This is a genomic window from Duncaniella freteri (assembly GCF_004766125.1).
GTDB classification, from domain to species: Bacteria; Bacteroidota; Bacteroidia; order Bacteroidales; family Muribaculaceae; genus Duncaniella; species Duncaniella freteri.
Genome location: NZ_SJSA01000001.1, coordinates 2,012,325 through 2,068,298, shown reverse-complemented (window position 1 = coordinate 2,068,298; position 55,974 = coordinate 2,012,325). Strand labels below are relative to the sequence as shown.

Sequence of the window (55,974 nt, the reverse complement as noted above, 5' to 3'; positions counted from 1 at the left end):
CGCACTTCGCATTGTTATGGACATACCTTGAAATGCCAACTCCGACACTTCGTGAACGTGCGAATACGTTAATGGACAAACTTATTCCAATTAGTGAGAAACGTCAACTCTGGGATCAATACGGCCATATGATGTCACTTAAGATTTTTTTCTTGACTGATTTCAATGAAATTGTGAAATTGTATGAGCCTAATGTAAAGAAACTGGCGAAATCTCCTCAAGGTGCTGGTGCATTAGCAATGCTCAGTCAAGTATATGGAGAAAAACTCGGTAATTCAGAGAAAGCTGCAAAGTATATGAAAATGGCTGAAGATGCTGACCCGAAAAGGGTCGAACTTCCAAAATGGATTGAATAACGCTGTCTACGGATTTTATGCAAACAGATTATATGATATGCGTTTTCAGGAATCTGGGGAAATAATGACTATGGCAGAGATTATATCGTTCATCACACTGAATACATATAGCAACAACAGGAGTTGAATAATATCAAAACCGTAAAATATCAGATCGATGAGATATTTACCAATAATTTTAGTCTCGACGATTCTGGCATCATGTCAAGTATCGTCAACTAAGGCTGTAAATGAGCAAAAGGAAATAATTGAAGATTCTGTGCCTGACACACTTGTAACTGTGTCGAATATGGAAATAGATTCCATGCCATTCATCATGTTAAAGATGAACAATGAGACTGCTTATATTTCAATGGTGGACTCCGTTATACCTTCTGAAACTGATTCGACAATAGGATTGTGTGTTGAGGCGGCTTTTACGGGAGAGTTACTTAAAGAGTTCAAAACAACGAACATCGGTGGTGATTACGTTATTGATGGTGTCTTCCATAAAGGGTACAAGTGTAAGGCGAATACCGGATTCCTTTACGCTGACAAGAAAATCTACACCATATCATCTTCTCAACATTGTGATGAATGGATTGCCAAAGCACAGGAAAATGGAGGCACCCTCTTCCAACAAATTCTAATGGTACAGAACGGAAAGAACGTTTATAAGGGAACGCCCATTAAGCAGGCAACCCCCAATATATATAGGAGTGCATGTATTTTGAATGACGGTAGTTTTGCTGTTATCCAATCGACAAAAGCATTACCATTAAACGATTTCATCAACTCTCTGATAGAAATGGGCGTTAGCGATGCTCTCTATCTTGATATGGGTAGAGGCTGGAACTATGGTTGGTATCGCGAGAATACTGAGTCTCCCGCCATTAAACTCTTCGATTATAAATCTACTTATCAAACCAACTGGCTTTTCATAAAGGCTAAGCGATGAAAATCCAACGAATAATGAAACCTAAATTTTTAATCTATCGGGCTCTGATAGTTTCAGTTGTAATTGTTGCTTTTGCTCAAATTTCTTTATTGGGATGCGAAAAGGCTCACAATAATCCTATAGCCAACAAAGATATTCTTGCAGAAAACGATAGCGTTCAAATTCTTTGTGAAGTAGTTGACTCTGCCAAAGATGAATTTGACGTGCCGATAATTGCTCTATGGATACACAATAAATCAGACGGTTCTGAAAAGAAGCTTCTGCAAACAGTGAGACCCGACTGGCATTGCTGGTATATGAGCGATGGAGACCAGTGGATTGATGTTCCGATTGATTCTATCACAGCCATATCCAGAGCTTACATTATCAATGATAATCCCCTCCAACTCATCGTGGAGGGAGTCCCGGATTGTCGTAATGAATTCTCTCACTTCATTGACGTGGACAGGCATACAGCAAAATACATTCCGGCTAATAGCGGATTGCTTGGCCGTACAGAAGAAGGATATTTGATTTTCCGCTCATACAGATATGTCTCTAACCCTGACATTGCCGGTCGCTATACTTTCCTTCAAGTCTTTGACGAAGACGGCGTAATGGTCGATTCCCTTGACCTTGAACACGTAATCCTTGAAAAATACAATTCTCCGTATGCTAAAAAATAAGATTGCTAAAAGAATTGCGTGGGCTTCAGGTGCTCTTATTGCCTCGTTGGTAATAGTCATGGTTGTATGCGACCGAATGGTTAATCATGCCGCTAAGGATCGGCTTTATGATTCAGTGGAGGATATGCCACATCGTAAGGTCGGGCTTGTGCTTGGCACTTCGCCCATATCTACATGGAATGGGCGAAGGAACTATTACTTTGATCATCGTATAAAAGCGGCCGCAGACCTATATAACACCGGTAAAGTTGATTGGCTTGTAGTCAGTGGTGGCGATTATCGCAATACAGAGAACGGATATGATGAGCCGGTGGCTATGCGTGATTCTCTGATAAAGCAGGGAGTCGATTCAATCCACATAGTTCTTGACTATGACGGCACTCGCACACTTAACTCAATAGCTAAGATGCGTGATGTGTATCGGCTGGACTCAATCGTAATAATTTCGCAAGAATACCATAACGAGCGTGCCTTGTATCAATCCAAACATCTTGGAATAGATGCAATCGGATATAATGCCAAGACCCCCGGTCGTCGTACATCATGGTGGCGTAATCGTGGGCGTGAGGTCCTTGCCCGCGTAAAACTTTTCATTGATATTGTCAGAGATGTGCAACCCGACATCAAGGAGTCAATGGTCAGTGATTTTACTGAGTCAAAACTGGAGTTCTTGTCAGAATCACATATACAAACAGAATATGGAGATTTAATTTGCCTGAAGCCAGATATGAGTCGCTTAACTATGGATATGATTTGCGGTGAGATACCCTCAGCCGACAACGATTCTATCGTTTTGGCTTTTGCAGGAGCTTTCACCGGGTCAACATCAGGCAAAGGACACATCAATATAGCCGGGAACCATGTTTCGGGAGGCAAGATATATAGAGGTTATCGTTGCAAGCGAAACACCGGTGCTTTCACATGGTCACCACTTTCCGGCCCTCAGTTCTTCTATGACGATTATCAATCAGCAATGGAAAAGGCAGCAAGAGAAGGTGGAATGGGCTTTGCACAGGAAATGATGATACACCATTGTAAAGGTGTGAAGACGGCTCGAAAATTGGGCAACAAGAACGTTTTCCGTGCCCTATGCCTCAACAAAGAAAACCAGTTGGCTCTATATGAGAGTCTCGGCATTGTCACCTTCGGCAACTTCATCAACGCCTTACTCTCACAAGGTGTAAAAGAGGCTCTTTACACCGACATGGGGCAAGGTTGGAACTACTGCTTCTATCGCCTTAATGCAGATGAGTCCTCCCCCAAATACCTTCACAATAAACCGCTCCCTTACGCCTCAAATTTTGTTGTATTGAAAGTAAAACAGTAATATCTTGTCACTTGAAAAAGACTCTGTATGGCACAAATTCTAAGTAAAATAAAATGTTGGATACTCAGACATAAAATTTTGCTTGTCAGTATGGTTGTACTTGTGCTGATTAAAGTGGCATGGGTAGTTTGGGGTTGTTGGAGCATTGGAAGCCAACAGAAAGAGAAAAATGATATTCTTCAGCGAAAGAATTGGCTCGTAGATAAAATTGTCGTTGAGCCTCGACAGTTGTTGAAGGAAATGCCGGGAGGATTGGGACTGCAATTTCAAGGCGAATGGGCATTGTATTCCTGCTCTATGTTTTCAAAGGCTTTTTCTAACATTTCGATTCTTTATCCCGAAACCAAACAGGAATCAATAAATACAATAGATAGCCTCATTCAGATAGTTAAATCTCCGGAACTGAGACTATATGACAAGATGCGTTGGGGAGAAGATCCGTTAGATTCGATTGCCGGAGATAAGAGCCATATATCATATCTGAGCCATTTGGCATGGATGATAGGCAACTATCGCAAAATCGGCGGAGGTGATAATTACAACGCGCTCCATGACTCACTTTGTAAAGCGATGAATCGCCGGATACTGGAGTCTGAATGTATGAATCTTCCTACATATCCCGGTGAGGACATATACATACCCGATATGCTCGTTGCCATTGTAGCGCTCACAGATTATGCCCAGCTAAACAATGGGAAATACCAAAACACCGTCAACCGTTGGATTCAACGGGCTAAATCGGAATGGATTGACAGCGAAACAGGGTTGCTCCGCTCTTTTCTCCCTCTTGATGGTAACACCTCTGTACTGTCACCAATCAAGGGATCCTATTCAACTCTCAACACATATTACCTCACGCAGATAGACTCGGAATTTGCTAAAGAGCAATACTCACATCTCAAAGAAGCTTTTCTGAAAGATTCATGGCTGACCGGATTCAAGGAATATCCCGATGGCAGTGGCTTTCTTGGAATGGATATGGATGCCGGGCCTATAATCTTCGGGCTTAGTCCGTCAGGCACAGCCTTCGGCATAGGCTGTGCCACATATTTCAACGACACTGACCTACGAAAACATCTGCTAAAAACCGCTGAAATCGCAGGTCATACAGTATCATGGAATGGTAAGCGACGCTATCTTCTCGCCAATATAGCCTTAGTCGGAGAAACCATAACCCTTGCAATGCGAACAAATTGTATAAAATAAATCTTTTAATCTACCGATACATGAGCTTTTTAGCAACAATTGTATATATCATATTAGGTTTCATTATTATTGCGATAGTATTCATCTGCATTATAGTTTTAATGATGTACTGCGTAGCTTCAGGTATTGCATACAAAAAAGAAACTGAAATTTCTGCATGGGATTATTGGGAAACTCATAAGAGTAAATCATGGACTGAACTGTCAGGCGAAGAAAAAGAAAAGATGTTGATTGCAAACCTTATAATTGCAGATGATGTAGGAGCCGTAGTAACTAAAGAAAAGCTCACTATTATGTTGGAGGAACAATTGCCAATTTCAGAACCTCATGTTGGATTAAGTTATCCGATGGATTACTAATGGTATTCGCCGCCTCTAAAGGCGGCCGAAATTTTTGGAAATTTTGAGAGTAAATCAGCGGTGCAACTCTTCACAGGGCTGCACCGCTTTGGCGTATATTACGACTATTGGCTATTTTTTCTTGGCGAGCCATTCGTCTCGCTTCTGTCGGCACTCTTTAAGGGTGGGTGCTACCACGGAGAATAGTTCGCCATACTCGGTACGATAATCATACATAATTTGTTCCACTCGTTCACCTCTATGAGTATAGTAGAAGGCTTCGTATTGCTCTTGACCTCTCTGCGTGGTCGATATTCCGTTTTGTGTCATGTGTGTCATAGCTGGTGGGGTATTGTGACCTCCACCGGTGCGGTGGAGGTCGGATTAAACTTATGCTCTCTTTCTCTCGGCTATCATCTTGATATTGTCGCTGATGATTTGGGCAATGCGGTCTTGATATTGGCAGACCTTGTTGGCAAATGCCCTGCATTGAATGATTGAGTAGTCTTTGAGGGAGATTTCAATCGTGGCGATTGTCTTGTCCTTGATTTTGGCGGTGAATACCAATGTGTTCTCTTTGAGGTAGTAGGATGATGAACCTACGCAGATGTGCTGACGGCTTCCCTCATCGTAATACTCGGCTACGGAGTTGAGGGTATGGACAACGATTTCTCCGTCTGTCATCACCAATCCGGTGTATCTGCCTTTGAGTTCCTCAAACTTGGCTTCATCTTCCTCCGCTCTCTTGCGGTCTTTCTCTCTCTGCTCCTTGATACGCTGACGTTCAGCCTTTGCCACATATTCATCGTGTACGGCTTTAAGGTCTTTTGGCGCTACCAACGTGGGGGAATGGAGGTCTCTGCCCATTCTATCCAACATCTTGATGTAGTCAAACCACATCTGCGGGTCGTCAATCTTGTAACCTGCCCTGCGTGCCACCTTGATTGTGTCCCAATATTTGTCAACCTCTTTAGGGTGGTGGCAGAGGTAGCGGAACAACCCTCCCTCTCCGGCTTTCATCAGAGTTTCAGCCTTGGGGTTGGTGAGCAACTGCTGAAACATAGTCACGGGGTGAGCGCCATAGGCATACGTTGTGTATCCGTTGCGCTTGATTGTGTCAGTCACCTTGATTCGGGGATATACCCATTGGTTGGCGATGTGCCAAAATGCGTCATTGTCGTGTCTGATTTCCAATGGAGAGCCGAAAGCGAATGAGTCAATGTAGTGACCTAATGTGCGCTGAAGCCCTACAACTGTGGTGTGTCCGTGCTTGTCAATCCAATAGGAGCCGATTTCAACAAAGCCGGGATTTGCCTTCATACCCTTGCGGAACTCCACAATCATCAGAAACATTCGGATTACTTGAAAACCCTTGACTGCGGTGATGATGTTGAAGTATGACCTCTCCCTTACAACTCGCTGAGTGGTAGCCTTGACCTCAACCTTTGCGCCACAATGTGGGCAACGGCACATTCCTTCCTCGGCTTCCCACTCGTGACCGCATATCAGACATACGGCTTTCCCTTTCTTGAATTTAAGGGCATAGTTGTCAATTGTATGGGTCAGTGCCCACTGCTTTTGGGCGGTGGTGAGTGGGCGAAGCTGCCCACTCATTGCCAATATCTGCTCTTGCTTCTTGTTTCTCGGTTTCATAGTCGTATGCTTTAGAAGTCATCTCCGAAGAGATTGGGTTGAACATTGATTTCTTCACCTGCTTTCGGTGCGGTGGTGTGCTTGGGTGCGGTTGCCTTCGGCTGGTTCTGTCTGCGGAGTTCTCGGAGTTGTTCCTCCTTGTACTGCTCCAGAGCCTGTTCCTTTGCTTCGGCTCTCTCGGTATCGGTGAGTTCCTTTGCGACCGCTATCTTGCAGTTGACATTGGGGACATCCTCCAAATTCTCATCGTAATAGTGAAGGATTAGAGAGAACACGCTATCCGAGTCCATAATGGTGAGTCCGCTTTTCTGCACCTCGTGAGCCACATAGTTCAGAGCCTTTTCCAATGATTTGGCCGGATTTGCATATTTGATAGCGAGGATAGGGTCGCTTGCGCAACGCTCCTCCATATAGTTACGGACAACATCCATAACTGCGTTTGATGATTTCATTTCGTTTGCCATAGTCGTATATATTTTAGAATGTTAATACAACGTATATCATTGCGATAAGGGTCAGTATGCTGATGAGCCACCCGATACCTCTTATCATCGGTTTCACTACCACCCAAAGGACAATCCCGATTATCATTCCGAGTATTATCCCGACCACCTTAGTCAGCCGTCTTAATGCGGTATGAGCTGGTGATGGTGTGAAGCTCGTATTTCTAATATGTCGGTTATTCTGTGTCATAAGGCGATATTTTTTTATTTGATTTTCCGCTTAATGCGTCTAATCACTGTTTGAAGTATGTTCGCTCGTTTACTATCCCTGCGTGACGGGGAAATAGCGGGCTGTTCGCCGACGGCAGAAAAATACTACCCGTAGGGCTGGAGATTTTTCTGACAGGCGGCAAAAGAATAGCCCGTTCCCGGCACGTTATTCCATCACGAGCGAATATGCTTTCCAACAGTTGATTGCATTATGTTGAAATTGCCGAATAAACATAGAGCCGAAGTGCCTCTTTGGAGACACAGAATAACCGACATACGGAAATGTTTTTTCTAAAATCAGTCGAAGTGTTACCTACATGAAATTTGAAATGCCACACTCCCGGAAAGGCGAATGTATGCGACGGAATCAGGAAATGGAGGCTTGCCGTAATATACGGAGGCCGTCACGTTCTTTCGCATCGTGGAGTGCAGACAACGGAAGAGTGGCGCGACGGCTAAAAGAAACAAGCAATGGAGCGGGCGTTAAGAATACGGAGTTGCGGATAAGCAAGAGCAGGATTGGCGAAGCTCCGGCTCCGGCGTTCAGCAACTCGGTGTTTAGCCCGCTCTTAACATTTGGTAATGCGGTCTGCGGTAGAGCAGCCTCCGGCAAACGCCGCTGACGGCATTGCCATTACCTGACAATGCTTCGCTATGCGATGACAAGCTCAGCCGTCACGCCTCTCTGGAGTTTACATTGCTGAAAATCGCATCTGAATAAAGCATCTACCAGATTTAGCCTTGATTTTCTTGGAAACGCCAAAAATTATAGCTAATTTTGCAGTCAGCCTGTAATATAGGCTTAAATTTTAGATAAAACACAAAATGATACGCGAATTCTGGACTGAAAACTACCTGTCAATTCGGGAACGCCAAACGATGAACTTCGAGACGGACGGCGATGATGAAAACTGGATGAGTGCCGAAATCTCAAAAGGAGTTCATCTTGGCCGTGTGGGAATAATATTCGGAGCCAACGCTTCGGGCAAATCGAATATGCTCAAAGCGATGCAGAATGCTTTTGAACTTATGTTCATTGACCGTAAGGATCGAAATGAAAGAGTACATTCTGAAATGCCTTTTGCTTTGATCAAGAATCAGCCGACAAAGATGTTCGTGTCTTTTTATGCCGACGGTATCAGATATGATTATATGATTTCATATCTCGAAAGCCATATCATCAGAGAGGAATTGAATTACTATCCCAATAAGAGCAAGTCTCTGTTTTATGAACGCGAGTTTGCCGGTGAAGACAGACAATGCGAGATTAAATTTGGAACAAGCATCGGGATAAAGGCGAAGACCCTCCGGGTTCTGAAAGAGCATACTCTCAACAATCATTCGGTCCTCTCTACGTATGGAAAAGTGTCCTTGCCGGAAGACGCATGTAAGATTGCGGCACTGTACAATTGGATTAAGTCCCATGTACATGGAGTCAGCAATGACGGTGAAAGCCTCGTCTCTCTTTTGAAGGAAGTAAGTCAGGATGAGAAAAAGAAAGAATTCTTCATACAGATGTTGAAAAAGGCTGATTTCAATATTTCAAATTTCAGCGTCATATCGGATGGTGTCGAAAATCATGTGGAATTTGTAAATACATCAGATGAAGGTAACTTCATGTTGCCTCTCTCCACACAGTCTGCCGGAACAATTAAATATCTGGTTGATCTTAACTATCTGTATAATGCCATAACCGGAGACCATATCTATATGCTTGACGAATTAGGCGAGGATTTGCATTATGATCTGCTACTGTATTATATTCAGGTCTTCCTTGCCAATTCGTGCCAATCGCAGTTGTTTTTCACAACACAGGAGATGACATTGCTTTCAGAAGATCAGTTTAATGAAAACCGTCAATCAGTGTGGTTCGTAGAGAAGTCATCTGAAACGGCGGCATCTGAATATACCCGCGCTGACAAACTCGGCCTCCGCAGGGAACACTCACTCTACAATTCCTATCGTATCGGTCGGTTTGGGTCAAAACCTGTGTTGGGTTCGCCGTTCATCTTAAATCAGGAATGAGCCATGCCAAAAGTAAGGAAACAAACCACTGTGATTATCGGCGAAGGCCCTACGGAGTTCTTCTATCTCAATTCATTGAAGGATGAGTTCCGCCAGTTACAGAGCATCAAACCGGACACTCCGAAGAATACGAGCCTGCGTGAATTGGAACGCTCGATTGAATCTGCAATAGCAATCGGATATGACAGGATTTTTTGTCTTATCGACATGGACAATAAGAAGAAAGACCCGACAAGTTGGGCAGCCTATTCTGAATTGAAACGGAAATATCATGGCAAGAAGGTCCACAATGAGAAAAAGGGGCTCAATTATGAAGTCCGTTTCTTTGAGACTGACCGCTGCACTGAACTGTTCTTCCTTTATTATTTCAGATATACGGGACAAAATTATGCCGATTCAAAAAGCATAGAGGACGAGCTTTGCCGGATATGTGGATATGAAAAAACTCAACGGTTTTTCAGGACACATCCATTGCATCAATATTTCCAGAAGAAAGGCGGTGATTGGGTAAGGGCGATTGAGAATGCCCTGAAATCTGAGAAATGCCTGATTGACGGAGAACGGGATTATACCTATTCCGAAATAGGCTCAATGTTCAAAGAGCTGGGAATTGTCTGATTTTGTCAGTATAGTATGAAGTGTGTTCGCTCGTCAACACCACGGCACGATGGGGAAAAAGCATGGCTATCACAATAACTTAATTTCGGCAATAAGCAAGGTTCTATTGCCGAAATTAAGGAGGAGCGTGTTATTCCGAATTAATTCATATACCTTGCAGTGTTCAATGACATTGAACACCACGGTGTATTATAACTGGGATTGATGTAAAATGTGTCCCTGTTAAAAAAATGAATCCTGATATATTTGTAAAATTAGATTATTCTCCGCAATTTTGCATTATTCTCCAACACTCGGAGAATAATGCAAAATATCGTAGAACATGAAGGAGATAACAATCGCCGGACAGCAGATAGAGCTTCGGAATCTATCCAAGCAAGACCAAAAAGGTCTGTGGCTTGAACTCATTGCAAATTTCAAGATGATGCAGTTTGATTTCAATGGGCAGGTTATGCTTTTGCTTGTGGCCAAAGGTGAAATGGATTATACCAATGTGCAGCGTCGTAAGATTTCGGAAAGAATTGAAAGCATCAAGCATATTCCGGCTGTATTTTACTTTGACAATTTATTGACTTATGAGCGTGACCGATTAGTGGAGCAAGGAGTGTATTTTATCGTAGCCGATAAATTTGCATTTGTGCCTACCTTGATTATCAACAGGCTGTCAACAAAAAGTGAGATTAAAGAATTGTTTTATCCGTCAACACAATATATTCTTCTTTATCATCTACAGATCGAGAGCCTTGACGGTTTGTCGCTTAAAGAGTTGGAGGATAAAGTACCTTATAAATATAAGACAATCGCCAAATCCATAAAGCAACTTGAAGCATTGGGATTGGTTAGTCTGGAAGGCAGCAGGAATAAGAAACTTGTGTTTGAACTGTCAGGGAAAGAACTTTGGGATAAGGCGTCAACCAATCTAATTGATCCAATCAAAAGCATAGAATACACATCAGATGTATTTCCCGAAGGAGATATTGGCGGAATCTCGGCTCTGTCGCATTACTCAATGCTCGCCCCGGAGGATGTCCCGACAAGAGTTTTGACTGCGGAGTGGGTGCGTGAACATAAATACTCCATACCCGAATTGCACTCTTTTGAAGATACACAGCGCATCGAGATATGGAAGTATCCGCCGTCAGGCACTTCCGGCTATGTGGATAAATTGTCATTGTTCCTGACATTGAAAGATGATAACGACCCACGGGTTGAGAAAGAAATTGCAATAATGATGAATAAAATAAAATGGTAGGAGGACTTGAAAAATTCAGGGAAGCGTTTGCCGACTTCTCTGACAACTTTGTGATTATCGGAGACACAGCCTGCGATGAAGTCCTTTCCGAACATCCCTCAAACGAGCACTGAGATTCCAAGAGAGACAAGATAATTGAGATTTGACAGCAGTATAACGGCTAATATGCTGATTCCGATTGCAGAAACTTTAACATTTAGGATAGCGTGTACATCGCGGAAAATGATTAAATTTGCACTATCGGATGAAAAATGACGAAGAACATTGAAACACTGTCGTGTGCGTAACGTGTACACCACAGGAAGAGCAATGCCAACAACTTGATTATCAATGCAAAGTATAAGATTCGCCAACCCCAGGCGGATCACAGAAGGGTCACAATTATGTGGCCCTTTTTTCATGCCTGTAAGTGACTGATGTGCAAGTGTTAGCAATTTTATAAAATCTTGATTTAGAAAGATTTAGCACAAACAATAATTCCTGCCGATAGCCAAAGTTAGCATTTGTTAGTTCGGAATTAGCACATTATCTTTGGTACAAATTTCGTGGATGTACCACAAAAAAGTACCACAAATGTACCAGCTTTTCCATCAAATATCAGCCATTGTCTCCTGCCCCGGTCTTGCCATAGCGACCGGAGCCTGTTCAGAGTGCCAACTCTCTGATATTTGCTATTTTGTGCTAAATGTTTCCAAAAGATTCGGGGCGTGCAACAGCCTCGTTGCCGTATGCGTTGGAATGGTATGTGGTACACGTGTGGTACATTTCCCGGAATTTGTGGTACACGCTTTTTCGTGTACCACATCACGAGAAATTTTAATGTATCATTCTTAAAATCTTTTACTTATGGCAGGAATACCACAGATTAAGATTGTTTTCGACCGCCGCAAGAAGGCATCGGCCGTCAACCCCGGCACCGTTGAGATTGAGGTGTCGTACAACCGTGAGCGCGTCCGTCTCTCCACCGGCGTCGCTGTCCTAAAACAGCAGTGGAGCGGCAAGGAGGTAGTCAACCACCCTCAGGCCGACCATCTGAACGAACAGATACGCCGTGTCTATGACGGTATCCATGAGAAGATGTCGTCCATAGCTTCGACAAAGGGCGAATACGACCTGTCGCTTCTCAAAAAGGTCAAGAAAACAAAGTTGCAGGGTTCGTCGGCAAGTTTCCTCGACTGGCTGGAGGAACGTATCGACATGCGCCCTGTCACGGAGTCAACACGCAAGCAGCACAAGGTCATGCTCAACTGCCTGCGCGACTTCGGGCTGATACGCTTTTTCAGCGACCTCACCCCGAAGAATATCAGACTATGGGACGATTTCATACGCAAGCGTGTGACAGCCCAGGCATCGGTTCATGGCTATCACAAACGCCTCAAGCCCTATATCGTGGAGGCGATACAGTTTGAGAAGCTGGAGTCCAACCCCTACGACGGCATGAGGATTTCCCGAGGAAAGTCGGAGGGTATAAAATTCCTTACCGAAGAGGAACGTGACCGTGTGGAAGCCCTCGAACTCTACGGCATGACGGAGAAAGTGCGCGATATGTTCATTTTCTCGTGCTACACGGGGCTGGCATACTCCGACCTCGTGAAGATAAAGAAGTCGGACGTGTTCAGGCAGGGCGATGACTACTGCATACGCGACAAGCGTATGAAAACCGGTATGCCCTATACGATTGTGCTGTTGCCTAAGGCGATAGCCATACTGAAAAAGTATAATTACGACCTCAATCTGATGAGCAACCAGAAATGCAACGACCAGCTGAAGATAATCGCCAATCTTGCCAAGCTGCACATCAACCTGACAATGCACGTCGGCCGCCACACGTTTGCGACGTGGGCGTTGACAAAGGGCGTGGGCATCGAGACTGTGAGCAAGATGCTCGCCCATTCCAACGTGACAATGACCGAGAAATACGCCCAGGTGCTTCAGACGAGCGTCATACAGGGCTTCGGTAAACTCAAATAATATCTGTCGTAACACAGACACAGCCGTCACTTCTTCCGGGAGGTGGCGGCTTTCTCTTTTGCTGACAGTTCAGAGCGTAGCCGCTCAATCTCCTTTGCCTGTTCATCAATCCGTTTTTCCAGTCGTTCAAGCCGGTTATTCATCGGCCCCATGAAGGCGGTCATGTTCTTTATTATCTCCGCCATGTCAGCAAGGATATACGAGAAGCGGTCAAACTGCGGAGGCTCAGGATCCGACTCCTGCTGCCGTGCAGCTGTCTCCTGTATCATGTTTCCATTCCCGCTCCATATCCATTCAAAACTCAGGAGTGGATATATGCTGCAAAGGCTCTTGACAAAGCGTTCCGACACGTTGGATTTGCCGGTTATCACCTGAGATACGACACTTGGATTGTAGCCCATCTTTTCCGCAATGGCACGGTTGGAGTTGAACAGCCTGTTGTCTTTCAGCCATTCCATCGCCTGTCTCACTCTTTCTCTTATGCTGTCCATAAACTTGCGTTTATATTTTCTAATAAATTTGATTAGGTATTTCCAATAATAACACTTCAAACAATCATTTAGCACGATTAGTTTGTTAGTGTTATTGCAACTACCTAATTTAGATTAATTATTTCTAATCGCAAAGATAATCATTTTTCTAAATATAGCTAATGGTTGCTAACAGAAAAAATGTCAAACAGCTTATAAACGGATACGACTATGAGTGAAGACCGGCGCATAACAATGAGGCTCACGAGGATTGAGAACACCCTTGAAGAGATAAAGCGGAACATCACCGCACCAATGCCTCCTGACAGGAAGATAACCGTGCGTGAGGCAGCCGAGATAATGCACTGTTCAGACCAGCGTGTGCGCGATGCCATACACGACGGATCACTTAAAGCGGAGCGTAACGGACGGCGTTTTTTCCTCTCTCTTTACGATGTGAGGGCGCGAGCCGGATACGCAACACTTGAAAAAAAACGGCAGACCTGATTCATTTAATCTTAAAGGACGAAATTATGACTACACAACAGATCAAGGAGATTGACTCCAAGTGCCTTAACGACTATCTCGCCACATTACCCCATACAGACCACCGTTTTTTCGTGACAGCGGTAGTAAGAGCCTGCGGAGAAGGCATCAAACGCAAGACATTCTACAACTGGAAAGCCGGATGCTGCTGCATACCCTCCTTCTGCAAGAAAGAGATAGAGAGGATTGCCGGATGTGTGGTGTTCCCGAATGAACTCTATGTGACAGACCGCGATGTTGACACTTCATGTGGAAAAGCCTGAGGCTCACGCACCAACTCCCATATATATGTACCCCAAGAATATAAACAGCCGAAATGAACCGTTCATGGATACCCGTAATGCACTATCTCCGCAACGAGGAATGGCTCTACTCCGAGAGCCGGATGGTACATCTCTGGCTGGAGATACTTTTTCGCGTGCTGAGAGCCAAAGGCACATACCCCATAAAAGGCACAACAATAGACATCCTGCCCGGTCAGTTCGTAGCCTCGACACGAAAACTGGCCGCCTCAATCGGAGCGGACAAAGACACAGTAGGAAGATACATGAGGATTTTTGAAGCGCAGAAGTGGATACGGAGACTTGAAATAGGCAACGCGACACTATACACGGTGCTTGTCATGGATCAGATACCCGGCTTTTCAATCATGGCTTCACAGGATACAGCGGCTATCGGGGCTTCTTCAGAAGCTCAATCCCCCACAAATGGGGACACTTCTTCCGACACTGTTGGGGACACCTTTGGGGACATATATTATATCAATGATTCGGTAAAAATTACCGAAGTAGTTGAAACTTAAGTTAATATCTCGAATTGTCAAATACAAATGAATCGCCAAAGCGTTCATTATAAAAATCTTATACCATGAACGTATTGGCGATTCTCAAAGACTTCACCTTTCGGTGTAAGTCGGTATTTGAAAATACTACAACCAAGATGAGCAAAAGGTTCCTCAACTGGCTGATTTTAACAATACGCACTGTGGCGTTGATTCCGGGCAAAGTCAATTTTACCCGGCTGTCGCGCTATGGCGGTCGTACAGCCAAGACCTTTGCTTCCAATTTCAAGACATCCGTAGACTGGATGAAAGTCAACATAGGTATGGCGCAGGATTGTTTTGAGCCGGCCGATGACATGGCAGTGGCAATCGATCCGTCGTTCATTTCAAAGTCAGGCAGACTGACGTATGGCATAGGCCGTTTCTGGTCAGGGGTGGCACAACGTGTGAAACGCGGTCTGGAGATAATGGCGATCGGGGCAATAAGTCTGAGTAAACATACATGCGTGATGCTCGGTGCTGTCCAGTCACCGAACTTCAGGACTCTTGAATCTGAGAAACAAATGTCAATGCTTGGCTGGTATGTGGCACTTGTCAGGTCAAAGGCGACAGAGCTGCTCTCACTGACGGATATTCTGGTTGCCGATGCCTTCTTTTCCAAATATGAATTTGTGAATGAAGTGATTGGCATGGGATTTCGATTTGTCGGGAGATTACGTGCCAACTCATATCTGAGGTATCTGGCCATACCGGATTCCTCCGCCCCGCGAAGACGCGGCAGAAAGAAAAAGTATGGAGAGAAAGTGGATTTCTCCAACCTTGACATGTCCGTGTTCACTTCATTCATATATGAGGATTCCAAAGGAAACAAAAACCGATGTCACACGGCGGTCGTGCATTCGAGGGCATTGAAACGCGACATCCGTATCGTGGTCTGTCCGGTTGAAAACGCAGAGCCTCTTCTTTACTTCTCTACCGACACCAATATGAGGCCTGAAAAGATCATCGGTTTCTACCGCACCCGCTTTCAGATTGAGTTCGGTATACGCGATGCCAAGCAGTTTACCGGACTTCAGTCACAGCAGACCCGCGACAGGGAGCGGCTTGACTTTGCGTTCAATCTTTCCTTCACTGCCCTCAATGTCTGCAAAGAGGTCATAAGGAAGGATTATCCGGATCTTTCGGTAGCGCAGTTCAAACGGCTTATGTTTGAATCTTATCTCGCCTCAACAATTATTTCGACTTGCGGAAAATCTCCGCATCTAAAAATAATTCAGAAAATAAATCATCGGTTGACTCAGTTAGCGGCTTAGCCTAGGATGAACAACCTAAAATTTTACCGAATCATTGTTATATATAATCTGCCTTAATATGCATTGTTGAGAAACATTGGGGATTTGAGTTTTACAAGAATATTTTTGGTCGTATTTCAGATATTCTACATCTCTATTATTTGTGGATAAAATGCGGATAATACAGAAAATGCAACTTATTTCAGTTCTGATTCAATATCCTCAATTGAGGGTAATGAACTCTTGAACTCATCGGGAATAAATTTTGTGAGCTGAAATTCAGCCACTCCGATAGGTTGCGATGAGGATTCGAGGGCATATTGAGCAAGCACATTGTCTTTGTCCTTGCATATCAGCAGCCCGATTGTAGGATTATCCTGTTTGGTTTTGAGGATATGATTGACGGCTGTCATATATGTTCCAAGTTGACCGATGTCGCCCGCTCCAAATGTGGCGGTCTTGACCTCTATCACACAATAAGCGTGCAATTTAATGTTATAGAACAACAAATCAATGAATTGCTCCGTATGCCCTACTTTTAATCGGTATTCCTGGCCAACATAAGCGAAGCCGGAACCCAGTTCAAGAAGAAATCGTGAAATGTTAGCCATAAGAGCTTTTTTCAATTCACGCTCTTTATATGGCTCCGTCATCTCGGTAAAATCAAAGATATACGGGTCTTTTGTCAGTTCTTGTGCAAGGTCGCTATTGGGAGCAGGAAGCAAGCGCGAAAAACTTGTCAATGCCTTTCCCTGCCTTAAATGCAGATTTGTGTCAATGAATGAGCGTAGCACCCCTCTTGACCAACCATCCTCAACAACTTTCCTTACATAAAACAACGCTGCATCATAGTCTGACTTTGAAAAATATTTGTCAATAATGGTGCAATGATGTCCCCACGGAACAGAGAACAATATTTCAGCCGGGGTGTCGGATAAATTGCCAACAGCTTGTTGGCATATCTCTCCCTCAGAATTGCCAACAAGTTGTTGGCAATTTGCAGCCGCATGACTGTAAAGAAGATACATCTTCTTCATGTACTGCAAATTCTGTCGGGAGAAGCCCTCCGCTTCGGGGATTGCGTCTTTAAGGTCTTGGCTAAGAAGCTTGTAAAACCCCGTGCCGTATTTGTTTTCAGCGTCACGAGCCACTATGTCACGACCCAACGACCAATAGAAGCGCAGCATCTCTTGGTTTACCCGTGTGGCTGCCTTAATCTGACTGCTACGGTAGCGTTCTTTTAACTCATGTATCCACCGTGCGTATTCGGCATCGGTTTTAATCAGTTTGCTCATGCCAAATGCTTGAAAATAATTCGGCTTAGTCAGCCATTATGAGGAGGAAATATGATGTTCTTGGCACTCTCCAACATGGTGGAAAGCACCTTACGCTGTGATTCCGAGAGTTTTGGCGTAGGCAATTTGCCATTGCGCTCCGCTTCCTCGGTGAAGATTCTTGCATCTTCGCCCCAAAGTTCGGGGGATGTTTTAATTGTCATTGCCATAGTTTTATCTCCTTTTACTAATTCAATTACAAAGGTACAACAAATTTCTCACATAATCAGCTTAATAGGCTGATAAAATAACATCAGTCGAGCAAGCTGACAAGTTCTTTTTTCATATCCTCGTCAATCTCCCTGTATCTGGCGAAAGCCTTGCTGCCCTCTTTATGCCCTGACAAAGCCCCAACAAGACTGGGATCCTTGACTTTCTTGTATAGATTGCCGATGAATGTACGCCGTGCCACATGGCTGCTTGCAATCTCATTTATCGGGCGTTTCTCCTCTTCCCCGGTCTTTGGATTGCGGACAGTCACCATTCGGGTTATCTCGCAGAGAGTGAATATCTTTTTTATTGCCTCGTTGTATTTCTGTGCGCTGATGAAAGGAAACAGTTTCTCAGCTCCTTTGGCAGAATATTTCTCCACCAATTGCCGTGCGCGTGTATTAAGTGGCACTCGTACAACCCCCGGGCGTTCATTCTTGGTCTTGTTGGGGATGTACTCGATTGCACCGTTTATGATGCTTCCCGACGTCATTTCCAACAAGTCCGACACTCGGCAACCGATAAGGCACTGAAAAACAAATATGTCGCGTTGCACCTCCAAAGCCGGTTTATCCGACAGGTCGAAATCGGCTATCAAATCGCGCTCCTCTATTGTGATATAGTAAGGAGTGCCGTATTTCTCACTGCCTATACCTGTGAAAGTTGCGAACGGAGTACGGTCGAGATAGCCACGTCTCACACACCAGTTGAAGAAAGCCCGAAGCCTTTTTAGTATCCCTATGACAGAATTCTCGCCGCGTTTCTCCGGGCGACGGGGCTTACGTGCAGTCTCAACGACATCAGAGGCGGTCTTGTATATTGAGGGATATTTGTCATAAATTTTCGGCTCATTGACCACAAATTCCTTGAACCGCTCTATCTCAGCGGAATCAAAGTCGTTGAGAATAAGCGTGAACTTTGTCCGGGTCGTTTTCTGCCTGTACAGCTCAAAGCGACGCAACAGTCGGGCAAGCACCTTGTAGTGGCCTGACAGTGGTGCGCCGTCAAGATGCTTGTCGAGAAATTCATTGAACACATCGAAAAACGACATCTTCTTCAGAGCGGCCTCAAACAGTTCCGGGTGGTGGTGACGCAGAATAGCGTCCTCGAAAAATTCTTTGGAGAGAGACTTTTGTGGTGTGCTTACACAGAGTGAAATCAGTCGGCTCTCCAAAGATATCAGATTGTCATTTATTATTTGTAACTTTGCCAGTGTCTTTCGGTCTGCGCGTGGCATAATGATCTTACCGTCACGAAAACGGGTAGCCTCAACAAAGATGCCGCTTTTCAGGCGCAGACGCAGTTCGCGCGACACCGACAGTCGCAACATGATTTCAGCTTCGCCATTGGCGTTGACCTTAGAGGATAGAGAGCGTGTTATGGTTGCCATATTCAGAGAGATTATTTTGATGTGGTACAAAATTACTGAATTTTGTCCACACGACAAAATTTTCGTCCACGCTTTGTCCACATCTTCTGCCTCTACTTGCGCCCCGATGATTTCCAAAGTTCAATGTTGCAAATGGCTTTGTTACGATAAGATGCTGACAATCAATCAATGCATGATAATTAGCTTTGAACGCTAAAATTCATTACGATTCAATGCGATTCACAAATGTCACTCCCAGGCGGATCACAAGGAAGTACGGACTTCCACCGCAAAACACTGAAAATCACTTGATTTCCAGCGTTTTTCTTTTTACCCTATCCGGCATAATACAGCGGAGTTCGGCACATGAGCGTGAGTTTTGCGTGAGTCACACGCATCGTGAGGCAAATGACTCACGATTGCAGTAACCGGTGAGTGAGTCACCTGCTGTTCAGTGTTTTACTGCGATATGCAGTCCAGATACGGGAGGCTCAGGGTTCATGGCTCCACCCTCCGGCCCCACTTTTCAAAGCACAAAGCCCGTAAATTAACATCATTTAAGGAATGAGCGTGCAACGGGTGTTTTTCGGGACGGATTTAACATTTGAGGATGTTTCCTCCGTGCTTTTCCGTGAGTTGCAGGGATATTTTTGACTCACGCAGTACGCCGGACGCTTACTGTCACACAACATACATTCATACTGTTCTTTGCCTGTTGCAAATCCGGCAGAAAATGATTATATTTATATAACCATTAAACCCACAACAGTATGAAGGATTCATTTTTTACGCTGACTTTCTTTCCGAGGAAGCCGCGTTCGGAAGGCAACGGGGAGTACCCCATCTATGCGAGAATAACAACCGAAGGTCAGAAGACCGAGTTTACAATCGGCAGGAAGGTACATCCGTCCAACTGGGACCAGCGCGCCCAGAAAAGTGCGGGACGCTCCCGCCGCGACTTAGAGCTTAACAAGTATCTTGAAATGGTGCGCTCCCGTTTCTATGAGATACACAACCGCCTGCTCAACGAGGGCCGTTACATCAATCCGCAGATAATGAAGAACCATTATTTCGGTATGGTGGAAAAGCCTAAGATGCTCTGCGACGTGTTCCGCGAGACAAACGTGAAGCGCAGGGAGGAATATGAGCGCGGTGACATCGGCTACGCCACTTTCAGCCACTGGGAGCGTTGTGTCACCTATCTGGAGGAGTTCATCGCCCTCACTCACGGAGGCGACAGGGATATAGCCATAAAGGATGTGACAGCCGGTTTCGTGCAGGATTTCGAGCATTTCCTGCGTGTGAGCAAGGAGTGCGCCAACAATACCGCTGTCCGGTATCTGCGCTACCTGAAGAATGTGATCCAGTATGCCATCGCCAACAAGTGGATCAGCGACGACCCGTTTCTTGGAAAGCGTTTCAAGCGCACTAAGGCGGACCGCGGCTTCCTCACTGAGCCGGAGCTGAAAAGCATAATGGCTCTCGACCTGAAGGCTTTTCCAAGACTTGAATGTGTCAGGGACACTTTCGTGTTCTGCTGCTTCACAGGGCTGGCGTTCATTGATGTCAAGACGCTGAAACGTTCAGACATATCGGCTGACGCCAACGGCAATATGTGGATAAGGAAGAACCGTGAGAAGACCGAGGAGCTGAGCGTAATACCGCTCCTTGACGTGCCGCAGACAATCATGCGCAAATACAGCGGTCACCCTGTCGTGCTGACAACCGGTGTGGTGCTTCCTGTGATGTCGAACCAGAAAGTCAACGCGTATCTCAAGGAGATTGCCGACCTTGCGAAAATCTCCAAACATCTCACGTCACACATCGCAAGACATTATTCAAATTTTTATCGGCTTGCTGTTAATGAGTTACCGAGATTTACGGTTTAATAGGTAACGATTTAGAAACGAGCGAGATGCTTTGTTCGGCCTGATTTTGCATCAATTCAAAAAACGCTTTTCTTCAATGCAAAGGTAAGTTTTTTATTTGGATTTTCGTGTATATAATTCAGGGAATTACATAGAATTATTTTCGTGCAACAACTTTTTATGAGGTTTGCACTATGCCGTATTTATTCGTTTTGCGATATCGTGTCGGAGGATTGATGTAGAGTATTCTCGCTACTTCGGTCTTATTGCCATTGCATGATTCCGATTTACCATTGAAGAGTCTCCGCTACATAAGTCTTGAATATTTTTGTGGTTATTAGTTTTGCAAGCCACGTAAGAATGGTGAATGTGGTAGTCGATAGACATATATGCTGTCATTGCCTTTTATTTCTTTATCATTGAGAAGTGAATGTTGACGGTAATTGAACCCCAGATAATCTACAATCAGTAATTGTTTGCCTTCTTTCCAACATTTGGCATAGCTGGGAGACTCATCATAAATGAATGTGTCAAGCCAACTGTATGATAGCTGTTCCACATTATTGCCGTAGGTTATCAGATAGGAATATTTTTCAAAATCCCATTGACCCACATTGTCTGCAATACGTAAGGTGCTCTCGTTTATGCCACGGTATGATTGCAGAGAAATGCTGTCATGCAACAGGGCGAATCCATAAGGATAGAACAAAGTATTGGCATTGTCTTTACTATCCGGATTCTTAATGCAGCATATTTGTTGATAGCTTATGTCATGACGATAGCAGACAGTCGCACCCATTATTCCAAATAGCACTATAATCGTCAGAATGATGATTTTCTTAGGTTTCATCGTTTCTTTATGTAAATACATGAGGTATATATCAATAGCACAATCGAGTGGACTCCGTTAAGTAATAGAAGATAGAACCACCATGTAAATCCGGCTCCACCATGATTGTTGAAAATCAAGTTATAGCCAAGTATGGTATTGTATAGGAACATAACCAGTAGATTGCTAAAAGTTGCCTTTGGTCTGATTCGGTGGCATAGCCACGTTGAGATTAACGACAAAGCATAGGCTATACCAAGAATTACCGTGTCCTCATTAAAACAACATTGTGCAGTAACAACCACCATCAGCATTGCCACAGCCGTCCATGCTATCCAGAATCGTTTATCGATCAGTTTCATATTCATTATTCCTATAAAAAAGAAAAGTGTGGTAATTTCTGTACTTTGGGCTCGGCTAAATTTAGCGAAACATTATCAAAAAGATTGATTCTATTGGAATCAAAATCCATAAGGCGCAAAAGATATTCAGCCTTATCGCCATACCAGTATTTAAATATCTTATCATCCCACTGTATTATATTGTCTGATATTGTCTTGCATATGTCGTTAGCTGTTTCTTTATCATCGCGATATAAAGCAATCCCGTAAAGCAGTTCATATATTTTCATTTGAAGCACAAAGTTACTTCTTATCCCAACATGATTCGATATACATGATTTCAGGTATTTTCTTAATTCTGTGAAAGATACATCCTCTGAATGACTGTATGAAATCTGCGATTGATATAAATGCAACGCATCATCAATTTCATTTTCAGCCATATCCTCAGGGAGAATATAGTCCATATTCTTATTATCGAGGATCGGTTGAAGAAACGACGGATAGCCAAGACACGCTCTCAAAGATTGTCGCCATAATGGATAAATAGAGAAAAACAGTTTGTATCCGGTTCGTCCCGGAACTTTTATAAGATTCATACCCATAAGTATACAATCTATATGATAGCCAACGATACTTGGAGTGATACTTCCAAGATTAAAAGTATCACACATGATTTTCATAAACTGTCGCTTATTCATATGCCTTATGGTTCATTTGGTTCAAATCAATTCTTTCGGCTGTCAATATGCTGTCTTTCTGATAAGCGGTTAATGGGCCTAAATAAATATCTCCGGCTTCCAGCTCCCGGTTCTGTGGTTTTATAATCCAAAATATGTCGCCGGATTGTTTGAGTACGATATATTTTTGGTTCCACCAGGACTGTTTGATATGAGGGATAAAATTAGGCGATTCTTTATATCCAAGTTTCTCAGCAAATATCGGATAATCCGTTTCCTTTTCTCCATACAACCCCTCTCCATATGTAAATACGGAATAATTGTCGGTTATGTCGTGCCTGTCACTGCACGCCATCAAGAAGGGCGCTAAAATAATCACTATCCAAAATCTTTTATCGGTCAGTTTCATCGCTTGTGTCTTTAATTGGTGTGAAAATCGGTAGCCCAACATTCATAATCGCAATAACGATTTCCTGCTCATTATCGCAATTCCTTGAATATCGTATTTCATAGCCTTCGCGTTGTCTTTTATTAAGATAATCATGCAACTCTTTTCGATTAGTTATCATGTAATCAGAGACATTTGTGAAGACCATAGGAAAATCATCATAATCACTGTTGGGTGTATGAACATATAACGAAACCTGACAACCTAAGTCCCGTTGAAAACAAACATGCCCCCAGACTTGAAAAGGCATAGTAATATTAATGGCATTTGATTTGAAAAGACTTAACTGTCTAAACAATGCATCAAGGTGGAGTTTAATTTCATTCCACCGATTAAGAACATAACCATCAAAGTGGATATGTGCAAAATCATACTTTGCGGCTCCACTTTTTAGATTTATAATAAAATTCTCGGCTAAGTTCCTGTTGAATAGATTACGGTAATATCTCTTTAAGCCTCGTCTTTTCATTCTATGATATAATCTTCAGTGGTTAATATATCAACGATGTGTTCGGCTGTCTTTATTGCATAGTGAGTCACGTTAAGAGAAGTGCCATACAATACTTTCATCCCCGTTGCCATGATTTCTTTCAAATAAGAGGAATTTTCAACAATATATAGAGGCTGTAAAGTCAAGCCATCCATAACCTCTGTAATTCTGAAATGTTCCAAAGTCACGCGATATGCGAACACTTCTTTGAACTCAACTCTGACTATGCCTTTGTTGTCGAACCGTTCCAGCTCGACAATAAGATCCGTAGCATTGTAGTCTATTGAGTTGATTGAACACTCGCAATCAATCAAATTTATAGGATGGTATATTTCACTGTTCATTTCCATCTTTAATCAATGATGAATAATCCTTTTGTATCAGGTACGTTGCTAATCTTCCCTGCATATATAACTTTGCCGCATAGCCCAAGGGCACTTGTCGCCCGCTACGACGAATGGCCGCTACATAGACCGGGATATTTATGATTGGGAACATGACCAAAACCGAATATAACACATTTACACGATACTGTGTCAGTTCATACTGGTTATATCTGAATCTGATATAATAGAGGTTCAGCAGATATACGTTCACATAGCCTAATGTCAGGAAATACAATAGTCTCAGTCGTTTACTACGGACCACTGACACAAGCCATTTGTATATCTTTGGCGAATACATTGTCAGCCATAATGTAAAATTGGAGAAAAGCATGAGAATTATCCCAAATGCTCCAAATATTTTCAACAATGTCAATGACTTATCCATCGCACCAAACAGGCATACTATGACAGTCGCCAACAAACACCATAAATCAATGGTTAGCAACACGGCAAACACAATAAAGAGCCAAAAGAATAACTCATTGACCGTGTTTCCTAATCTGTTCCAAAATCGTTTATCAGTCAGTTTCATTATTCAATGTGCAAGTGATTAGATTTGTCGGTTCTATTGACAAACCGGTATAATTAGACCTTATTAGTTCATCTGTCAACCTTTCAGAAATAAAGATTGTACTGTCGAATGGAAATGGGAAAAACAGATCCCAAGTTGTGCTTTTATCGCGTAGCGCAAGTGAATTAAAAGTTACACCAAAAGCCCCGGTCTTATCCTTTAATTTTAATTGCTGATATTGACTGAATGACTCCAATGTTATAGGCTCTTGTGGGATAGTCCACTCTGTCCGAATAAAAGATGATTTTTCATAATCTATTGAATCGACAAATGATGGCCCATATAAATGCACCCACAAATATTCCCTAACATCTTTATTGGTTTCTACTGTCACCGGAAAAATTTGATGTGGCATGACATTGAAATGCCTGATACATTCATATAATTCAGGAGATATAAGCATATCGCAACCCGGTCCGGCTGTTGTTGAGAGAAAGTCAGATATTACGGCACCTCTCCTTAATTTGAACCTCAAATCAGGATTACACGACAATTTATTCCACGGACTTATTTGAGACGCAGTGAAAGGTCTTAGGCATTCCACCTGTGGATATTTCTTGCCTGTTTCTAAATCGTGTGATAGCTTATAGAATTTCATTGAAGAATTTTTGAGTCTGGTTATTGTAGAGAAGTTTGCAACTCATGAATCTAAGTCAATACTCATCCAATAAATGAGCTTGTTGAAAATTTTAGACATACGAGAGTCAACAACAAATGAATTGCCAATTTTATCAGCTATAGTCCATTGTTCGGCTATGCGTTGGCGAAGAATATCAAAAGGTATTACAGTTGAAATCATCGCTGTGATTTCTCCTTGATTGTCTGATTTCCAATAGTGTGTATAGTCTGAAAAATCAACTTCGGAAGACGAGTCATCTCCAACAGTCTGATATAGAAATTCCTTTACATCATCTATCGGTAGCCGATAATTGTTAGTGATAATCCTTACCCTATATGATTTGCGGTAATCGCACCATAAATCAAATAACAGACGGAGTTCTCTGTTGCCATGATAATCAGACATGATTCTTTTGTTGTCTTTCAAAGAAATCAGACTTGCCACTTTGATGAAATCATCGACATTAAGCTGGTAATATGTCGTTGGTATTTGAAGAACCGCCTTTAACAAATCTCCTTCATAAAACTCACATTCAATTAGTATATCATCTTCAATAAGTCTGATAGCCAATGGCAGAGTAAATCGCAACCCTTTTTCTTGACTCACCGCAAGGTATATATCAGAATTGCTATAATCGCAAAGTTTCTTCTTACTTAGACAGTCCAACTCCATAGTAAGGCGGTCTGACTGCAAATCATCGCCAGACGGCTGCCGGAGCCAAGTCCACTCACCAAGCTCAAGCAGTGACTTATTCAATATCTCATTCTTCATCTGCGATATAAGGATATAAACGGTCAACAATTTTGAATCTGTATGATGTCGAGAGTAACCAGTCGGCTTCTTCCAACTCTTCTTCATCAACGTCGTTTTCATCAGCCATTGATTGAAGATTTACAGCACGTTCAATAAATATGACCTTGAAGTTCTTTTCTTTCAACCCTAACGGGATTATTTCAATGGCTTCATTGATTGTATCGGCCTTGACTAAAATGTTGGTCCATGCTCCGATATATTTGCTAACAGTAGTATCGCAATCGGATGTATCAATAAGATCATTGAAATTATAGCCTTCAATAGCTTCGATATTGACAAATATATGCCAAAGGTTCTTATATTTTTCGTTGTCGCAATCCATTATCGGTAGTTTTCAAGATCAACGGATAAATCCTTTACAAAAGTATCAAGATCTACAATCTTTCCAGTGTCTTCATCCGATACAGGGAAAACAGAGATTGGGAAGTTGTTATCGCAAATAATGTTAATCACTTCATTTTCAAATTTATTCAGATCTATTGAAACGACATCGAATCCGACTGTTTTCCCACACAGATATATCTCCACATATTCCTTGAAAGGCCATATCGGAAGCATTTGGCATCCGTTACCGACAATCAGACAATAACTGCCATCACTTGAGATAATAGTCCACAAGCAGTATGCGTCGGCAATTCGCTTGATGGAATATCGGTAACGCACTTCCGCAGATTTGTCAAGTAGTGCAGATATTTCTTTATCGGTCAGTTTCATGATATTACATTTTTATCAATTTCATTATCCCTGCTTTTCTTATTGATTAGATGATAGCCAAAGAAAGCCAATACAAGTGACGGAATAAACATGACGATTGCCGGTCCCACGAGTAAATATACAAATACACAAGCATCAATTATTCCGTCTTCTATGGCATGATTAAGACTATCATATTCTATATAATGCGCAACGGCTAACATCAAGGCCCATAAAATCATAAATATGATTTCATAAACAATACCGAATACAAACCAATGTTTACCATTAGCAACCAGCCAAGCAACCAGCCCGGATAAAAGAAATAACGATGAAAAATATACAGTTCTTTCAAACGGGATAGGCTTATCGAATAGAAACCCAACAAGCAGTATTAGTCCGATGGCATATAAAAAGGTAAATGCCTCAAATTTCCAGAATCGTTTATCGGTCAGCTTCATTATTGTTGAGGAGTTTTCGGGTTGATGTTATTATGTTTTTCCATGATGCCGTATCAAGTTCGAAGGAAATAGCGCGGTCATAATCCCAGTCAAGACCTTTGCCATCAGTAGCTTTCCGGGTGGGCAAAATCTCCAAAGTGCGGCTGTCGTGTTTCAGAAGCACACCTGTGGAGTGTTGGTAAAGCTGTCGCCATGAGCGTTGCTTCATGGCTTTGATCAGTTCCGCGTTTTTCAGCTCCACATATTTGCCATGCAGACTTGCATGGAATATTTCCATGAGAGTATTCTCAAATTCTCCGTTACTACAGCCTATGGGGAGGAATTTAATCGGGAGATTCGCTGTGACATTATATACTGTAACAAATATATATTCCTTGTCGGTGCGGTAAATACTACACCTTCCAGAGCCATCCAACTCCGGGCAGCTGTCGTTGTATTTTCGATTGATTTTTCTCCACCGGTATAGAGCCAAAATAATCGCAGCGAGGACGAATATTGCGACCGAACCATACGACGGGCCATCATAATATTCAAACACCGTCATATTATTCTCCGGGTTGTCTTTCTGATATACCACACCTATGCTGTCGCCAACAGCAAAACCATTGGCATGCATACCACCTTTATATGTTACACCGTTCACTGTAAATTTGTAATGTATTATAGGACCACTGTTGCCTATATAGCCGATATTTGAAATCACAGTCGATGTATGTTCCGGATTTGCCGACAATGCATTGTATTTGCGGTTTTGGAAATACATACCTCCAATAAGAAAAGGCACAAGAATCAGCAACATAGCACCAAATGGCAAGCGAGTTTCACCCCGCCGCCCAAAGAAAAACCGATATATTTTGCTGTCTGATTTCATTTTTTACCCATGTTGGTGTACTACGAAGGTTTCCAGTTTGCTCTCATCAAGATTGATTAGGGCATCGACTTCATCGCTTCCACCATCTTCAATCCAAAACAGTTGACCATTATCTTCAAAATTGCCCAATGAAATATAATGCTCAATAAGCTTCTTGCTGATGAGTATAACCATAGCAAAATGCGTTCCATCCCGGTCTTTCCAACCGAAATATTGACGGCGATATTGTTCATACGGATATACTATATATTCCAGCCAGCCTCCGGGATGTTCTATAAGGTATTCACCATTGGTAGACGGCTGTATGGAATCGGCGAAATGCTTTATCAATATTTCACGAGCCTTTTCATATTGCGATTGTGTGAGCTGATAAAATTCAGAACGGCTTATTCCAGAGGAACCAATATCTTCATCAACATAATCGCTTATAATTACATCATCGGCCTCCTTTGGAATCGCAATCATATAATTCTCAATCGACGAGCCTTCCTGAATCTTACTCCATCTATCTTTCCTACTATCATAAACATAACTGCCATATTCATAATTCATAGATAACGTATAAGCGTTTTTATCGCAGGAATATCCGAGATGAACATTATCATTTATGAACAGGCTATCGTTATCGATGTTGACATTAATGTCGCTCAAATCTTTAGGATATTGTCCGTGTCTGGCGTGGAAATCCTCAATTTTGTCAATAACTTGGTTTTCGGGATAATTCCTGTCACTCACAGCCACATATAGCAAGCCTGTGCCAAGTATCAACAATGCCACATATACCAGTCCTTCAATTTTCAAGATTTTCGATTTTACCTTGCTTGATAATTTCTTCAAGAAAAGAAGAGGAATTTGAGATATTATGAAGATAACCGTTGTTACAATCAATGCTCCAATGAAACGAGGGCCTACATATTCCCGCCAAGGATGAAGGTCAATGTTTAAAGCTTGCTTTCCAAGCCCCATAAGAGTAAAGAACAGAGCGAAGAACAGCCCGGACAGCAGAAGCATCAAACATACAATCTTGAAAAGATACAAGCCTGGCTTCGGCCACTTTACCATAAGGCCGACAAGCAGGATAATAACGCATATAATTATAATAATCTGAATCATACTCTATTTTGAGATTTTGATGACAATAAACCATAAAAGGAATACTAAACCAGATGATACGACAATGGAGAGGATTGTCAAAGGAATTACCCACGGCCAACTCTTGTAATAGAATGCCTCTAAGGACGTTAAGCCCGTTACAACGGTAGGAGCTTTTTCCTTTGCTTCACTGAGTGATTTATATTGAGTTATGCTGTCAGTTTTAGTGTCAATGACAAAATAATGCTCTCTTGGAAAAAACTCAAAAGACTGTTCTCCATAAAACGAATCACCTGAGACCTTGATTTTTGCAACCAATTCCACGATGCGCGTTCCGTCTTTGCGGACATATCCTGTGAAATATTCGCGGTCGAAGTCATCCGCAAGGGATTCTATCTGATAACCGTTAGGCAAATCGGCCTTATAGTATCCGTCCATTCCGCAACCGGTGTCAAAGATTGATGCACAGGCGAAACCTCCGATTAGACAAGTGAAATAGAACGAATATATAAACACGAATGGCGATAACAATGCCAATATGGTATTACGTTTCCGATGCTTCCTGCTTCGCCAACATACAATCCCAGCCAATGGTAGCGCAATCACCACTGCCAGCAAAGTAAAGATAACCAGTTGTATTATTATGCTGAATAATATCATTGTTTTAGCGGTTTAATAATCAAAAAGATAACATATACCCATAATGCAACAGTTACACTCCATGACCCAATAGTCCATTTTCGCCTGATTGTCATCGGTAGATTCATAAATTCACGATAATAGCGTTTAGCTCTTTTCCCATCAACCATAAACTGCATTATGACAAGTATAGCCAGTGAAATCCATACCATAGTAAAATTCTTCATGAGGAATATCCATGAGAATATAATCGCAATATATATGCCGACGTCCAACGGTCGATAATCCCAGAAATTCGGAAGATCATATCTACGGGAGCGTGACATCGACATTATGACAAAGGCACGGAATCTTATAACGGCATTTAATATATTATCTATCCGGTGTCGGATTCGTTCTGCGGATCTATTTCGGTTGCACCAACGCTTGATGTAGGTGTAGCTGTCGCTGTTCCATCCGCTGCGGAACACACAATGATGCTTATTACTGTGAGCTTCCTTTATTATTGATAAAGCTTCGTCCTCCTGTTTGTTATGGATAAGAGCCATGAGATAAAGCAACCTGTCGGGGTCATAATCCATTTTTGTTTCATCAGGATAGAATGTATCGGCATCGGGATTTTCAGAAATGAATCGTGAGATTTCGGTATCAGCTTGGCTGAAAATATGTTCATACAAATCCTTCATTTCGGAATCACCGGACTCTTTCGGGTCAATTAAATTCTCATATTTTGCCAACACCATTCCCGACAACGCGTAAGCTCCAGTACCGCGCAGACTAATGGGCGCATCGATACATTCCAGTGAATCCCATATTTCCCACCAAAGAGTATCTGCATACATCGGCTTGACCGTCAGCTTTGCTTCGTTTGGAAACGCTGAACCGTTTGCAAAAAAGTAAAGGCAGAAGAAATAGCCGCCATCAACTTTGAAGTTGATGTACGCACTCTGCCGGAAGCCATGCTCCCGGCTCACGTTGCGCCTTAGATCAGCCGCCGTTTTCTTTAATGCCTTACCTTTCATTCAATCATTTATTTTAATATTTGCCGATAAAAAACAGCATCTGGCTCCACTTCTCCGCAAGTGACAAGATTATAACCAGACGGGATATAAATGGTGTCGCCTATGGTGACAATAGGGGTCGGCACATTCAGATTACCACTAAATTTCCATTCTTTCCCGTCATTATTTCGACGCAAACCTCTTGATGTTATCCACGGCCCGAAAGTAGAGCGCAAAAAAGTATAGTCTGATTCAAAACATATCACATCGTCCAGTTCCACAACAACCGTATCTCCAACGGATACGATTGTATGTTCTCCCCACCAAATTAGAGTGTCCTGAACCTCTTTCGGCAGTTCAGAGAACATCACAGGCTCACCATCGTTATAGTCAATACTTCGGGAGCAACCGGCGATTACGATTAATGACAATATTGCCGTCGCGATGGCTATATGAATTTTCTTAACTTTCATTTGATAATCCGTATTGTTACTAAATTCAGCAGAATAGCTCCGGGAATGGAGATAATTGCGAAACCTATTGCGATCAGGACAATCCATCCGTTTTCTCCGTTGAGGAAATTAAAAGCCGCTATAATGAAATTAACCCCGATAGTGGATAAATACGCTGCGATGCCTAACAGATAGCTTTTCCTGTCAGGGATGATAAGCCACGCTATCAAAGCCCCGATTATCCAAAACGAAATGATTGTGACAGGAATCCCCCAAAAATCCAACCACTTCTCGCCTGAAACCATATACCACAATCCGCAAGCGATAGCGAAAGTCAGTATGCCGCTAATAGTCGCCACACCAATAAATTTGCCAGTGTTCTTATCTTTCAGTTTCACTGGCGTCTTTTAAAATCTGTTAATGCGAAATTGTTAAACTCTGTATTCATGTTGGTTACGCGATTTTCAGGCCTGCAAACCTTGTCGCACTTTTCAAATGATTACATTGGGGTTGGAGCCTTAAAACTCGGTTCCCCAATTTTTCATGAATGCAGGACGATACATTTTCAGCCAGATTGTTGACTTTTTGCCAAAACGCAAATTTGAAAGAATCATGGAGCATCGTACCAAAAATAAGGTTGAGGACAGAACCCTCGGATGGCAGTTGTCTTATTGGGGACAGTTGCTTGTCCTTATATTCGGTCAACTGCTCGGATGTCGAAGTCTCCGTGAACTCTCGGATATCACTACAGCACATCGCAAGAAATCCTTTCATCTCGGATTTGGCAAAGAAGCGGTAGACCGTAATATTCTCTCCAGATGCAATACCAATCGTGATTGGCATGTGTTCGAGGAGTTCGCCAACCATATGATTGTGCTGGCTCAGGAAGCCCGTATAGACCGGGAATTTTGTATCGGCGGCAAGTTCTATGCGTTCGATTCCTCCACGATTGACCTTTGCATGAGTGTTTATGACTGGGCAAAGTTCAGAAGCACCAAGTCCGGCATTAAACTGCATACCCAACTTGATATAGTGACGCAGATTCCAGTTATGATAAACATCACCAATGCCTCGGTTCATGATGTAAATGCGATGGATATCATTGATTATGAACCGTTGGCCGGTTATATCTTCGACCGTGGATACTGGGACTTGGATAGGCTTCATAAGATTGAGGAACTTGGAGCCTTCTTTGTCATAAGAGAGAAGGCTAAGCCGAAGTTCATTGTCGAGGATGGTCTGGACATGCCCGAGAATGGAAACATTCTTCAAGATTATACCGTAAGGTTTACCGGTAGACGCAATGCATCCAATTACCCTTCCCGGATTAGACGTATTGTAGCGTATATCCCTGACCTGAAGAGAAGTTTTGTTTTTTACACAAATAATTTCTTCCTGTCTGCCGAACAGATTGTGTTCCTTTACAAGAACCGATGGCAGGTGGAGCTTTTCTTCAAATGGATCAAACAGCACCTTAGAGTCACCACATTCTGGGGTAATTCCGAGACATCCGTCAGAATACAAATTTATGCGGCTATATGCACTTACTGCGTTGTCGCAATAATCGAACATAAAATGAAACTTGAAAGAAACATCTACGAAGTCATGAGAATCCTCGGCAGCTCCCTGCTTGTCAAGGAGCATATCAAGGACTTGTTGACTCCAGAACCGGTGCCAGCACAAATAGCAAATTGCCATCCAACTCTTGACCTCGAATTTGATTAACACTTTTTAAGAGACACTAGTGACCAATTATACAACTCAGATACAAGAGTCCAAATATAGATATTATGGTCCAGCAGATAATCGTAAGCATAATTATATAAAATCGTTTATAAAATTTCCCAGTGACCGCCTTTCTTTGAGCCTACATATTGTACGAGGTCTGAAAGCGATGATAGTTCCCGGCCAACTGTTTTGACGGTAACTTCGAGTATTGCGGCTATCTCCGCTCTTGTTATCCGGGGATTTTCTTTTATAATCTCAATAATGTGCGATTGCCGTTCAGTAAGTTTTTTAGGGACATTTAAGAGGACATTTTTAGGGACATCCACTGTTTTTTCTCCCCTGAATGCAGGATGCACAGGTATATGGATTATGCAGAACAGGCGTTCGGGAGCCGTTTCTATGGTGGCAGACGGTGATCCGTTTACGGCAAGGGCGCGCTGTATCGTAGGGATGCCGGTAGAACGGCCCTCAGTAAGGTCAAGTTCCTTAAGGAACTCCCCGAGACGCTTGTTGCGGTAGCGTCGGCTTTTCAGGATGCGACCTTCCCTTATCGCCTCGTCAGGGATGGAGCGGTCGGGGCCGGGAAAATTAAGTATAGAGATTCCATCCTCCTCGATGGTGATTTCAACAGGCTCCCGTTCTTGCCAGCTCCTGTGATAAAGACTGTTTACCACGGCTTCCTCCAAAGCTTCCTCCGGGTAATTGAACGCCCTCAAAGCCTCGCTTTGTGTCGGGATTTTTCTTACCTGCTCTTTTATTACCAACGACTTGAAAATCCGCATGGTCTCTTTGACCATCCGAGGGACAGAGCCTGAAATCGGACCTATCTCTGTAAACCTGTCCGGCGTTTCAATGCGGCTCTTCTCAAAAACAACGATCTCGATACGGGAATATGGAAAGAACTTTTCCGGTTTCTCGCAGAACATCATGGCCGCGACATTGCGGAATATCCTGTGTTCTGTCGGTCCAGTCAACAGATCCATCTGTTCAAGAACATCCATCAATGCCTCACCGGAGCCATCTGTTTCAAGCTTTTCATCAAGACGGCTGTCAACAGTGCGTAAATAGTCCCGGACAAGCCATGGGGAGATATCCGACAACTTGATGTCGGGATTACCGCGCTCATCAAACGGAGTGCGATTGGCCATATCGCGTAGCTCTTCCAAAACATCACCTTTGGCTTCAATAGTGGTTGAGCCGTTCCTGATATAATATCTGGCGACCTTTGTCTTTGCCGTGACGTTTTCAGGGACCGCATATGGACGATGTTCACCGCCGGGAACCCATATGACCAGTATGTTCCGCCCGTCAATCTCCTCAACCGAGGGGCGCGGGAGATAAAATGGCTCGATAAGATTATTATATCCCTGCATTTCCCTCTGTATCCTGTCAAGCTGTTCCGGTTCCAGTCCTTTGACCGGCCGTTTGGCCATACCGTTTTCTTCCTCAACACCGACGAGGATATAACCGCCTCCGATATTGTCGAAGTCGTTGGCGAAAGCACCGATGCTGCGGTATATCCTTTCCGGATTCCATCCGCTCTTGAACTCAATACGGCTGGATTCCACCCTGCGTTTTTTGAGGAGCTCCTCTATGTTGATTGGTAATGCCATGTGATTGACAGGTTTATATATACAAAATTACGCATTTTTTTTGAGATGACAATCTTTTTCTACCATTTAGTATACGATATCAGATTATTTGTTCGTGGAGTTATGATTGATGCCCGGATTATTACGACCAAAATCACATGAAATGAACGAAAAACAAGAGAATACTGCACAAAAAATGAACGAAAGTGCGTGTTTTAGCCCGAAAATCGTTTTATTTATTGCCATTCCAGTGATAATCTACGACCGTGGTGCGGAAATCTTCTGTCATGCTTTTGTGGGCCTGGGACAGTTTGACAAGTTCTATGGTGGCTTTGGCAAGAGGGGTGAGCATGATGGCGGCACGCCTGTCTCCGAACTTCCTTCGGATATCCTCCACCACCTGAGTGTAGTTCCTGCCTATGGCGGCGAACTGCGCGTAGAAGTTGGTCAGCCGGATGTAGAAATCCGTATCCACCGGATCTATGTGGATTATCTTTGCCTTTCCCTCAAGAACCTGCTTTTTGATGTACCACGAACGGTAGCGTATGCCCGATTTTAAGAACAGTACCTCGAACCGGGCATTCTCGGCTTCGTTGAACCGTACCGAATATTGGTATATGGCCCTCTGTTTCTTTGGGGGACGACCGCGTTTTCTTTTGACTTTATCCATAAGCATGATGTGTCAGAATGAAGCGGTATAGTTTTTCTCAAGCACCCTTTCGATGTCGGAGCGTCGGTAGAGTATCTTGCCGCCGAGACGTATAAACGGTATAGTACCGTTGTTGCGGTAGTCTTGAAGCGAGCGCCGGCTCACTTTCAGCATTGCCGCAAGCTCGCTGTCGGAATAATAACTCTCGCCGAATAGCGTCGGTCGGAACCGCCCACGCAGTTCATCTACCCGTGACGAGAGGGTTGCGAGGGCGGAGAAATAATCCTTCACCCTCGGATCGCTGCCTGCTGACAGCAGCCTGATGTTGTCGCTTTCCATATATCATTCGTTTTTATCGTTACTGATTCAAATTCCTTTGCCCCGGCGGGCGGCAATCCTGCGCTTTACATCCACCACCGGCAGGATGCGCCGTACATCCTCCGGCTTGTAATAGACCTTGTTGCATATACGGCTGAACGGCATCGTGCCGTTCTCACGCATTGTCTGCAATGTCCGGGGGCTGATGTCGAGCAGCCGACATACGTCGCCGCTGTCGAGCCACTGCATGTCACCCATGTCGGCATGTTCGCGGCAGAGCCGCTCCACTTTTTCGGCAAGCTCACCGAATCCGGCCAGCATCCTGTTGAACGTGGCGGCATCAATTATCACAACTTCCATATTCTTCAAAATTTAATGTTACACCACAAAGAAATATATAAAATGCTGATATGCAATGGATGTGCCGACACATGTCCCCAGGTGTCAGTCCGTGTCACCGCAAAGGGACTGTGGGGAGATCCGGAGATATGAAAGCCGATAAAGTGGATGCAAAGGAAAAGAGAGCGAAGGAGACGGACAAATGGATTTGGAAGCACACATGTTTTCTTTGACGCAAAGGTAGCCGCCGTGTGTCGCCGTGCAAGGCCGTGGCCCCTGCGGGGTCGGCTGCAGAAAAAACATCCTCGCTCCGCTGCGGTATTTTTCCTTGCCGAGCCTTGACACCGTGGCGACACTCCGGCAGCTGTGAGGCTCTCAAAGAAAAAAGTGTGCCTGCCGACGCAGGCCGCAATGTCTCACATAAAAAACAAACGATTATGGCTACAAGAGATCTCAAGGAATTCAACGAATGGTTCAGCCGCATGTATGAAAGACTGAAAGAAAAAGTTTCGATACACGGTCGGCTCGACGAGGACCGCTTCCATGACGCGTATCTGGCGGTGAGGAAGCAGGTGATGTCTTCAAAGGACGGTATCATGGATCTCGAATCCTATTTCATCGGCTGCTACCGGCGCATGGCGCAAGTAACGGAACGGGAGGATGCGAGGACCACATATCCGGGTGACGAGTATTTCATCACTCTTGCAGAAACCGACACGGCGGAGGAAAGCACTGAACGGGAGGAACTGATGACCGGATGCGACCGTCTTGTCAGGGACATACAGCGTTTCCTGCGGAGGCATTTTTCATACGAAGACTACCGGATGTTCATGCTGCGTTTCTATGAGAGCGGAAGCTCGTTCCGCACGATAGCGAGGCATACGGGAGAAAAGGTGTCGGTGCTGACACGGAAGGCGCAAGCCATGCTGGAATCATTGCGCAACCATCCGGCACTCGGTACAAGAGGTCGCAGGCTTGCGGCCAGATATGCCGCATGACCCTTACCGGCAGTGCTCAATTCAGAAATTTACTTACAGCAATAGTTCGGTAAAATTTGCATATTCAATTGAATATCAATAAGATGCAATAATAATTCAATATCAATGCAAACTATTGTGTATCAGTGCGATACAGCTATGCCTGCTCAAAAATTACCGAACTGTTGTACAGGAATATTCACCGATAAAAAACTGATGTATTATGAAACTTACCGTATATGACAAGGGCAACTCGCATCCGGCGATGACCTACAAGGGAAAGCGCGTTGTGACCGTCAACCGTGACGGCACGATCTATCTGAGCAAGGTGCTCACCCTCGAACTCGGACTCAAACCGGGCGACAGGGTATGCGTGGCCAACGACGAGGAAAAGCCGAAGGACTGGTATCTGTTCCGCACCGACGACGAACAGGGATTCACGATATGGAATGACGCACGGTGCGGACGGTTCTCAAACAGCTACATCGCCGGGATGATACTCGATGCCGCAAAGGTGGAGAGATGCGCAGGCTTCATGGTTGACAAGGACCCTGTGGAGAACGGGGGCATGAAGTGCTACCGGATAATCCTCACCAACCCCATCCCGAAGGGACTACGTGCCATTCGCGACAAGGTGGTATGACGGGCAAAAATAGATGATATATAACAGCAGGGGGCAGTCGGCTGGAAAGAATACCTTTCAGACAGCCGGTTGCCCTTTGTTTCATTCTTACAGGCATAGGAATCATAATGGCTTCAGGTTAAGCCGGCTGCTGTATATGGCGTTCAGTTCGTCACGATACCTATCAAGATGGTCCGAGAGGATATTGTCGATATAGCATGAGATGCTTACTGCCGGGGCTATCACTGAAAGCAGGGTGCGCACACGGTCGTAGTTTCCCTCGCTGACATATGTCTGGCGGCGACCCCGCACAACCTTGTCGTCAAATAGGTGTTCGGGATATCCCTGCACATTAGACTTTTTATGGGGCGTCCTGTCACGGCCGGCTTCAGACGGGGATTTCTTCGGCTGTGCGGATTCATCGGGAGCTGGTGATTTGTTTTCACTTCTGTCTTCCCCGGCAAGACGGGATGTAGGCTCTCCGGTCCCCGTCATTAAAGAGGGAGGGATGTCTGCCGCCATCATTCTGAGTATCTCTTTCTCGTTGATTTCAACTTTTTTTCGTTCTTCCATAATACTTATTTTTAGTGGTTGAAAAATCTGTTTCGTGAGGGCTGTCATTTCCGGAAATCCCATATGCGGAAATACAGCCGTTTTCATATTTTGGTATGCTCCAATGACGTGTCTGCTTTTGCATGTCCGGTTATCCATATGTGCGCAGTCCGGCATTGCGTCCTGCTCATATTCGGAACTCTACATCCGTACACATCCTCGTGGTTGTATGTGTGGATGTTCACGCCTTACGGAACGAGATAACGTGTGCAGTCTGACAATTTCCGGTGCGTAAATGTACGATTATGCATACGTGCGCATTCGAACATGTGCCAAAATAACTATAAAAATTCCGGATTCACACTATCTGTAAGGTCTGCTGACGATTTATGGCACCGTATGTCACCTTGTTACTTCGAACCGGGACTTTCTGCGTATCCTTGTATGAAGAACCACGGTCGGCAAAAGCATGAAAAAAGTAATTGATTTCGGCTTGATATGGGTTATCCGTCGGACTCTAATTTTTCGACAGGAAAATTCGTGTTCAAGCGAACACAGCAAGTTGTGTTTTGGGACGCCCGAAATTAATTCTGGCACCCGAAAACAGCAAGTCCACGCCTGCCGGCGCGGACTTGCGATTTTCCCTCCAAAGTCGGTAAATAATATGATAGCGGAGCAAAAAAAACTTTCTGATATTATCACTAGTGTCTCTTAAAAAGTGTTAATCAAATTCGAGGTCAAGAGTTGGATGGCAATTTGCTATTTGTGCTGGCACCGGTTCTGGAGTCAACAAGTCCTTGATATGCTCCTTGACAAGCAGGGAGCTGCCGAGGATTCTCATGACTTCGTAGATGTTTCTTTCAAGTTTCATTTTATGTTCGATTATTGCGACAACGCAGTAAGTGCATATAGCCGCATAAATTTGTATTCTGACGGATGTCTCGGAATTACCCCAGAATGTGGTGACTCTAAGGTGCTGTTTGATCCATTTGAAGAAAAGCTCCACCTGCCATCGGTTCTTGTAAAGGAACACAATCTGTTCGGCAGACAGGAAGAAATTATTTGTGTAAAAAACAAAACTTCTCTTCAGGTCAGGGATATACGCTACAATACGTCTAATCCGGGAAGGGTAATTGGATGCATTGCGTCTACCGGTAAACCTTACGGTATAATCTTGAAGAATGTTTCCATTCTCGGGCATGTCCAGACCATCCTCGACAATGAACTTCGGCTTAGCCTTCTCTCTTATGACAAAGAAGGCTCCAAGTTCCTCAATCTTATGAAGCCTATCCAAGTCCCAGTATCCACGGTCGAAGATATAACCGGCCAACGGTTCATAATCAATGATATCCATCGCATTTACATCATGAACCGAGGCATTGGTGATGTTTATCATAACTGGAATCTGCGTCACTATATCAAGTTGGGTATGCAGTTTAATGCCGGACTTGGTGCTTCTGAACTTTGCCCAGTCATAAACACTCATGCAAAGGTCAATCGTGGAGGAATCGAACGCATAGAACTTGCCGCCGATACAAAATTCCCGGTCTATACGGGCTTCCTGAGCCAGCACAATCATATGGTTGGCGAACTCCTCGAACACATGCCAATCACGATTGGTATTGCATCTGGAGAGAATATTACGGTCTACCGCTTCTTTGCCAAATCCGAGATGAAAGGATTTCTTGCGATGTGCTGTAGTGATATCCGAGAGTTCACGGAGACTTCGACATCCGAGCAGTTGACCGAATATAAGGACAAGCAACTGTCCCCAATAAGACAACTGCCATCCGAGGGTTCTGTCCTCAACCTTATTTTTGGTACGATGCTCCATGATTCTTTCAAATTTGCGTTTTGGCAAAAAGTCAACAATCTGGCTGAAAATGTATCGTCCTGCATTCATGAAAAATTGGGGAACCGAGTTTTAAGGCTCCAACCCCAATGTAATCATTTGAAAAGTGCGACAAGGTTTGCAGGCCTGAAAATCGCGTAACCAACATGAATACAGAGTTTAACAATTTCGCATTAACAGATTTTAAAAGACGCCAGTGATAATTGGTACTCTTGCAACAGTAAAGGATGAAGGCAAAAATGCGTATATCCTATTAACGACATTGTTTTTTGCAACCATATGTATATTTCCTCTAAAGGAATTATATTCACCTTTAATTGCATCAAGAATATGGCAAATTACATTTAGTATTGAGTTCTTATGTTCTTTAATTGCAATTCTGCTTAATAAAGATAGCAAGTATCATGCAATTATTGTTGCGCTAATCAGCGGTGTTCTTATAATATGTCCATTTTATAATGTTTTAGTTTTCTCTGAAACAGAAACGCCACTCTCTGTTGGTGCAGAAAGCATCTTCATACGAGTTGATTATCTAGTTTCAATTATTACTATAATTGTATCGTGTATTTTTGTTATATGCACATTTGTAATAATGAAGCGAACAAAACGTTCTGCATCTGACTATAAATTAGCACAATTATTACAAGAAACCATCTCATTACATTCAAGGAGTGATAGTTTTCGTTATCCTATGGAAAAATTATGGTCTTATGAAGCAAATGCTAAATTTAAGCAATTAGAATTATTAATACAACATTATATTAACGAAATACAAACACTTTCTAAAAAGCCACCGTTACCAAACAACATATACTCACTTAGCATGGATGAATTACGTCCAATGATTTATAATATGAGTGCAGATATATCACGCTTAAATGATTTGGTATCTAAACAAAACTCTTCGATTGAGTTCCCTTCAGATTTTTCAATAATAACAGAATTGAACCATTCTTTAGCAACTCCTCTTTCACAGATTGAGGCGAATTGTGAGCTATTAAAATCCAAAGTAAAAGGCTTATCGTTACATCAACTGAACAAAATTATACAATATGTCAATTTCTGTAGATGTACAATATTAGCATATAAAGAGTTGTTGTCTTCAACATTGACTGGCGAAGCTGGTAGTTACATTACTAATTTAAATGAAAGTTTTGATATGTATTGCGCTAAATATGAGAAGCGCAATCTGAAGCTCAATATCAAAAATGATAAAGATATAAAAATTTCAGGCAATGTGTTATTTTCAATAATATCACCATTATTAGAAAATGCTGTGTGTGCTTCTCCTGATAATACAGAAGTAAGATTAGACATAAAGTCAGTTGAGGCCGAAACTAAAATAACAATTGAAAACGAAAGCATTCAAACGCCAAAAGTGTCTGATTTGCAAACATCTGGATTCTCATCCAAAGAAAATCATTATGGAACAGGGCTTGAAACCGTTAGGCATTTCTTGAACCTGCTGAAAGGTCGAAATTTACAGGTTGATGTTATAAATAATATTGTTAAATTTGTATTATATATACCATGCAAATGAAATTGGATATACCTGAAATTGTAGTGATTGATGATGCTCCAAATGCGGCACAAGATTTTGCAGATTTGATTGAGGCACAAACTGGGCTAAAAACAAAAGCGTTTTCAAATCCATCGGATTTGCTAGATTACATTTCACATGCGAATGTAAAAATTGCGATTTTAGATCAGGTTATGCCAGATATTAAAGGAACTGACTTATTTGAAAAAATAAATCAAATAGATCCTAATATACAAGCAATCATGCTTACCGGTGAGGCCTCACGAGAAGACCTAAGCTATGCGATAAATTTAGGATTTTCTAAATTTTTAAACAAAAACGAAATTTCCAAGTTATCTGGAATTGTGTTAGAACTATACACAAGTTATGAAGTAAAAATAAGCAAAGACCTGAAATTAAATAAACCCACTGCATTATTTCCTCGGTGGAAAAAGCTATTTTCACCATGCTATTTAATTAGTTGTATACCTCATGGTGGACATATAATTGCGGATGAAGGAGAAATCGTGCTTGATATATATGCTGGAGAAGAAAAAGAATGGAATTCTACAATAAATATTGAAAACAATGTTCAAATAGAATCTAAGAAACTGTTTAAATTTGATTCAATAAAATTTTTATGGCAGCCAAATCAATCATTTCTTCAGCGACCTCGGTTGATTCTTCATAATTGCGTGAAAGGCGACGGAACCAGTCAAGCCATGAGAAAGTTCTCTCGACCACCCATCTGAGAGGTTTCGGTATGAATCCCTTAGTCCCGTTTGGAGTATTGGAAACCTCAAGGCTGATTGCAAAATCTTTTTCAATATCTTTAGCAATCTCCCCTCGGTAACCCCGGTCAACAAGAACCTTTTCAAGCCGTTCCCACTCTCTGTCTGCTGCATTACACAATGGGTGAGCCTGATGGGAATCATGAACCGATGCACTGCATACTGTCCGGGCAAGAATAAAGCCATTGCGGTCAACCACTATGTTACGTTTGATGCCCTTGACTTTCTTGTTTGCGTCAAATCCATTGTCACTCTTACGGTTGCCCCATTTAACGCTTTGTGCGTCCAATGCTCCTACAGAGGGACTTTCTGATTGATTTCGTTTCTTCCTCACCTTTCGTACAAGTTTGTTGAGCAAATGTTCGATTCTACCTTCTTTGGACCACTTTCGGAAGTAATAGTACACCAGTTGCCACTTGGGATAATCGTGCGGAAGCATCCTCCACTGACATCCTGTGACCAGTAGGTATAATACCGCTTCGAATAGGCTCCGTAGTGAATTTTTACGTTTGCGACAATCATTTTCGAAGAATACTTTGTTTATATAAGACCATTGACCCTCGGTCAAAAGTGTCTGATAGAGATTGATTCTATGCATGTGAACAATGTTTTTCTCCTTCAACACTTTGGCTGAGGGTTTGTTATGCCCTATAACATTTTTTCAATTCTAATTTTAAACAGTTTCTAAGATTGAGCACAAACTTGTATCGGAACTTTCATTGTCCCCAAATGAAATTAGACATTTGGCAACTAAAGTCAATCATAGTATAGTATGCCAATTTTCAAAATTATATTCGTTTCTTTCTCAAAAAACAGAAACACATAAACAAACGTATAGTTTACATACTTCAGAGAATCCAAATATCAAACATGTATCACGAAGGGTTATAGAACAGTTCCCTGTTTTACAATTGTATAAAATTGTGATTCAAAAAGTTTGTTTTTGGTGTAAACAATCAAAATACATCTCTATTATTGTATCTAAGCAAACACCAAAATTATACACCAAACAAACTGACTATTATAGTGATGGTTCATCAAAAGAGATAGACTTGGGAATACATAATTCAATTAAACGAATTACGCCTAAGAATTAAGCAGAGAGGTATTTACATCTGTTTGCGTCAGCCATGACTTGTTTCTTAGAGGTGAGGGAGTTTGCCGTCTGGAAAAAGAAACGCCGGACAGGACTTTGGCACAAAGCCGCCCTCCGCCCGGCATTTTGGTGATTCAATGCCACTGTTTGAGATCCATATCCGTCTCCATATTTCTGCTGACGGCAGTATGGATTTTTACTTTATGTGACTGTTCCTGTCGGATCGGTCGTTTCCGCTGTGCCGATGCCGCAGTCCGCAGCACCGACGGGGGCAAGGTTTGCGGGGCAAATACTCTCGGCACAGCCGAGGAAGATTTGACACGCAACGGCACAGCCGCCCGACCTTGTCACCGCCGGGGCTCCGGACTATCTTGAATCACAGCGGAACACGGCCGGAACTGTTACGTTATTCTTTTCTCTCATAAGCCGTTCCGCTTTTCCTCCGCTTGATGAGCCGGTCCATCTCTCTGGCAATCTTTTCCTCCGTGATTTTCGCATAACCCTGTGTGGTGGATATATTGGAGTGTCCCATCATCCCGGCTATGCTCTCGATAGGTATGCTCTCCGATATCAGCATGGTACCGAAACTGTGCCTCGCCTGATGGTAGGACAGGTTGTCATCCTTGCCTATCGCCACACCGAGTTCGTGTATCTCGAACCACATGGCGTCGCGTGACGGCAGGGGAAACACCGGCTTTTCATCGTCCGAGGTGTTGTAGAGCGACAGTATCCGCTCCGCTATGGGATGCAGTGGGATGAACGCCTCCACCTTTGTCTTTCGGCGGTTGATGCGTATGTACCGGCGTTCGTCGGAGGTCGTGCCGATATGGTGCGGGTAAAGCAGCTGTACGTCAGCATAGGCAAGTCCGGTGAAGCAGGAGAATATGAAAGCCCTGCGTCCGAGTTCCTGGCGCGTGTCGCGCATGGGTGTCGCAAGGATGCGCCTCAGTTCGTCACGGGTTATGTAACGGTGACGGGCATCGGGACGTCTCTCGTAGTCCATATCCTCTATGGGGTTGACACGTATCGTGCCGTTGTCGACGGCTATGTAGAGCAGGCGGCTCAGCCAGCGCATACACCGGTTGACGTACTGGGGCGAGAAGTTCTTGCGCCGTACCAGATACGCCTTGTATGCGTGGCCGAATTCCCCGGTCACGTCCGCAACCGGGATGTCGGATTTACCCGTGGATGTGATATATTCCGCAAGATATCTCTGGTTGTAACCCGACTCGCGGTATGTGGAATTGGAGCCGGTCTCCTCGGAGCGCGCCTTCAAACGGAGTCGCTCCGCCTCTCCGATACCGAGAAGTCCGGATGGGACAGTAACGCTTCCCGCAACGTTGTTTTTAAGTAGCTCGGCACTTACAACACCCTGCCGTTTAAGAATATCAGCGTAGGCTTCCTCGATGTCGCCTCGCATAGCGGCAAGCCGGGCGTTGTCTCTGACGCATTTTGTCTCGCCGGTTTTGGGGTTCCAGTCTATGGGTCTGCATGATATGCAGGTGGTCATGACTGTGCTTTTACCATCCACGGTTATACGGCAAAGCACGGATGTGGTTCCGTCGGAACGTGTCTTGCCACGGTTGATGTAGAATAGTATTGAGAATTTTTACTGTCCGCTAAACCATAAAAGGGTGAGTCCAACTTCTTGAACAGCAGAAGTTGGGCTTACTTTTTGTATTTGACAAGCCCCCTCAGCAGTTTTCGGGATCTTCAGGAGGGGATTCCGAGGCCTCTGCGAGCATGATTTTCAAGTCAGCGTCGGGCTGATTTAGGAACTTTTCGAGATTCAGATAATACATCAGTACAATTCTGACGATTGTAGCCAGTCCAGAAAAGCTCCAACGCCTTTGCAAGGTGCTTTGTAAGACCGAGAGCAACAGATTAGCTATGAGCGTTACCCAAATCTGTATTTTTATGGCATTGGCACTTTCGCCATAGAAGTATCGCAAAGGGAAGTTCTGCTTTATCTGCTTGAAAAGCGACTCAATCTGCCATCGGCGACGGTAGATGGCCACGATTGTCTCCAGAGGCATGTCGAAGTCATTGGTGAGAAGCGATATAAGTTTTGGCTTCTTGCCTTTCTTAATGTCAACGTATGTGATTATTCTTGCAATGTGGTTGATGCCGTCTTTACGGAACACTACGACCTGTTCACGGTACTCCATCAGTCCCTGCGGATTCTGGTGCATACAGTCCACAAGTATTTCATAACTGAGGTTTTTCTTCATTTTGGTTACATATACCACCCCTCGATCCGTCAGTTCCTCGAATTTGGCATAGTTGATATATGCACGGTCAAGTGCTACTATCTCGTTGTGGCTGTAATGGCTCGGTGCAAGCATGAAGGAGTCATTGGTCGCTGCCGAAGTGAACTGTACGTCGCAGTGAACGCCCTCGTTGGCATGTATGACCGAGTGTACCTTGATGCCGCCTTTCTTCTTTCCCGTCTTCGGATGACGGCCAACACCCTTGAAAATAGCATTGGAGAACAACGTGATTGTAGTGGAATCGATGATTCTAAGCCGTCTTATCCACTCTTCCGTGCCATTGCGTCGGCTGTCCGAGGAAAGAATGTCTTTATTGGCTGCATACAAGTCGCGGTATACATCTTCAAAGAACTTCTCTGAACGTCTGGCATTTGCATCCGACAAGGTGCTCCGCCTGGGCACAGTGTCAATGCCTACATGATGGAGTTTGCGTACCTCGGCTGTCATAGAAGTCTCTATCTCACGCAATGAATCGAAGCGCTGTATGACAGCATATAGCATCGTAAGCAAATGCGTATAGCCGTCAAAGCTCTTGACATACTTCTCTCCGCCGTGTTTTCGGCTGATTTCAACTATTTTTTCACGATCAAGTGATTTTATCAGCTGACCATATGTCGGCTGTCCGAAGAAATTACTACTTTTACTCATGGTTATTTAAGATAGTTTGGCGACATCAAAATAACCATTTAGGGCTGACTCCTGCAATAGGTGCCAGCCCTAATTTTCAACCGCTACTAAAAAAGTTTAGCGGACAGTAATAATTGAGAATGTGCTGCGCATGTTCTGTATGTTTAATGATGATTATCTGATTAGGGATTTTTACAGAGTCAGTTCAAGGTCGGATGTCGCCGCGATGAACCGGCCCATGTCCTCGAAAAGTTTACGCGGGGTCACACGGGCGTATGCCTGTGTCGTCTTTATGCTGGAGTGGCCAAGCATCCGGCTTATGGTCTCTATCGGCACACCCGCATCAAGCGTGATCAGGCTCGCGAAACTGTGCCTTGCCTGATGGAAGCACAGGTCATCCTTTATTCCGGCGAGTGCCGCCAGTGCCTTCATGTGGCGTTTCAGGTTGGGATGGTATATCATCGGGAACAATGTCTCCCTCTCATCGTCCCGGTACCGTTCTATCAGTTCCACGGCTTCGGGCAGGAGTTTCACAGTGGCACGCAATTCGTTTTTCCGGCGGTTGTATCTGAGCCACAACGCCCCCGTCTCATCCGTGTACAGATTCTCACGGGTTATGGTGACGGTGTCTATGTACGCTGTACCCGTATAACAGGCGAATAGAAAAAGATCCCGCGCCAGGCGGTGTGTCCTGCGGTGCGGAGGTATCTCCACATCCCGGATTTTCTCGAATGATTCCCGGCTTAGCGCCCTCGGTGTTTTAAGCGTCTGTTTCGGAAGCGAGAAGTTATGGAAATGGCATATTGCGGAGTGCCCCTCCCTGAAAGCTCGCCGGCATACTTTCTTGAGGATGGCGAGATAATGCCTGGCCGTCTCTATCGACAACCCCTTGTCATCGGTGACGAAGGTCTGGAACTCATAGATGAAACGCTCGGTAAGTTGGTCAAAAGCAAGATCAGTCACCTTGAAGCGTCTTTGAACGAACTCCGCCAAAGCCCGGCGGGTGTAATGGTAGGTGGCATAGGAAGTCTTTGCGCGGTCTATTCCTATTCGGCTCTTCAACTCCTCACATACCGCATCGGTCATTCTCATCAGAGTTACGCGGGTTTCCATGCTGCCCTGGAACTGTTCCTTGACATCGTTGGCGTCGAAGTCACCGCCACGGTTGACAAGGAAGTCAAAGGCGGCATTTACACCAAGCAGCAGGCGGTCTATTGCTGCGTTTGTCTCCACCGCCTCACGGCTTTTGCCGTCAAGCCGGCTCTCACGCGGGTTCCACAACCCGGGCGTGCATGACAGCTTGCAGCTGAACTGCGCCATCGTGCGGTTGACGGTTATGCGCCCCATTATGGGTGCTTTCCCGTTCCTGTCGAGTCCGCTCTTTTTAAGGTAGAGCAGCACCTTGAATTTTTCGATTTTCATACGCTTATGTTTTAATGACAAAATTAGCCTGTTTATAAGCGTTTTCCGATATGCAAAATGGTGTATTACAGAGAATAAGCACCCACGGCATCGTTATTTTATCTTCCGGGAGTTACCATATCCTGCATCGGTAACTGCCCGGCTAACGTTCTGGTAACCGAACCCCTGCAATATTCCGCTCCCGTCTGCTTTATTTCAGCACTGCTGAAAACGAAAATCACCTATCAAACAACCTATTACGTTTTATCTTCATCACCTTTCTTCCGCCAATTCCAATACTCACTTTTCACATCGCCCGTCATACGTTCGCGACCATGTCGCTCAACAACCATGTACCGCTTGAGACAATCTCAAAGATGCTCGGTCACAGCGATATAAAGACGACGCAGATATACGCCAGACTTTTGGACAATACAATATCGGAGGATATGGAGGTCATGCGCGCCAAGTTCAACGGGGCGCGACTAGGCTGAGAACGACATATACGGTAAAAGACGGCAACAGGATTTCTGCCCTGCTGCCGTCTTTTGCATTGCCGGATGTTGGTGTCTATTCATCGAATTTCGGCCGGTATGTCCCCGACAGGAATTTTTCGATGTCGTCCTCGTCATAAAGTATCTTGCCGTCAAGACGGTAGAACGGAATCTTCCCTTTGTCGCGGTAGTCCTGAAGCGTCCTTCGGGATATGCCCAGCCTCTCTGAAAGCTGTGCGTCAGTGATGAACCGCCTGCCCATAAGCGACGGCCGGCATTCCTTCACCAGCCGCTCCGCCATTTCAAGGGAATGCCTGCACTGAGAGAAGAACAGTCTTACAGACTCGTCTGCCCCTGTGTATATTCTGTCACTCAATGTCGGCACCTCCTTTCGCGATAATGGCTGACACATCCTGCGCACTGTATTTGCATTTCTTACCGCATCTTACGAAGCCGATTCTGCCGCCTGACTGAAGGTTGCGGACTTTCCGCTCCGAGATGTTCAGCAAACGGCAGGTTTCTTCAAGCGAAAGCCAGTCGTCGGGATTTTTGTCGCGGACTCTCTCAAAGAGCGTGTGAAGCATATTATGAAGGTAGGCCATACGCTCGAACATCGCGTCAAGGACCTCCTTGTCGATTGCTACAATTTCCATAATGATTTGTGGGATTTAGCGGTGGGTGGATATGGATATTAAAAAGGCAGCGGGTATCCCTCCCGCTGCCTCACCACTAAATCCACAATCAAAATAAATTATGACTGCGATTCAGTGGCAAAGTTAGCGATTTCTATCCGATTTTCAGCTATGTAGTGCCGATTATTTTGGATAGGAATGCCGGAGACAGCGTATTATTCCCCACAATCGGGGTCAAGTTCGCCGATCAGGTCAAGAAGCGCGCCGGAGAAGCCTTCGATGACACTGCGTCCGGTCCGGTCGCCTCCGTAGAGGTCGTTTGCCTCGAACTGCCATGTCAGTATCAACTCGGCAATCTCGTGTCCGAAAAACTCATCGAATATTGCCTGACCTTCGGGGGTGAGGTATATCTCGTCGCCGTCAAGCATGGCGAGTCCCTTGTTCACAAGGCTGCCCATCGCGCTGCCGTAGTCGTTTGTCTCCTTGGTGTATGGCACACCGGTGTGCATGAATTCATCGACACAGCCTGCCACTGTCGTGAGTTTGCCGATGACATCGGCAAACGCTCTTGACTCCACAGGACGGTCGAAGGGATACACCCCTGCATCGGCAATCTCGACCTGCGTCTGGAAAGTGCCTGCCTCGGTCACGTCATAGGCATCACCGGTTATCTCCCAGCGGCGGCTGAAACGGTTGTCGCCGACGGTGAACTCCAGTGTGGCATACTTGCGGACTGGTTTCTGCTCCATGACAGCTCTCATACGGTTGAGGATAAGACGATAGAGTTGCAGCTCGCTCGCGGTCAGCACCTCGTCGGCGGCGCGCAGGGTTATTATGGCATGGCTGTCGATTGTTGCCCCGTTGTCTCCCCACCGGTAGCCTCCGGCATCGGGGAACACCGTCATGATGTGACCACGCAGTTTTTCGGGAAGGTGCGGGCAGTCGGTCAGAGGCGACGATATAAGCCCTCTGTCATAAAGTTTCTGCGCCACTTTCAGCGTCTTGCCGGGCATGAAGCCGAGATTGTTGAATGCGTCCATCTGGAGTGTCAGGAGGGTGTGGAAACGCAGGTTGAACCTGTCGGTCTCCTCTATGGTCAGTGTGGCGGGTACTGTTTCGCCAACGGGTACGGATTCGAGCGCGGCTCCGGCATCAGCCTCATCGTCCCATCTCTCAGCGGACTCGAACACCGTGCCGCTGTTTGCGTTGACGAGGATTGAATATGCGGGATGCGCCGGCATTTGCACATAGTCTATATGGTCGGACAGTTCTCCGAGAAATAAGAGCGCGACAGCTTCCTGACGGGTGAGGTTGCAGGCGGGAAGCCCCATGTGCAGTAATGTCTGGTTGATATTGTAGCCGAACAGCATATCCATACCTTTTGACACGAGTCCTGTCTGGGCGAGGCGGTGGAGGTGACGGCCCGACTCACGGAAATGGAATGCCCCGCGGATTGCGCCGTAGCTGAGCCGGGTCATCCACATACGGCTTCGGGGACAGCCCACGCGGAAGTGGCGGCAGATGTTGAAGAAGCGCGCCTGTGCGTCGGCTCCGCCGTCGGAGGCGAACACTACTTCGGATGCCTCGCGGAACAGGGGCTTCAGCTCGCGTTCCAGTCCCTTGTCGGTGACGGACATCCTGAACTTCTCCGGGATGAACGGACTCTTTCCTTCCGCCATCTCGCCGAGGGGCGTGTGGCGGATGAAACGGGGCGGCACTGCGGCAACTGTCAATGTGCCGGAGGTGTGGATGCCCTCGCTTGTCTCGTTGTTTGCGCCAAGTGCAATGGCGACAGTCTTGGTGGCGAGAATGCTCTCGCAGATAATAAGGATCATAATCTAATGTGGGTTTAGGGTGAATTTATTGAAGGCACGGGGATTGGGTCGCCCTTATCCCCGTGCCGTGGGGATAACTTGTCTGGGTGATACGGTTGCCGGAGGGGATATTTACGGACGTGACGTGGATTCAGTGGTCGGGATTACAGTCATAACCCGGCAATCATATCGGTTGAATCACAGTGTGTTGATTGTGGACGGATGGTGAGAGGCTTTCAGGGTCTGGGACCTTTGGGCTTCTGCTGCCTTTGCTGGTTTTCGTCCTTTGGCGCGGTCTGTCCGCGCTGGAGAGGCTCTTTCACGTTCTTGGTAGCCTCGTTTGTGGCACCGTCATTGTTGACAGCCATCTGTGTCTTGCTTTCCTCGGCGATGCCCACCACCTTGTCGCGGTCAGGATATACGCGGGTGGTGATCGGCGCACGCTTTTCAGGGTCATACTGGAAATAGACGGTGCAGTTGTTGCCGAACAGGTCTTTGGCTTCGCCCACGAGGACTTTCTTACCGGCGAGATAGTCGTTCTGCTACTGTTCGCTCAGCTCTATCTTGCACCAGTGGGCAAGGCGTTTGACAGTTCCGTCGGCATTGTGCCAGCGTTCTTCCGGCTTCTGTTGGGTCTGCTGTTGCTGCTGCGACTTTCCGCCCTGCTCCTGCAACTGGCGGTAGAGGTCGGAGTTGACGAAAACGACATCACGCTTGGATACGTTGTATTGCAGGTCGGCGACAAATTTCGCGCCGTTGGGCAGTTCGACGCTCTGCGCCCGTATGGTGCCGCCGTTCTTCAGTATGCCGACTGCCTGCATATCGAGTTCTATGTTCGCCACTTTGCGCCGGATATAGATGTTGTCTATCGGCATTGACTCGATTTCATTGGTGAGCCTGTCTATGCTCACGAGGCATCTCTTGATTTCTCCGGTCTTGGGGTCGGCAAGTTCCACCGCCCTGCCGAGGTTGCCGGTCTTGCGCAGTTCGGCCTTGTCCTCGCCTGTGAATGTATAGCCCTTGTATTCCTTGTCGAGCTGCGGCTCGTTGCGGACGAAATGTGGCACAAGTGAGTATGAGCCATCGGGGTTGGTGCGGAAAGAGAGTTTTGCCTGAATCGAGAACTTCTCGTCGCCGAATTGTGGCGTCACAGTGAAAAGCTGCGGCGATTTGTGGTTATATACCATCTGGTCGAGTGCGCCTGATTTTTCAAGGTCTTCGCGCGTGATGCCCCATTGCTTCTGTATCTTGTCCCAGTCTATGCTGTCCGCGTTTATGGGGGCATTCCTGACAGGTGGCGCGGGTGTCTGTTCAGGCTGTTGGGGCTGTTGTGCCTGCGCTGATTGTTCAGGCTCCGGGGTCTGTGCCTGTTGTGGCGGCTGGGGTGTCTCGACTGCCTGTTGTTCCTGCTGAGCCGGAGGCTCCGGAGTTGTCTGTCGCTCAGGATTCACTGTATGGGCGGGGACGTCCGTTTCCACCGCGTAGGGTCTGAGCATCTCTGCGTTTTTCTCCGCTTCCTGAATTATGTCCGCCATTGCGGGCGCGACCATTTCATACCTGTCGGCCGGCAGTCTGAAAAAGCTGAACATCGTAGGGTTCTTGGCCTGCCGGAGAAAATTCGACATGAACGCTTCGAGGGGGTTCTGCCCTTTGTTGAACTTGATGAGTTCACTGAGTGGCGTTGACTTTACGTCCGCCATCTTCGGGGTGCCGTCGGGATTCTGCCCTACGACCGCCCCGACTTTCCCGCTTGTGTTGTCGCGGGCCATCAGCACTTCCTGCTGATCGGGAGTCTGGTCCATAATGAATTATGATTTAGTGGTGGTTGTTTTGGCGTTTCCGCCGGAGTTGGTTCTGCACTTCACAGTCCTGTAGTCTGGATGGGACGAACTGATGAAGCACTTTTCGAGAAACTCGTCGAGGTCGCATTGAAGGACGAACTTTATGTTTCCCTCTATGCTCTCATAGACCTTGATTTTTCCTGCGTCGCGGTATCGCCTTATTGTCTTCTCGCTGATGTCAAGCCCGGTTATGATGTCGTCGAGAAGGATTACAGGCTCTCCGTGGAAGGTCAGTCGCGGTCTGTCTCTCGCGGGATAAAGGCAGGGGCTTCTGGCACGCTGCTCTACGAGTGAGACATAGGCTTGCGCGGCGGTCTTGAAATCCGCATCCTTGTCGGTAGGCTGCGCCATACGCTTATTCGGGTGTGGCGGACGGTGCCGTGGTTTTCGCCTGTCCGTATGAAAAGAACGGTGCGAGAAGTCTGGCGGCCGCCATGAGGAACATTGATCCGAACAGCCACGCGTTGGCATCCGCGGGCAGTTCATCTATAGGATTGTTGCCGGGTCTGCGGTTGCGGGTCTTGCGGCTGCGGTCTGATTTGCCGCTCTTTGATTTGGGCTTCCTGTTGAAGCCGGATGCGTTTTGGGGAATTGTAATCTCCATGCGGTTATATGTTTTTACGTTAGACTTATCGAGGATTGTACTTCGTTTTGCAATTATAACCGAAGGGATTATGAAAATGGTTGTTTAACGATGGTTAATATCGCCAATATGCTGTATTGATGGATTTTATATCGGCAAAATATTTTGAAAGTTAAATCTTTATGATTGGTGAACCGTAAATAGTGATTTTCTTATGGTAAAGGATTTGGCTGTGCTTTTCGGTTGATTAAGACATAAAAATATAGCGTATAGAAACCTACGCTTACCATTGAAGGCTCTGCAAAGCCCGGACGAAAAGCTTGAGTGACTATACGCTATGCGATAAGCATAGCATAGCCTCACGCCAAGTTCGTCCTTTTGTTAAATTTGCAGATTTACAATGGAACTTCTGCGGAAGTTATGTTATCCTATATTGTTGATGCGGTTGGCTCTCCAATCGCGAATCTTTGCTATTTTGCGGTGCAAAGTTACGAAATTTTCCTGAGGTTGTCAAGCCTCGATTTCTCCGTCAGGATTGATATGGTGCTTTTTACGAAGTTGTATGAGGGTTTTCTCTGACACTCCGAGAAGTTTTGCAGCACCTCGCCATGTACCTGCCCGATTGAAGGCTTTGATGATATTCTCCTTTTCCGTTCTCGGATTTCGATGCGTCAAATCTTCGGCATTGTCGGGAGTGGCATCATCAAATCTGATGTCCTCAGCGGTAATGGTATCATCTTTCGTATGAAAGGCGGCGAAAAGAACGGTGTCTTTCAGCTCTCGGACGTTGCCGGGCCACGGATGTAGTTTTAACGCCTTTATTGCAGAAGCGTCAAGATGCTGTTTCGGTCGCTGTTTCTTCTGTGCGTATCTCTGAAGAAGATAGTCTGCAATATCAGCTATATCCTCAGTGGATTCACGAAGAGACGGTACTGAAATACTCGTCTGCCGAAGCATATAGAAAAGATTGTCACGGAAGCTACCGTCTGCTACCATCTTCAACAGATTTCCGTTTGCAGTGCTGATAATTCTCACATCGGGGTGTTCCTGTTCAAGAATGTGCAACAGCACTGATTGGGTCTCGAATGTCAGCAACTGGATATTCTTGATTATCAGTGTGCCGCCTTTCACTTCCTGAAAGTAACCCTCGATGCGGTTATAGATTTCGCTGCGGTCTGACTCCGGGTCATGCTTGCCGACAAGCGGCGCGCCTCCGGCTTCGAGAACCTTCAACGGCTTCTGTGTCCGCGAGCTTTGGAGATAGATCTGTCGCGCAATCTGCTCCTTGCCCATACCGCTTTCGCCGAAAATGATACAGTTGGCGTTTGTTGTCGCCACACGTCCGATTGCCTTCCCTATTTCACGGAAACTGTTGCTCCTCCGTGGAATCAGGGCATTGTCAAGCTGGATTATGATGTTCTCCGGTTTTGCGTATTTGCCTACCGTTTCAACGAGCTGCTTGTCAATACCGGCCCGTTGCACCACATCTACCGCTCCGCCGCCTTTCATCACTTCAAGAAGGTCGGGGCCGTTCAGGTTATTCACTATGGCGATGACCGGGAAAGTGAATCCCTCAGCCTTCTGCCAGTTGATTAACTCTTTCGCAGAACCGTCACGGAGTGAAACGTCCGCGACAATCACTGCGCCGGGTGGCAATTTCGCCACCTCGTCCTTTGCTGCCTCCATCGTCTCAACGGCAATCGGCTCATAGCCGGACTTGACAAGCAAGCCCGACATAAGCCGACGGTCTGATTCGGAGGCATCTACAATTAACACCTTGTTCATTGATTTGTAATTTAGTTATTTATTCACTGTAAAGCAGTTTTAGTTTCTAAAATCTCACGCCAACAATGGCAGACGCCGAGCATCTTGTATTGAAGAAAGTGTAACTCTCATCAAAATAGCAATTGCCATCAAGTCGTATCGTTGCTGACACAAATAGTGAACGATGATTATAGGTCATTGACATTTTCCCCTGATAGTTCAGGGATATCGTATTATTGAAATCGTTGTCTTTCTTTACGTCTGTATTCGTCATTTCTGTACGCTTATATCCGACTGAAGGTAGGATTGTTACATTATACAACCAATTATGAGGCAGGACATGACTATATCCATATCCTCCAAGTATTGTATAATCGGTATAGCTGAAATCATATTTAGAAGCAAAATCCGGGATGTCATCAGTCATGGACGGAGGAAGATGCTCAAAGTCCATAGCAATTGTGTGTCTGCCGTAATTTATACCTAATATCCATGATCCGGCACTTTTTAGCTGATATTTTGAAAAGTTATATGCAGCCGCTTGCGAGTACTTATTGTGATTGAAAAAATAGTACGCATTCAGATTGAAAGCCTTGTGATTCATATTATCTATAGGTATGTCAGGATTAGAGCCATCGACATTCTTGTAATTGCCAAATTTAGTGAGTTTTGTATCTCCATAAGTATTCCAAGAAGTAATCTCAGCCGAAAACAAGGCGCATGTGAATGAAAAGTTAAAAATTCGTCGTTGGTCTCGTTTCCCGGTAATCAGCCTATTGACATTCCACGTATAGCCAATGCTGACAGCCATAAAATTCAATGAAATTCCTAAATCCGAATTTATCTTACTATGGAGTATAACAGGCTGGTCGTGAAATATAAACGCATAGGACTGGTGCCAATTATAACTGTTGGCATAGAGTTTCCAATTTTGTCCCGTTCCGATGACATAAGCAGAATCATATCTATTAAAGGTCGTGTCCCCCCAGTTATAAACAGTACGACAAAAATTGACAAAACGAGGATATTTTATACGAGGGTCATTTATCCTAAAATTGCATTGGCTCAACTGATTAAACCAGTTGCCTGACAATTCAAGCGTGGAATCAGGCAACTGCTTAGATGTACATTCCTCTCCATACATACAGAGTGGGAACATACTGCACATCAAAACTAAAAGTAATCCAAAGCGAGGT

At 44.7% G+C, this 55,974-nt stretch carries 65 protein-coding genes and 3 pseudogenes (1 of these 68 cut by a window edge); 22 read left to right on the top strand and 46 right to left on the bottom strand.

The annotated features are described in order from the left end of the window. The 6 genes from EZ315_RS08945 to EZ315_RS08920 all read left to right on the top strand — a co-directional run. Positions 1-356: the 3' portion of an energy transducer TonB gene (locus tag EZ315_RS08945; protein WP_135471749.1), read on the top strand. It extends 769 nt beyond the left edge of the window; 356 of the gene's 1,125 nt are visible here — the last part of the coding sequence; the start codon falls outside the window, past its left edge; it ends in the stop codon at positions 354-356. Positions 357-513: 157 nt separating this feature from the next. Then, positions 514-1,293 carry a hypothetical protein gene (locus tag EZ315_RS08940; protein ID WP_135471748.1) on the top strand — a complete coding sequence of 260 codons (780 nt, stop codon included), beginning with the start codon at positions 514-516 and terminating at the stop codon, positions 1,291-1,293. A 14-nt stretch (positions 1,294-1,307) separates the two neighbouring features. Then, complete coding sequence (locus EZ315_RS08935) at positions 1,308-1,958, top strand: hypothetical protein (RefSeq protein ID WP_137070933.1); 651 nt, start codon at positions 1,308-1,310, stop codon at positions 1,956-1,958. After that, positions 1,945-3,285, top strand: coding sequence for a SanA/YdcF family protein (locus tag EZ315_RS08930; protein ID WP_135471746.1), 1,341 nt, complete (start codon positions 1,945-1,947; stop codon positions 3,283-3,285). The genes EZ315_RS08935 and EZ315_RS08930 overlap by 14 nt, the downstream gene beginning before the upstream one ends. Positions 3,286-3,375: 90 nt before the next feature. Further along, positions 3,376-4,491: a hypothetical protein gene (locus tag EZ315_RS08925; protein ID WP_135471745.1), complete on the top strand. Its 1,116-nt coding sequence runs from the start codon at positions 3,376-3,378 to the stop codon at positions 4,489-4,491. 20 nt (positions 4,492-4,511) lie between these two features. Continuing rightward, on the top strand, positions 4,512-4,850 hold the full coding sequence (locus tag EZ315_RS08920) for a hypothetical protein (RefSeq protein ID WP_135471744.1): 339 nt from the start codon (positions 4,512-4,514) through the stop codon (positions 4,848-4,850). 111 nt (positions 4,851-4,961) lie between these two features. On the opposite strand, the gene EZ315_RS08915 is transcribed toward EZ315_RS08920, so the two are convergent. Genes EZ315_RS08915 through EZ315_RS08900 form a run of 4 tightly spaced genes read right to left on the bottom strand, consistent with a single transcriptional unit; the run spans position 4,962 to position 7,175 of the window. Beyond that, the gene (locus EZ315_RS08915) at positions 4,962-5,159 is read right to left on the bottom strand and encodes a DUF3873 family protein (RefSeq protein WP_135471743.1); all 198 of its coding nucleotides are present in this window, start codon (positions 5,157-5,159) and stop codon (positions 4,962-4,964) included. A 60-nt stretch (positions 5,160-5,219) separates the two neighbouring features. Next, positions 5,220-6,482 (bottom strand): PcfJ domain-containing protein, encoded by a 1,263-nt coding sequence (locus EZ315_RS08910; protein ID WP_135471742.1) that lies wholly within the window; start codon positions 6,480-6,482, stop codon positions 5,220-5,222. 11 nt (positions 6,483-6,493) lie between these two features. After that, a complete protein-coding gene (locus EZ315_RS08905; protein WP_135471741.1) occupies positions 6,494-6,946 on the bottom strand; it encodes a PcfK-like family protein in 453 nt (150 codons plus the stop codon). Between the two features lie 13 nt (positions 6,947-6,959). After that, positions 6,960-7,175, bottom strand: a complete 216-nt coding sequence (locus tag EZ315_RS08900) for a hypothetical protein (protein WP_135471740.1) — start codon at positions 7,173-7,175, stop codon at positions 6,960-6,962. Positions 7,176-7,519: 344 nt separating this feature from the next. On the opposite strand from EZ315_RS08900, the gene EZ315_RS16860 reads away from it, so the two are divergent. The 5 genes from EZ315_RS16860 (at position 7,520) to EZ315_RS08875 (ending at position 13,061) form a co-directional block, all read left to right on the top strand. Then, positions 7,520-7,654, top strand: coding sequence for a hypothetical protein (locus EZ315_RS16860; protein ID WP_262709753.1), 135 nt, complete (start codon positions 7,520-7,522; stop codon positions 7,652-7,654). A gap of 366 nt (positions 7,655-8,020) precedes the next feature. Further along, positions 8,021-9,220 (top strand): AAA family ATPase, encoded by a 1,200-nt coding sequence (locus EZ315_RS08890; RefSeq protein WP_107037032.1) that lies wholly within the window; start codon positions 8,021-8,023, stop codon positions 9,218-9,220. A gap of 3 nt (positions 9,221-9,223) precedes the next feature. Next, the gene (locus EZ315_RS08885) at positions 9,224-9,838 is read left to right on the top strand and encodes an RloB family protein (protein ID WP_068960721.1); all 615 of its coding nucleotides are present in this window, start codon (positions 9,224-9,226) and stop codon (positions 9,836-9,838) included. 322 nt (positions 9,839-10,160) lie between these two features. Then, entirely contained in the window at positions 10,161-11,090 is a 930-nt protein-coding gene (locus EZ315_RS08880) for a hypothetical protein (RefSeq protein WP_107037031.1), read from the top strand. An 846-nt stretch (positions 11,091-11,936) separates the two neighbouring features. Further along, positions 11,937-13,061, top strand: a complete 1,125-nt coding sequence (locus EZ315_RS08875; RefSeq protein ID WP_123397146.1) for a site-specific integrase — start codon at positions 11,937-11,939, stop codon at positions 13,059-13,061. A 26-nt stretch (positions 13,062-13,087) separates the two neighbouring features. Here EZ315_RS08875 and EZ315_RS08870 read toward each other — a convergent pair whose 3' ends face one another. Beyond that, positions 13,088-13,552 carry a hypothetical protein gene (locus tag EZ315_RS08870; protein WP_135471738.1) on the bottom strand — a complete coding sequence of 155 codons (465 nt, stop codon included), beginning with the start codon at positions 13,550-13,552 and terminating at the stop codon, positions 13,088-13,090. Between the two features lie 210 nt (positions 13,553-13,762). Here EZ315_RS08870 and EZ315_RS08865 point away from each other — a divergent pair, with 210 nt between their 5' ends. The 4 genes from EZ315_RS08865 to EZ315_RS08850 all read left to right on the top strand — a co-directional run bounded on the left by EZ315_RS08865 (position 13,763) and on the right by EZ315_RS08850 (position 16,171). After that, positions 13,763-14,038, top strand: a complete 276-nt coding sequence (locus EZ315_RS08865) for an excisionase family DNA-binding protein (protein ID WP_104404123.1) — start codon at positions 13,763-13,765, stop codon at positions 14,036-14,038. A 26-nt stretch (positions 14,039-14,064) separates the two neighbouring features. Beyond that, positions 14,065-14,340 (top strand): hypothetical protein, encoded by a 276-nt coding sequence (locus EZ315_RS08860; RefSeq protein ID WP_123397144.1) that lies wholly within the window; start codon positions 14,065-14,067, stop codon positions 14,338-14,340. Positions 14,341-14,393: 53 nt separating this feature from the next. Continuing rightward, on the top strand, positions 14,394-14,879 hold the full coding sequence (locus EZ315_RS08855) for a hypothetical protein (RefSeq protein WP_135471737.1): 486 nt from the start codon (positions 14,394-14,396) through the stop codon (positions 14,877-14,879). Between the two features lie 65 nt (positions 14,880-14,944). Continuing rightward, positions 14,945-16,171: a transposase gene (locus EZ315_RS08850; RefSeq protein ID WP_135469735.1), complete on the top strand. Its 1,227-nt coding sequence runs from the start codon at positions 14,945-14,947 to the stop codon at positions 16,169-16,171. A gap of 176 nt (positions 16,172-16,347) precedes the next feature. Here EZ315_RS08850 and EZ315_RS08845 read toward each other — a convergent pair whose 3' ends face one another. The 3 genes from EZ315_RS08845 to EZ315_RS08835 all read right to left on the bottom strand — a co-directional run bounded on the left by EZ315_RS08845 (position 16,348) and on the right by EZ315_RS08835 (position 19,084). Beyond that, on the bottom strand, positions 16,348-17,445 hold the full coding sequence (locus EZ315_RS08845) for a PDDEXK nuclease domain-containing protein (RefSeq protein ID WP_135471736.1): 1,098 nt from the start codon (positions 17,443-17,445) through the stop codon (positions 16,348-16,350). A 29-nt stretch (positions 17,446-17,474) separates the two neighbouring features. Further along, a complete protein-coding gene (locus EZ315_RS08840; RefSeq protein WP_135471735.1) occupies positions 17,475-17,654 on the bottom strand; it encodes a hypothetical protein in 180 nt (59 codons plus the stop codon). A gap of 83 nt (positions 17,655-17,737) precedes the next feature. Next, positions 17,738-19,084, bottom strand: coding sequence for a site-specific integrase (locus EZ315_RS08835; RefSeq protein ID WP_135471734.1), 1,347 nt, complete (start codon positions 19,082-19,084; stop codon positions 17,738-17,740). A 749-nt stretch (positions 19,085-19,833) separates the two neighbouring features. On the opposite strand from EZ315_RS08835, the gene EZ315_RS08830 reads away from it, so the two are divergent. After that, positions 19,834-20,952, top strand: a complete 1,119-nt coding sequence (locus EZ315_RS08830; RefSeq protein WP_135471733.1) for a site-specific integrase — start codon at positions 19,834-19,836, stop codon at positions 20,950-20,952. A 157-nt stretch (positions 20,953-21,109) separates the two neighbouring features. Here the strand turns inward: EZ315_RS08830 and EZ315_RS08825 are convergent. From EZ315_RS08825 to EZ315_RS08735, 19 genes and pseudogenes are all read right to left on the bottom strand, one after another. Further along, positions 21,110-21,202: pseudogene (locus EZ315_RS08825) on the bottom strand (hypothetical protein); the annotation flags it as partial. 66 nt (positions 21,203-21,268) lie between these two features. Then, on the bottom strand, positions 21,269-21,781 hold the full coding sequence (locus EZ315_RS08820; protein WP_135471732.1) for a hypothetical protein: 513 nt from the start codon (positions 21,779-21,781) through the stop codon (positions 21,269-21,271). Further along, positions 21,778-22,122, bottom strand: a complete 345-nt coding sequence (locus tag EZ315_RS08815) for a hypothetical protein (RefSeq protein ID WP_135471731.1) — start codon at positions 22,120-22,122, stop codon at positions 21,778-21,780. Before EZ315_RS08815 ends, EZ315_RS08820 begins: the two co-directional genes overlap by 4 nt. Before the next feature lie 11 nt (positions 22,123-22,133). Continuing rightward, the gene (locus EZ315_RS08810; RefSeq protein ID WP_135471730.1) at positions 22,134-22,802 is read right to left on the bottom strand and encodes a hypothetical protein; all 669 of its coding nucleotides are present in this window, start codon (positions 22,800-22,802) and stop codon (positions 22,134-22,136) included. Next, positions 22,795-23,190 (bottom strand): hypothetical protein, encoded by a 396-nt coding sequence (locus tag EZ315_RS08805; RefSeq protein ID WP_135471729.1) that lies wholly within the window; start codon positions 23,188-23,190, stop codon positions 22,795-22,797. Before EZ315_RS08805 ends, EZ315_RS08810 begins: the two co-directional genes overlap by 8 nt. Further along, positions 23,174-23,698, bottom strand: a complete 525-nt coding sequence (locus EZ315_RS08800) for a hypothetical protein (protein WP_135471728.1) — start codon at positions 23,696-23,698, stop codon at positions 23,174-23,176. The genes EZ315_RS08805 and EZ315_RS08800 overlap by 17 nt, the downstream gene beginning before the upstream one ends. Continuing rightward, positions 23,695-24,063 carry a hypothetical protein gene (locus EZ315_RS08795; RefSeq protein ID WP_135471727.1) on the bottom strand — a complete coding sequence of 123 codons (369 nt, stop codon included), beginning with the start codon at positions 24,061-24,063 and terminating at the stop codon, positions 23,695-23,697. Before EZ315_RS08795 ends, EZ315_RS08800 begins: the two co-directional genes overlap by 4 nt. Then, on the bottom strand, positions 24,053-24,637 hold the full coding sequence (locus tag EZ315_RS08790; protein WP_135471726.1) for a hypothetical protein: 585 nt from the start codon (positions 24,635-24,637) through the stop codon (positions 24,053-24,055). Before EZ315_RS08790 ends, EZ315_RS08795 begins: the two co-directional genes overlap by 11 nt. Continuing rightward, a complete protein-coding gene (locus EZ315_RS08785; RefSeq protein WP_135471725.1) occupies positions 24,624-25,274 on the bottom strand; it encodes a hypothetical protein in 651 nt (216 codons plus the stop codon). The genes EZ315_RS08790 and EZ315_RS08785 overlap by 14 nt, the downstream gene beginning before the upstream one ends. Positions 25,275-25,316: 42 nt before the next feature. After that, the gene (locus EZ315_RS08780) at positions 25,317-26,066 is read right to left on the bottom strand and encodes a contact-dependent growth inhibition system immunity protein (RefSeq protein ID WP_135471724.1); all 750 of its coding nucleotides are present in this window, start codon (positions 26,064-26,066) and stop codon (positions 25,317-25,319) included. After that, positions 26,056-26,430 carry a hypothetical protein gene (locus EZ315_RS08775; protein ID WP_135471723.1) on the bottom strand — a complete coding sequence of 125 codons (375 nt, stop codon included), beginning with the start codon at positions 26,428-26,430 and terminating at the stop codon, positions 26,056-26,058. The genes EZ315_RS08780 and EZ315_RS08775 overlap by 11 nt, the downstream gene beginning before the upstream one ends. Further along, on the bottom strand, positions 26,430-26,822 hold the full coding sequence (locus EZ315_RS08770) for a DUF2750 domain-containing protein (protein WP_135471722.1): 393 nt from the start codon (positions 26,820-26,822) through the stop codon (positions 26,430-26,432). Before EZ315_RS08770 ends, EZ315_RS08775 begins: the two co-directional genes overlap by 1 nt. Next, entirely contained in the window at positions 26,819-27,262 is a 444-nt protein-coding gene (locus tag EZ315_RS08765; protein ID WP_135471721.1) for a hypothetical protein, read from the bottom strand. Before EZ315_RS08765 ends, EZ315_RS08770 begins: the two co-directional genes overlap by 4 nt. Then, on the bottom strand, positions 27,246-28,025 hold the full coding sequence (locus EZ315_RS08760; protein WP_135471720.1) for a hypothetical protein: 780 nt from the start codon (positions 28,023-28,025) through the stop codon (positions 27,246-27,248). Before EZ315_RS08760 ends, EZ315_RS08765 begins: the two co-directional genes overlap by 17 nt. A gap of 111 nt (positions 28,026-28,136) precedes the next feature. Further along, positions 28,137-29,246 (bottom strand): hypothetical protein, encoded by a 1,110-nt coding sequence (locus tag EZ315_RS08755; protein WP_135471719.1) that lies wholly within the window; start codon positions 29,244-29,246, stop codon positions 28,137-28,139. A gap of 3 nt (positions 29,247-29,249) precedes the next feature. Beyond that, positions 29,250-29,663 (bottom strand): hypothetical protein, encoded by a 414-nt coding sequence (locus tag EZ315_RS08750; protein WP_135471718.1) that lies wholly within the window; start codon positions 29,661-29,663, stop codon positions 29,250-29,252. A gap of 218 nt (positions 29,664-29,881) precedes the next feature. After that, positions 29,882-30,886, bottom strand: coding sequence for a hypothetical protein (locus EZ315_RS08745; protein ID WP_135471717.1), 1,005 nt, complete (start codon positions 30,884-30,886; stop codon positions 29,882-29,884). Positions 30,887-30,894: 8 nt separating this feature from the next. Then, positions 30,895-31,338 carry a hypothetical protein gene (locus EZ315_RS08740; protein ID WP_135471716.1) on the bottom strand — a complete coding sequence of 148 codons (444 nt, stop codon included), beginning with the start codon at positions 31,336-31,338 and terminating at the stop codon, positions 30,895-30,897. Continuing rightward, positions 31,335-31,715 (bottom strand): hypothetical protein, encoded by a 381-nt coding sequence (locus tag EZ315_RS08735; protein ID WP_123485476.1) that lies wholly within the window; start codon positions 31,713-31,715, stop codon positions 31,335-31,337. Before EZ315_RS08735 ends, EZ315_RS08740 begins: the two co-directional genes overlap by 4 nt. A gap of 145 nt (positions 31,716-31,860) precedes the next feature. Between EZ315_RS08735 and EZ315_RS08730 the strand changes: the two genes are divergently transcribed. Then, positions 31,861-33,042: an IS4 family transposase gene (locus EZ315_RS08730; RefSeq protein ID WP_135470498.1), complete on the top strand. Its 1,182-nt coding sequence runs from the start codon at positions 31,861-31,863 to the stop codon at positions 33,040-33,042. 107 nt (positions 33,043-33,149) lie between these two features. Here EZ315_RS08730 and EZ315_RS08725 read toward each other — a convergent pair whose 3' ends face one another. The 4 genes from EZ315_RS08725 to EZ315_RS08710 all read right to left on the bottom strand — a co-directional run bounded on the left by EZ315_RS08725 (position 33,150) and on the right by EZ315_RS08710 (position 35,964). Continuing rightward, the gene (locus tag EZ315_RS08725) at positions 33,150-34,658 is read right to left on the bottom strand and encodes an RNA-binding domain-containing protein (RefSeq protein ID WP_135471715.1); all 1,509 of its coding nucleotides are present in this window, start codon (positions 34,656-34,658) and stop codon (positions 33,150-33,152) included. A 211-nt stretch (positions 34,659-34,869) separates the two neighbouring features. Further along, on the bottom strand, positions 34,870-35,307 hold the full coding sequence (locus EZ315_RS08720) for a plasmid mobilization protein (protein ID WP_135471714.1): 438 nt from the start codon (positions 35,305-35,307) through the stop codon (positions 34,870-34,872). Between the two features lie 12 nt (positions 35,308-35,319). Further along, positions 35,320-35,625, bottom strand: a complete 306-nt coding sequence (locus EZ315_RS08715; protein WP_135471713.1) for a helix-turn-helix domain-containing protein — start codon at positions 35,623-35,625, stop codon at positions 35,320-35,322. Between the two features lie 27 nt (positions 35,626-35,652). Continuing rightward, positions 35,653-35,964 (bottom strand): helix-turn-helix domain-containing protein, encoded by a 312-nt coding sequence (locus EZ315_RS08710; protein WP_135471712.1) that lies wholly within the window; start codon positions 35,962-35,964, stop codon positions 35,653-35,655. Between the two features lie 416 nt (positions 35,965-36,380). Here EZ315_RS08710 and EZ315_RS08700 point away from each other — a divergent pair, with 416 nt between their 5' ends. Both EZ315_RS08700 and EZ315_RS08695 read left to right on the top strand, forming a co-directional pair. After that, positions 36,381-36,941 (top strand): sigma-70 family RNA polymerase sigma factor, encoded by a 561-nt coding sequence (locus tag EZ315_RS08700; protein ID WP_135471710.1) that lies wholly within the window; start codon positions 36,381-36,383, stop codon positions 36,939-36,941. 202 nt (positions 36,942-37,143) lie between these two features. Beyond that, entirely contained in the window at positions 37,144-37,563 is a 420-nt protein-coding gene (locus EZ315_RS08695) for a hypothetical protein (protein WP_135471709.1), read from the top strand. 102 nt (positions 37,564-37,665) lie between these two features. On the opposite strand, the gene EZ315_RS08690 is transcribed toward EZ315_RS08695, so the two are convergent. Then, the gene (locus EZ315_RS08690; protein WP_135471708.1) at positions 37,666-38,115 is read right to left on the bottom strand and encodes a DUF3408 domain-containing protein; all 450 of its coding nucleotides are present in this window, start codon (positions 38,113-38,115) and stop codon (positions 37,666-37,668) included. Positions 38,116-38,815: 700 nt separating this feature from the next. Then, positions 38,816-39,928 carry an IS4 family transposase gene (locus EZ315_RS08685; RefSeq protein WP_242452481.1) on the bottom strand — a complete coding sequence of 371 codons (1,113 nt, stop codon included), beginning with the start codon at positions 39,926-39,928 and terminating at the stop codon, positions 38,816-38,818. 214 nt (positions 39,929-40,142) lie between these two features. On the opposite strand from EZ315_RS08685, the gene EZ315_RS08680 reads away from it, so the two are divergent. After that, positions 40,143-41,486 (top strand): ATP-binding protein, encoded by a 1,344-nt coding sequence (locus EZ315_RS08680; protein WP_135471707.1) that lies wholly within the window; start codon positions 40,143-40,145, stop codon positions 41,484-41,486. Then, positions 41,477-41,794: pseudogene (locus EZ315_RS16650) on the top strand (response regulator); the annotation flags it as partial. The gene EZ315_RS08680 and the pseudogene EZ315_RS16650, both read left to right, overlap by 10 nt. Positions 41,795-42,080: 286 nt before the next feature. On the opposite strand, the gene EZ315_RS08670 reads toward EZ315_RS16650, so the two are convergent. From EZ315_RS08670 to EZ315_RS08655, 4 genes are all read right to left on the bottom strand, one after another. Continuing rightward, entirely contained in the window at positions 42,081-42,854 is a 774-nt protein-coding gene (locus tag EZ315_RS08670; protein WP_135471221.1) for an IS5 family transposase, read from the bottom strand. 904 nt (positions 42,855-43,758) lie between these two features. Beyond that, on the bottom strand, positions 43,759-44,952 hold the full coding sequence (locus tag EZ315_RS08665; RefSeq protein ID WP_135471705.1) for a site-specific integrase: 1,194 nt from the start codon (positions 44,950-44,952) through the stop codon (positions 43,759-43,761). A 94-nt stretch (positions 44,953-45,046) separates the two neighbouring features. After that, positions 45,047-46,270 (bottom strand): IS4 family transposase, encoded by a 1,224-nt coding sequence (locus EZ315_RS08660; RefSeq protein ID WP_124076696.1) that lies wholly within the window; start codon positions 46,268-46,270, stop codon positions 45,047-45,049. Positions 46,271-46,441: 171 nt separating this feature from the next. Further along, a complete protein-coding gene (locus EZ315_RS08655) occupies positions 46,442-47,671 on the bottom strand; it encodes a site-specific integrase (RefSeq protein ID WP_135471704.1) in 1,230 nt (409 codons plus the stop codon). 278 nt (positions 47,672-47,949) lie between these two features. Here EZ315_RS08655 and EZ315_RS08650 point away from each other — a divergent pair. Then, positions 47,950-48,144, top strand: a pseudogene (locus EZ315_RS08650) (tyrosine-type recombinase/integrase); the annotation flags it as partial. 76 nt (positions 48,145-48,220) lie between these two features. On the opposite strand, the gene EZ315_RS08645 reads toward EZ315_RS08650, so the two are convergent. From EZ315_RS08645 to EZ315_RS08605, 9 genes are all read right to left on the bottom strand, one after another. After that, entirely contained in the window at positions 48,221-48,520 is a 300-nt protein-coding gene (locus EZ315_RS08645; protein WP_242452548.1) for a helix-turn-helix domain-containing protein, read from the bottom strand. After that, positions 48,513-48,797, bottom strand: a complete 285-nt coding sequence (locus tag EZ315_RS08640; RefSeq protein ID WP_135471702.1) for a helix-turn-helix domain-containing protein — start codon at positions 48,795-48,797, stop codon at positions 48,513-48,515. The genes EZ315_RS08645 and EZ315_RS08640 overlap by 8 nt, the downstream gene beginning before the upstream one ends. Positions 48,798-48,991: 194 nt before the next feature. Beyond that, entirely contained in the window at positions 48,992-50,611 is a 1,620-nt protein-coding gene (locus EZ315_RS08635) for a DNA topoisomerase (RefSeq protein ID WP_135471701.1), read from the bottom strand. A gap of 215 nt (positions 50,612-50,826) precedes the next feature. Continuing rightward, positions 50,827-51,099: a hypothetical protein gene (locus EZ315_RS08630; RefSeq protein WP_135471700.1), complete on the bottom strand. Its 273-nt coding sequence runs from the start codon at positions 51,097-51,099 to the stop codon at positions 50,827-50,829. Positions 51,100-51,132: 33 nt separating this feature from the next. Next, positions 51,133-52,392, bottom strand: coding sequence for a DUF4099 domain-containing protein (locus EZ315_RS08625; protein ID WP_135471699.1), 1,260 nt, complete (start codon positions 52,390-52,392; stop codon positions 51,133-51,135). Positions 52,393-52,398: 6 nt separating this feature from the next. Then, positions 52,399-52,782 carry a MerR family transcriptional regulator gene (locus EZ315_RS08620; RefSeq protein WP_135471698.1) on the bottom strand — a complete coding sequence of 128 codons (384 nt, stop codon included), beginning with the start codon at positions 52,780-52,782 and terminating at the stop codon, positions 52,399-52,401. A gap of 4 nt (positions 52,783-52,786) precedes the next feature. Then, positions 52,787-53,035, bottom strand: coding sequence for a hypothetical protein (locus tag EZ315_RS08615; RefSeq protein ID WP_135471697.1), 249 nt, complete (start codon positions 53,033-53,035; stop codon positions 52,787-52,789). Between the two features lie 489 nt (positions 53,036-53,524). Further along, positions 53,525-54,799 (bottom strand): sigma-54-dependent transcriptional regulator, encoded by a 1,275-nt coding sequence (locus EZ315_RS08610; protein WP_135471696.1) that lies wholly within the window; start codon positions 54,797-54,799, stop codon positions 53,525-53,527. 46 nt (positions 54,800-54,845) lie between these two features. Next, positions 54,846-55,937 (bottom strand): DUF4421 domain-containing protein, encoded by a 1,092-nt coding sequence (locus tag EZ315_RS08605; protein WP_170957496.1) that lies wholly within the window; start codon positions 55,935-55,937, stop codon positions 54,846-54,848. Between the last annotated feature and the right edge of the window lie 37 nt (positions 55,938-55,974).

What these genes read in the sequence shown, in the direction of transcription:
- EZ315_RS08685 (WP_242452481.1), bottom strand. Translation starts at nt 39,928, where the DNA reads ATGGAGCATCGTACCAAAAATAAGGTTGAGGACAGAACCCTCGGATGG.
- EZ315_RS08910 (WP_135471742.1), bottom strand. Translation starts at nt 6,482, where the DNA reads ATGAAACCGAGAAACAAGAAGCAAGAGCAGATATTGGCAATGAGTGGG.
- EZ315_RS08765 (WP_135471721.1), bottom strand. Translation starts at nt 27,262, where the DNA reads ATGAAGCTGACCGATAAACGATTCTGGAAATTTGAGGCATTTACCTTT.
- EZ315_RS08635 (WP_135471701.1), bottom strand. Translation starts at nt 50,611, where the DNA reads ATGATCCTTATTATCTGCGAGAGCATTCTCGCCACCAAGACTGTCGCC.
- EZ315_RS08695 (WP_135471709.1), top strand. Translation starts at nt 37,144, where the DNA reads ATGAAACTTACCGTATATGACAAGGGCAACTCGCATCCGGCGATGACC.
- EZ315_RS08860 (WP_123397144.1), top strand. Translation starts at nt 14,065, where the DNA reads ATGACTACACAACAGATCAAGGAGATTGACTCCAAGTGCCTTAACGAC.
- EZ315_RS08885 (WP_068960721.1), top strand. Translation starts at nt 9,224, where the DNA reads ATGCCAAAAGTAAGGAAACAAACCACTGTGATTATCGGCGAAGGCCCT.
- EZ315_RS08745 (WP_135471717.1), bottom strand. Translation starts at nt 30,886, where the DNA reads ATGAAAGGTAAGGCATTAAAGAAAACGGCGGCTGATCTAAGGCGCAAC.
- EZ315_RS08920 (WP_135471744.1), top strand. Translation starts at nt 4,512, where the DNA reads ATGAGCTTTTTAGCAACAATTGTATATATCATATTAGGTTTCATTATT.
- EZ315_RS08880 (WP_107037031.1), top strand. Translation starts at nt 10,161, where the DNA reads ATGAAGGAGATAACAATCGCCGGACAGCAGATAGAGCTTCGGAATCTA.
- EZ315_RS08795 (WP_135471727.1), bottom strand. Translation starts at nt 24,063, where the DNA reads ATGAACAGTGAAATATACCATCCTATAAATTTGATTGATTGCGAGTGT.
- EZ315_RS08850 (WP_135469735.1), top strand. Translation starts at nt 14,945, where the DNA reads ATGAACGTATTGGCGATTCTCAAAGACTTCACCTTTCGGTGTAAGTCG.
- EZ315_RS08905 (WP_135471741.1), bottom strand. Translation starts at nt 6,946, where the DNA reads ATGGCAAACGAAATGAAATCATCAAACGCAGTTATGGATGTTGTCCGT.
- EZ315_RS08930 (WP_135471746.1), top strand. Translation starts at nt 1,945, where the DNA reads ATGCTAAAAAATAAGATTGCTAAAAGAATTGCGTGGGCTTCAGGTGCT.
- EZ315_RS08915 (WP_135471743.1), bottom strand. Translation starts at nt 5,159, where the DNA reads ATGACACAAAACGGAATATCGACCACGCAGAGAGGTCAAGAGCAATAC.
- EZ315_RS08900 (WP_135471740.1), bottom strand. Translation starts at nt 7,175, where the DNA reads ATGACACAGAATAACCGACATATTAGAAATACGAGCTTCACACCATCA.
- EZ315_RS08620 (WP_135471698.1), bottom strand. Translation starts at nt 52,782, where the DNA reads ATGGCGCAGCCTACCGACAAGGATGCGGATTTCAAGACCGCCGCGCAA.
- EZ315_RS08835 (WP_135471734.1), bottom strand. Translation starts at nt 19,084, where the DNA reads ATGGCAACCATAACACGCTCTCTATCCTCTAAGGTCAACGCCAATGGC.
- EZ315_RS08790 (WP_135471726.1), bottom strand. Translation starts at nt 24,637, where the DNA reads ATGAAACTGACTGATAAACGATTTTGGAACAGATTAGGAAACACGGTC.
- EZ315_RS08690 (WP_135471708.1), bottom strand. Translation starts at nt 38,115, where the DNA reads ATGGAAGAACGAAAAAAAGTTGAAATCAACGAGAAAGAGATACTCAGA.
- EZ315_RS08700 (WP_135471710.1), top strand. Translation starts at nt 36,381, where the DNA reads ATGGCTACAAGAGATCTCAAGGAATTCAACGAATGGTTCAGCCGCATG.
- EZ315_RS08785 (WP_135471725.1), bottom strand. Translation starts at nt 25,274, where the DNA reads ATGAAATTCTATAAGCTATCACACGATTTAGAAACAGGCAAGAAATAT.
- EZ315_RS08780 (WP_135471724.1), bottom strand. Translation starts at nt 26,066, where the DNA reads ATGAAGAATGAGATATTGAATAAGTCACTGCTTGAGCTTGGTGAGTGG.
- EZ315_RS08715 (WP_135471713.1), bottom strand. Translation starts at nt 35,625, where the DNA reads ATGGAAAGCGACAACATCAGGCTGCTGTCAGCAGGCAGCGATCCGAGG.
- EZ315_RS08820 (WP_135471732.1), bottom strand. Translation starts at nt 21,781, where the DNA reads ATGAAACCTAAGAAAATCATCATTCTGACGATTATAGTGCTATTTGGA.
- EZ315_RS08710 (WP_135471712.1), bottom strand. Translation starts at nt 35,964, where the DNA reads ATGGAAGTTGTGATAATTGATGCCGCCACGTTCAACAGGATGCTGGCC.
- EZ315_RS08755 (WP_135471719.1), bottom strand. Translation starts at nt 29,246, where the DNA reads ATGATTCAGATTATTATAATTATATGCGTTATTATCCTGCTTGTCGGC.
- EZ315_RS08615 (WP_135471697.1), bottom strand. Translation starts at nt 53,035, where the DNA reads ATGGAGATTACAATTCCCCAAAACGCATCCGGCTTCAACAGGAAGCCC.
- EZ315_RS08730 (WP_135470498.1), top strand. Translation starts at nt 31,861, where the DNA reads ATGAATGCAGGACGATACATTTTCAGCCAGATTGTTGACTTTTTGCCA.
- EZ315_RS08890 (WP_107037032.1), top strand. Translation starts at nt 8,021, where the DNA reads ATGATACGCGAATTCTGGACTGAAAACTACCTGTCAATTCGGGAACGC.
- EZ315_RS08725 (WP_135471715.1), bottom strand. Translation starts at nt 34,658, where the DNA reads ATGGCATTACCAATCAACATAGAGGAGCTCCTCAAAAAACGCAGGGTG.
- EZ315_RS08935 (WP_137070933.1), top strand. Translation starts at nt 1,308, where the DNA reads ATGAAACCTAAATTTTTAATCTATCGGGCTCTGATAGTTTCAGTTGTA.
- EZ315_RS08815 (WP_135471731.1), bottom strand. Translation starts at nt 22,122, where the DNA reads ATGAAACTGATCGATAAACGATTCTGGATAGCATGGACGGCTGTGGCA.
- EZ315_RS08940 (WP_135471748.1), top strand. Translation starts at nt 514, where the DNA reads ATGAGATATTTACCAATAATTTTAGTCTCGACGATTCTGGCATCATGT.
- EZ315_RS08810 (WP_135471730.1), bottom strand. Translation starts at nt 22,802, where the DNA reads ATGAATAAGCGACAGTTTATGAAAATCATGTGTGATACTTTTAATCTT.
- EZ315_RS08750 (WP_135471718.1), bottom strand. Translation starts at nt 29,663, where the DNA reads ATGGACGGATACTATAAGGCCGATTTGCCTAACGGTTATCAGATAGAA.
- EZ315_RS08670 (WP_135471221.1), bottom strand. Translation starts at nt 42,854, where the DNA reads ATGCATAGAATCAATCTCTATCAGACACTTTTGACCGAGGGTCAATGG.
- EZ315_RS08865 (WP_104404123.1), top strand. Translation starts at nt 13,763, where the DNA reads ATGAGTGAAGACCGGCGCATAACAATGAGGCTCACGAGGATTGAGAAC.
- EZ315_RS08925 (WP_135471745.1), top strand. Translation starts at nt 3,376, where the DNA reads ATGGTTGTACTTGTGCTGATTAAAGTGGCATGGGTAGTTTGGGGTTGT.
- EZ315_RS08845 (WP_135471736.1), bottom strand. Translation starts at nt 17,445, where the DNA reads ATGAGCAAACTGATTAAAACCGATGCCGAATACGCACGGTGGATACAT.
- EZ315_RS08720 (WP_135471714.1), bottom strand. Translation starts at nt 35,307, where the DNA reads ATGGATAAAGTCAAAAGAAAACGCGGTCGTCCCCCAAAGAAACAGAGG.
- EZ315_RS08855 (WP_135471737.1), top strand. Translation starts at nt 14,394, where the DNA reads ATGAACCGTTCATGGATACCCGTAATGCACTATCTCCGCAACGAGGAA.
- EZ315_RS08740 (WP_135471716.1), bottom strand. Translation starts at nt 31,338, where the DNA reads ATGAAAGTTAAGAAAATTCATATAGCCATCGCGACGGCAATATTGTCA.
- EZ315_RS08625 (WP_135471699.1), bottom strand. Translation starts at nt 52,392, where the DNA reads ATGGACCAGACTCCCGATCAGCAGGAAGTGCTGATGGCCCGCGACAAC.
- EZ315_RS08830 (WP_135471733.1), top strand. Translation starts at nt 19,834, where the DNA reads ATGAAGGATTCATTTTTTACGCTGACTTTCTTTCCGAGGAAGCCGCGT.
- EZ315_RS08800 (WP_135471728.1), bottom strand. Translation starts at nt 23,698, where the DNA reads ATGAAAAGACGAGGCTTAAAGAGATATTACCGTAATCTATTCAACAGG.
- EZ315_RS08870 (WP_135471738.1), bottom strand. Translation starts at nt 13,552, where the DNA reads ATGGACAGCATAAGAGAAAGAGTGAGACAGGCGATGGAATGGCTGAAA.
- EZ315_RS08770 (WP_135471722.1), bottom strand. Translation starts at nt 26,822, where the DNA reads ATGAAACTGACCGATAAAGAAATATCTGCACTACTTGACAAATCTGCG.
- EZ315_RS08875 (WP_123397146.1), top strand. Translation starts at nt 11,937, where the DNA reads ATGGCAGGAATACCACAGATTAAGATTGTTTTCGACCGCCGCAAGAAG.
- EZ315_RS08640 (WP_135471702.1), bottom strand. Translation starts at nt 48,797, where the DNA reads ATGGAAATTGTAGCAATCGACAAGGAGGTCCTTGACGCGATGTTCGAG.
- EZ315_RS08775 (WP_135471723.1), bottom strand. Translation starts at nt 26,430, where the DNA reads ATGGATTGCGACAACGAAAAATATAAGAACCTTTGGCATATATTTGTC.
- EZ315_RS08805 (WP_135471729.1), bottom strand. Translation starts at nt 23,190, where the DNA reads ATGAAACTGACCGATAAAAGATTTTGGATAGTGATTATTTTAGCGCCC.
- EZ315_RS08760 (WP_135471720.1), bottom strand. Translation starts at nt 28,025, where the DNA reads ATGTATTTCCAAAACCGCAAATACAATGCATTGTCGGCAAATCCGGAA.
- EZ315_RS08840 (WP_135471735.1), bottom strand. Translation starts at nt 17,654, where the DNA reads ATGGCAATGACAATTAAAACATCCCCCGAACTTTGGGGCGAAGATGCA.
- EZ315_RS08605 (WP_170957496.1), bottom strand. Translation starts at nt 55,937, where the DNA reads ATGTTCCCACTCTGTATGTATGGAGAGGAATGTACATCTAAGCAGTTG.
- EZ315_RS08655 (WP_135471704.1), bottom strand. Translation starts at nt 47,671, where the DNA reads ATGAAAATCGAAAAATTCAAGGTGCTGCTCTACCTTAAAAAGAGCGGA.
- EZ315_RS08660 (WP_124076696.1), bottom strand. Translation starts at nt 46,270, where the DNA reads ATGAGTAAAAGTAGTAATTTCTTCGGACAGCCGACATATGGTCAGCTG.
- EZ315_RS08610 (WP_135471696.1), bottom strand. Translation starts at nt 54,799, where the DNA reads ATGAACAAGGTGTTAATTGTAGATGCCTCCGAATCAGACCGTCGGCTT.